The organism is Ruegeria sp. AL7 (assembly GCF_056536105.1).
This window is the reverse complement of sequence record NZ_JBQFJF010000001.1, coordinates 1-55,268: the sequence shown is the minus strand read 5'-3', so window position 1 is coordinate 55,268 and position 55,268 is coordinate 1. Positions and strand designations below refer to the sequence as shown.

The following is a 55,268-nucleotide window of genomic DNA, read 5'->3' as shown; positions in this document are numbered from 1 at the left end:
GCGCGCGGCCTTGATCATGATGTTGAGATTTGCACTGCCAACCATTGTAAAAAGGCTCCTGTCCGGTCAAACCGCGCGTATACTGCCGCAAGGCTTCCTTGCCAAGAGGAATGATGTGCATAACAGACCCGCAGAAAACGCCTCTACCGGGATTGCAGCTTGCGCGCCTCTTCGCGGGCCAGTTTCACCAGTTCCTGCACATAGGGCTTGTCCAGATCTTCTGATCGGACCGCTGCATAAAGGCGACGCGTGATCCCCTCTTTGGTCAGGGGGCGGGTCACATAGTCCGAGTTGTATTTGACCTCGCGCACGACCCAATCCGGCAGAACCGAGATGCCTCGGTTTGAGGCCACCAGAAGCAGGATGACAGCTGTCAGTTCCACCTGCCTGATTGAGGCGGGTTCGACCCGTGCAGGGATCAACAATTGGCTGAACACATCCAGACGTGTGCGTTCCACCGGGTAGGTGATCAGGGTCTGGCCTCGGAAATCCTCAGCCTCGACATAGGCTTTTTCCGCCAGTGGATGGGCTGATGCAGCGACAAAGACGGGGTTGTAGTCAAACAGCTCCACAAACTCGACACCCGGCAGGTCTTCGGGATCGGATGAGACCACCAGATCAACCTCTTCCTTCTGCAAGGCTGGCAGGGCGTCGAAGGCCAGACCGGGTCGGATATCGACATCCACGTCGCCCCAGGATTTCCTGAAGGATTCAAGAACCGGAAACAGCCATTCGAAACACGCGTGGCATTCGATGGCGATATGCATCCGCCCGGTACGCCCGTCCCGCAGCGATGAAAACTCATTCTGTGCCGCCTCGACCTGCGGCAGGATCTGTTCGGCCAACCGCAGCAGGCGCAAACCGGCGGCTGACAGCTTCATCGGCTTTGAACGTCGCAGAAACAGCTCGACCCCGGCCTGATCCTCCAACCCTTTGATCTGATGACTCAATGCGGATTGAGTGATGTTCAACTGGTCGGCAGCACGTGCCAACCCACCGCATTCATGGATCGCCTTGATGGTACGCAGGTGCCGGAATTCAATGTGCATCTCAAGTATCGTTCATGTTGTTGTTGAATAATATGAGTTTGTCTCACAATGCCCGTCATGGCACAAGATAGTCAGTTGATCCAGTGAGGCAGCCATGTCCAAACCCGAAATTTCATTCGAGTTCTTTCCGCCCAAGACTCTGGAGGCTTCTTTCCGCCTTTGGGATACGGTCCAGACATTGGCACCGCTGGAGCCCCGTTTTGTTTCCGTCACCTACGGTGCAGGCGGTACGACCCGGGAACTGACGCGCGACGCGGTCGCAACCCTGCATAAATCCTCTGGCCTGAACGTCGCTGCGCATCTGACCTGTGTTGACGCTTCGCGGCAGGAAACGCTGGAAATCGCCGACACATTCGCACGTGCGGGCGTGCAGGACATCGTGGCCCTGCGGGGCGACCCGCCGAAAGGGCATGATCGGTTCGTACCGCACCCCGAAGGCTTTAACAGTTCGATTGAGTTGATTGAGGCGCTGGCTGAAACCGAAATGTTCAGCATCCGTGTCGGGGCTTATCCTGACAAGCACCCTGAAGCTGCGGACATGTCAGCAGACGTGGATTGGCTGAAGGCCAAACTTGACGCGGGCGCTGACGAAGCGCTGACGCAATTCTTCTTCGAGGCCGAAACCTTCTTCCGTTTCCGTGACGCCTGCGCCAAGGCAGGTATCGACAAACCGATCGTGCCGGGCATTCTGCCTATTGAAAACTGGGCAGGTGCGCGCAAGTTCGCCAAAAGCTGCGGCACGCATATTCCCGATTGGGTCGAACACGCCTTTGAAAAGGCCGTGCGCGACGGGCGTGAGGATCTGCTGGCAACTGCGATCTGCACCGAGTTGTGCTCGGACCTGATCGAAGGTGGCGTGGACAAGCTGCATTTCTATACCCTGAACCGCCCGGAATTGACGCGCGATGTGTGCTTTGCCCTTGGGATCACGCCGCAGGTCGATCTTCAAAACGTCGCCTGACAACTGAAAAATCCAATGATTCGCCCGGGTTACTAACTTGTCCGGGCGTTTTCCTTTTCTTGTGCGTGACCTGTATCACAGTTACATCCGTGAATTCACGCCTTTGCGGAACAATGGATTCTTCGCATCGCGATTGTTGTCAGCTTCCCTCTCAATCAACAGTGAAATTTGACAAAACCATGCCCTCGGCAACACTAGGGGTGTGTAGTTTTTAATGAGTGTTTTGAGTATGGAACCTGTCGATAAGGTCAGGGCACGCACGGATGCCCTGGCAGATCTGGGCCTGAACCCGTCTGCCAATTCCAGTGAAATACGAGAGGCGTGGCGTCACATCGCCTTTCACACGCATCCTGATCACAAGGAAGGCGACAGTTCCGGGTTTTCACGCGCCAAGGCAGCCTATGATTTTCTGCGCAAAGAAGGGCTGGCGACAAAGGGCGGTGCCGCTGCTGGCCCGCCACAACCACGTCGGGCACGGTTGAAGAAACGAATCATCGAGCTTCCGCAGGAGGATATTGCCGCATGCGAGGCGATGCTGAATCCCGGGCAGGCGCTGTCGCATATGAACAGTCAGACTGGTATTCAACCCAAATGCGGCAGTGATGTTGCTGACCATGTTCCCGACGCGGTCGGATGCTATGGGCGGCACCTGACTTACTTTGTCACGACACCGGTCAATCAGGGCGCAAATCGTGTGGCTTTGCCAACGACCGTTCTGACCAGTGCGCGGCACACCACAGCGGAAATCCTGAGCTTTCAATCCAGCGATACGGGCGCCGGGGAAGTTGTCATTCCCGATACTATCCGCGAAAGCAAGTTTCCGGGTGCCAAGAGCGTCAGGATCCGGTTTGACGCGGATCAGGCGATACGGGATCAATTCTGGCTTGCAGGCTGAACGAAAAAGCCCGGCTGGTTAAGCCGGGCTTTGTGCATTTGCGGCCAGGTCAGTTTTTCACCGGACCTTCCGAGGTAAATTTCGGGATCACGCTGGTCGAGGCGTCAGACGGCTCGATACCCGGCCAGTTGCCTTCAGCAAGGTTGATGTTGCCCGGAATGTCTTCTTCGAAGAACCCGACGACCACATCCGTGATGTTGAGATACAGCTTGTCGTCAACGATCCGCCACAAGTTCGGGTTTGCCGGAACCTTGCCACCGCGCGACACGCCATAGGCGCAGTGCCCATCATATTGCGGCGCATAATAGGCCGGGTTTTCCAGAAATTTGTCGCGGTTTTCCTCGGACGAGAATGCCCAGGTTGCACCATTGTATTCGGCAGTAATGCTGGCATTGCCACGCACGCCTTCGTTCTGTGGCTGACCTACCGGTACCTGATCCAGGTTGCGATAGGCGACAACATCATACCCCGAGACGGCAAACCCTGTGCCGTCAATATATTGCGGCCCGGCAAATGCCGGAACGGCCAGGGCCATGGCCGCAGCAAAGGTCAAAGCAAAGCGTTTCATGTAGTTTATCCTTTTCGTTCCAGCGGTATCGGTTACGCCGTGATGGCAGGTCTGGCAAAACAATATGCGATTCCCATTCTGTTCGTAGCCCTCCTCGCGCCGCTGTGACCCCTCTCGAGCAAACGTGAGAGTTTGGTCGCGGATTATTACAAATTATGCCGGAAAAGCTGGGTTGGACTCGGCGGATTGCAACACTACCTGTAAGACTGCATCGAACGCGGCCCGGACAAAGGCATGAAAGGCAAGAAATGAGCGACCAATCTTCGTATACCCCACCAGCAGTCTGGACATGGGACAGTGAAAGTGGCGGACAGTTCGCCAACATTAACCGACCTATTGCCGGAGCAACCCATGACAAGGACTTGCCGGTTGGACGTCACCCTTTGCAGTTGTATTCCCTTGCCACGCCCAACGGTGTCAAAGTCACGGTAATGCTGGAAGAGTTGCTGGCATTGGGTCACGAAGGTGCTGAATACAACGCCTGGCTGATCAACATCGGCGATGGCGACCAGTTCGGTTCAGGGTTTGTCGAGGCCAACCCAAACTCGAAAATTCCGGCCCTTTGGGATCGCTCTGGCGACAAGCCGGTTCGGGTGTTTGAAAGTGCCTCGATCCTGTTTCATCTGGCTGAGAAGTTTGGAGAGTTTCTGCCCGCGTCCGGGCCGGAACGGACCGAAGTCATGAACTGGCTATTCTGGCAAATGGGCAGCGCCCCTTATCTGGGCGGCGGGTTTGGCCATTTCTACGCCTACGCGCCCGAAAAGTGGGAATACCCGATCAACCGCTTTGCGATGGAGGCAAAACGCCAGCTGGACGTTCTGGACAGGGAACTGGCGAACAAGACCTATATCGCGGGCGAGGAATATACGATTGCCGACATGGCGATCTGGCCGTGGTACGGTCAACTGGTTCTGGGCCGTCTGTATAGCGCGGCAGAGTTCCTTGACGCGGAATCCTACAAGAACGTGGTGCGCTGGGCCAAGGCGATTGACGCACGGCCTGCGGTTCAGCGTGGCCGTATGGTCAACCGCGCCTTTGGCGAGCCGCACACGCAGCTTCACGAGCGTCACGACGCCAGTGATTTCGAAACACGTACGCAGGACAAACTGGAAGCTGCTGCGGAATAGCAGCGTCCGATCCTGGTACCACGCGGCGCAATATGCGCCGCGTGTTTGCCTTTTGGTCGTTACTTCAGAATTGGCGGTTTCGCGGGATTGCTGCCCGGAACCTCGCGTACCAGATCTGCAACCTGCGGTTCGGGCAGGTCAAAGCGAAGCCCCGTCTTCGCCAGCAGCGCGGCAGCGGCGTCATCTGTGGCAAAGAACCCGACATCTATCGCCCCCGCTTCGATCCCCGAAAACGTCAACGCCTCTGAAGCTGCCCTGGCCAGCGCTGGCTCGGCCCCTTCGACCGCACCGACAAACCCCAGCAAATGACCCTGAGCGCCCGCTTCGGATTTCGTGGCGACCAGATAGGCCGCACTGGCAAGCCCGCCAGCAGTTGCCAGCTTTGCATCAAGGGCGGTCAACAGGCTGTCCGGCAGACCGGAGGGCGGCATGAACTCGGCAAGCTTTTCCTCGACCTCTTTGGGGCCATGCTGCAACGTTTCGGCCAACCAGCCCAGGGCCTCGGCAGGCACCAGCATGGATGATGGCGCAGTTTCCAGGTTCAGGCCCAGCCCGATACCCTGCCCTGCCAGCATCCCCGACAACACACGCCCCGACAGCGCAACATAAGGCACAGGCCTCCCGGCAAACTGCGCCAATCGTTCCTCGCGGTCGAACGCCAACACAAAGCGCCCGTCGGCCACATCGAACACCTCGGGCGAGATGTTTTCGCCCATCGCTTCCTCGGTCAGCATCAAAAACAGCTCACTATCTGCAAGCCGTTCAAAAAACCGCAGACGGGCAGCATCGTTCTGCGGATCTGCCAGCATCGCGGCATGCGCCGTGTCCAACGCTGTGGTTTCAGTCATTCAGCACCTCTTGGACCCGCGCGCGCAGAACCGGCAGCAGTTCTGCCTCGAACCACGGGTTTTTCTTTACCCATGCCGTATTCCGCCAGGACGGATGAGGCAAGGCAAAGACCCGCGGCGCATGGTCCTGCCAGTTCCGAACGGTATCCGTCACCGACCCTCGCGCGCCCAGATGATATTTATGCGCATGACCACCGACCAACACCGTCAACGGCACCTGCCCCAGTTCCTGCATCACCCTGTCATGCCAGGTTTTGCCGCATATCGCGGGCGGAGGAAGGTCCGCGCCGCGGGCATCATAGCCGGGGAAACAGAATGCCATGGGCACAATCGACACAAGGTCACGATCATAAAAAACAGGTTCATCGACCCCAAGCCAGTGGCGCAGCCTATCGCCTGACGGGTCAGTAAAGGGCTGCCCCGACTCGTGCACGCGCGCACCCGGTGCCTGCCCTGCGATCAGGATGGGTGTCCCGCGCCGAAACCAAACCACCGGGCGGGGTTCATGGGCAGTTTTGGTTTGCGCAAAGGACGCGGCGCACAGGCGGCACGCGCGGATTTCGCCATCTAAATCTTTCATCTTGTTGCAAAACCTCCCAAAGCTGTTTTGCAAGGATCAGGTGTGAAACCACATAATAATGGTGCGGTAGATTTCTAGAAGTGCAGCGGAATTGCCGACAACCGATCAGTTGTTTGAGGGGTCGGCAGCAACGCATTGAACATTTGTTTCATAATTCGACATAATGTAGCCAACATGGAACGGTAAAAACCATCCTTTCTGACCGCCTGAAAGCGCGGCGACACAACGGAAACGAGCAGCAGGCCCCGAATGCTAGAGTTCGACAATGTCAGCAAGTCCTTCTGGACCGGGACGCGCCGCAAGGTGATCCTGGACAGGGTCTCGTTCCGTGTCGAACTGGGCACGTCGCTGGGCGTTCTGGCCCCGAATGGTACTGGCAAAACCACGCTGATCAACATGATGGCCGGTCTGGAAAAACCCGACGAGGGCGTGATCCGCCGCGAATGCCGGGTCTCGTTCCCCATGGGTTTCACCGGGGGTGTAACCGGCAAGTTGTCGGCGCTTGAGAACGCGCGATACATCGCCAAGATTTACGGCATGGATCCGGACTATGTTGAGGCGTATTGCAAATGGCTCTGCGGTTTGGGTGAATATTTCGAACAGCCGCTGTCCACCTATTCTTCGGGGATGCGGTCTCGATTCACGTTTTCTTTGATGCTGGCGCTGGATTTCGACATGTATCTTGTCGATGAAGGGATGCCGGCGTCTACAGATGTTGAATTCAACGAGAAGGCAGGGGCGATCCTGAAGGAAAGGTTGCGCACCACGACATTGGTGATCGTGTCGCACAGCCCGACTGTTTTGGAAAAATTCGCGCAGCAGGCCGCCGTTCTGCTGGACGGGCAATTGTACATGTTTGACTCCTTGGAAGAGGCAAAGCAGCTATATGACTACGAAACCCAAGGTTAGAAAGTACAACTGGCGCAGCAATCGACAGGTGGACGATTCGGCCGAGGCGCGAGCGGATGCAATCTCGCGCATACGGGGCGCGACGCAAGGTCAGGCACCGGCGGCCGAGGCCCAGCCAGGCACGCAAATTGACGACATCAAGCGCGAAGGCCTGACAGGCCGCCAGTTGCGTATTGCGCGTAAACTCGCGCAGAAACACGGACTGGCGGCAACATCGGACTATGATGCGGTGCGCTTGCTGCGCAAGAAAGGCATTGATCCGTTTCAGCGCACGAACCTTCTTGATCTTGCCGCGGCAAAGCCCTCGGGACAGGGCGACAGTTCGAAGGTCAAAGACAAGATCAGCATTCAGTTGCCGCAATCCATAGGCGCAAGCACGCCAAACCTTCCGGGACCCGAGCTCAGCCCGGCTGAGCGGCGGAACCTTGAAATCGGTCAGATTCAGAAGGACATCGCGCGCCGACGCAGGCGTAAACTGTTTGGCCTGTTCGCGCGTCTGGCCGCCTTTGTGTTCCTTCCGACCTTTGTTGTGGGGTTTTATTTCTATCGCATCGCCACCCCGATGTATGCCAGCGATTCCGAGTTTCTGATCCTGCAAGCCGATGGCGGGCCGGGTTCCATCGGCGGGCTGCTCGCTGGAACGCAATTCGCCACCACGCAAGATTCAATCTCGGTTCAATCTTTCCTGGAATCGAAAGAGGCTTTGTTACTGCTGGATCGGGACGCCGGTTTTTCTGATGTCTTCAAGCAGGAAGTGATTGATCCGATTCAAAGGCTATCACCCGACGCCACGCTGGAAGACGCATACAAGCTGTTCAAACGCATGATCACAATCGGGTATGATCCAACCGAAGGGGTCATCCGGATGGAGGTTGTTGCACCAGACGCACAGACCTCGACCGAGTTCTCGGAGCGTTTGATTTCTTACGCCGAAGCCCGGGTGAATGCCCTGTCCGGCAAGAAGCGCGAAGACCAGATGCGCGACGCATTGGAAAGCTTTGAAGCGGCGCAGGAGGCGCGGCGGCAGGCGCAGGAGGAATTGATCGAACTTCAGCTTCAAGGGGCGGTACTGGACCCCGAGAATGTCATTGCCAGCCTCCGCGCCCGCATCAACGAGATCGAGATATTGGTGCAGGACAAAGAGCTTGAACTTGCCGCCCTGCAAGACAACCTGCGTCCGAACAAAGCCAAGGTCGACGGCGTCAAGGCTGACATTGCCCGGCTTGAAAAGGTGCTGGAACAACTAAATGCCGAGATGCAGGATGCTTCCGATGGCGAAAATTCGCTGGCGCGGTTGAGCGTGCGCATCCAGATCGCTCAGGCGGATCTGGCGGCACGGGACATGATGCTGCAAACGGCAATGCAGCAAATGGAATCGACCCGATCCGAAGCTAACCGGCAGGTGCGTTACCTGACCGTCTCGGTGAACCCGATCCCAAGTCAGGAACCCAGCTATCCGCGCAAGTTCGAAAATACGATTTTGGCATTCCTGTTGTTTGCTGGTATCTACCTCATGATCTCGCTTACCGCGTCGGTCCTTCGTGAACAGGTATCCTCATAAGACTCATGAAACATGTAAAAATCTCCGACCTGACAGTCGGCAACGACCTTCCGCTGACCATCATTGCAGGCCCTTGCCAGCTTGAAACGGCAGACCACGCACAGATGATTGCTGGCAAGATGAAAGAGGCCTGCGATGCAGCCGGTGCGCAATATGTCTTCAAGGCATCTTATGACAAGGCGAACCGGACCTCGCTGTCCGGCAAGCGCGGCATGGGCATTGATGCGGGGTTGCAGGTTCTGGACGGTATCCGCAAGACAATGGGCATACCGGTCCTGACCGATGTTCATACCGAAGCGCAGTGCGCCATCGCTGCCAAGGCGGTAGATGTCCTGCAAATCCCGGCGTTCTTGTGCCGCCAGACGGATATGCTGCTGGCTGCGGGCAATACGGGAGCAGTGGTCAATGTGAAAAAGGGTCAGTTTCTTGCGCCGTGGGAGATGCCCAATATCGTGTCCAAGATCGAAAGCACAGGCAACACGAATATCCTGCTGACCGAACGTGGCACTTCGTTCGGCTATAACACGCTGGTGGCTGATATGCGGTCCCTGCCGCAAATGGCCCAAACCGGATACCCGGTGGTGATGGATGCGACCCATTCCGTGCAGCAACCGGGAGGAAAAGGTGGCTCCTCGGGCGGGCAACGCGAATTTGCACCGGTCATGGCGCGCGCCGCCGTGTCGCTGGGTATTGGCGCGGTGTTCATTGAAACACACCAGGATCCGGACAATGCCCCTTCGGATGGGCCCAACATGATTCCGTTGGATCAGATGCCCCAACTCATTGACACTTTGATGCGCTTCGATGCGCTGTCCAAAGCTGATCCTATTCAGATTTAACTACTGAGACTTGTTATGACCAAACCAATTCCCGAGGTAACACCGAACACCTGGAGTTTTCTGCGCGACGCGATGATCAAACCCACCGGGTTTCGCGAATATGACGCCCGCTGGAAATATCCGGAAGAGATCAACCTTCCAGGCATGACAGCGCTGGGCCTTGGGCTGGGTACCCAAATGCGCAGGCGCGGGATCGAACCCGTGATCGCCGTAGGAAACGATTATCGTGACTATTCACTGGCGATCAAAAACGCCCTGATCCTGGGATTGATGCAGGCCGGTATCCGCGTGAAAGACATTGGCCCTGCGCTTAGCCCAATGGCCTATTTCGCGCAGTTTCATCTGGATGTACCGGCCGTGGCGATGGTTACGGCCAGCCACAATCCAAACGGCTGGACTGGGGTCAAAATGGGCTTTGACCGCCCTTTGACACACGGCCCCGACGAGATGTCTGAATTGCGCGACATCGTTCTAAACGGCGAAGGTCAGACGCATGAGGGTGGATCTTGGGAATTCGTCGAGGGCGTGAAGGAAGCGTATATCGACGACCTCGTCGGTGATTTCAAAGTGTCCCGCCCGCTAAAGATTGTCTGCGCAACCGGAAACGGCACCGCTTCGGCCTTTGCGCCCGAAATCTTCGAACGGATGGGGGTTGAGGTCGTCCCCAGCCATAACCGGTTGGATTACACTTTCCCGAATTACAACCCGAACCCCGAAGCGATGGAAATGCTGCATGACATGGCGGCAACGGTAAAATCCAGCGGTGCCGATCTGGCACTTGGGTTTGACGGTGACGGTGATCGTTGTGGCGTCGTAGATGATGAAGGCGAAGAAATCTTTGCCGACAAGGTGGGTGTGATCATGGCCCGCGATCTTGCCAAGCTGCACCCCGGATCGACCTTTGTCGCAGATGTGAAATCTACCGGCCTGTTTGCCAGCGATCCCGAGTTGCAGGCCCTTGGCGTCAAGGCAGATTACTGGAAAACCGGCCACAGCCACATGAAACGGCGCGTCAAGGAAATCGGCGCGCTGGCTGGGTTCGAAAAGTCGGGCCATTACTTTCTGGCCGAGCCGGTCGGGCGCGGTTATGACTGCGGAATGCGCGTAGCGGTCGAGATCTGCAAGCTGATGAACCGCAACCCGGATCAAAGCATGTCCGACCTGCGCAAGGCGCTGCCCAAAACATGGTCAACGCCCACCATGTCACCTTATGCAGCAGATACCGAAAAATACGATATCCTGCAGCGTCTGGTCGACAAGCTCGTTGCCAAGGGAGATGCGGGCGAAACACTCGCAGGCCGTGCGATCAAAGAGGTCGTTACGGTGAACGGCGCACGTGTCATTCTGGACAATGGCAGCTGGGGGCTGGTGCGGGCTTCATCCAACACACCCAATCTGGTGGTCGTCTGTGAAAGCAGCGAAAGCGAGGCTGAGATGCGGGCGATCTTTGTCGATATCGATGCGGTGATCAGAACCGAACCCGGTGTTGGAGATTACGACCAGACCATCTGAAGAAAACTGCTTGGGGCATATCTGATTGCCCCAAGCGCAACACTTGCTCAGTTGCCGCCAAACAGTTTGAGCAGCCCTTTCTTCGCCTCTTCTTCAAGCTTGTTCTTAAGCGCATCTTCGATCTGATCGCTGTCCGTGATGGTGGTATCCAGCTCGTTTCCAACCTTCTCGAAAACTTTCTGTTTCGCGTCGTTTTCCAGCTCTTTGACCTTCACATCTGCCGCTGCTTCGATGACCTTGGTCAGATCCGGCTTGATTGACGGGTTGCTCCACGGGCCAACGATACGCACAGGCACCGATATGCCCTGCCCCGAATTGGCCCGCAAAGCTACGGGCGTGAACAGATAATCGATATTGCGCGCACCCAGCCCCACGACCCCCTGACCATCGGCGCGGAAATTCTTAAGCGACATAAGCAGATCGTTATTCGTCAACACACCCTGATCGATGGTGAAGCTGGCCGACAGGCTGTTGAACACCGTTGTTCCGCCCGATCCGGTCCCCTGCCCCATAAGTCGATCCAGATCGAAACCGGATATTACCCCCGTCCCGACATCCAGATTTCCCTTACCGCTGAGAGACCGCATGATCTGATCCTCAGACTGACCGACACCCAGAAACTCAATGGTTCCTGCCGCGCTTCCCGACAGGCGTTCGACACCGGCCAACGTTGACAATGCCTGATTCAGATCAATCTCACTTGCCGTCACCTTGCCGCCCACGGACAGGCCATTGCGATTGTTGGCAACCACCTGCCCGTTCAACTGACCCGAAAACAACGTCGCCGGATGCATCGCAAGAACCGCCCGCGCGTGATCCAGTGTCAGCGTCAGGTCACTTTTCCCAAACGTCATGCCGGGAACTGCGATTGAGTTGGCCGTCAGGCGAATATTGCCATTCGCCAAAGCCAACGCGGATGCGTCGATTGGGTCTTTTGACCAACCTTCCTGAGCTGGTGAGGCAGGTTGAGACGCGCCACCCGACCCGGTGCCGGTTTCGGATATCTTCGACAGGTCCAGATCGCCCGCATCCAGGCGTGCGACGATCTGAGGGGGATCGGAAATGGTGATATCCGCCTCTCCGACAAACCGGTTGCCATCCAACTGCGCTGTCATATTTCGCAGGGAAATCCGACCGTCCCGCGTATAGGTCATTTGCGCAGAGATATCGGCAACGTTACCCAATCCAGACGGCACAGTCACGCCCGCCTGACCGAAGGCCGCCAGCATCTTTTCTGTATCTTGGGTGATGATCTTTGTGGTTCCGTCCATCTCTCCGGCCAGATTGACGTGGCCGTCAAAGCCGATCTTGCCGCCCGGTGCAGTCAGGGCCAATTCAAGCGCGGTTACGGACCCTGCGGCAAAAGCTGGCAAGTCCGGAATCTTCAGATCGACCTGAACAGCACCTCCGGGTACAGGCATTGATGCCTCCATTACCATCGGTGCAGTGACCTGAGGCCAACTGGCCGACAAGGTTACATCAGGAAAGTCCATCTGCGTGGCACCGTCTTCCACATAGATCAGTCGCGCATTATTAAGCTGCAACTCTTCCAAAGTTACGGCCGACGATGCGCTGGCCGGAACCGTCCCTGCAGACGGTGTGGCCGTCGCGGTGGTCACAGGCGCGCTCAGCTCCCAGTTTCCGCGCCCTTGCGAACGCTCCAGCCGCAGCACCGGGTTTTCCGCGAAAACGCGTTTGATCCGCAGATCCCCATTCAAAAGCGCAGCAGCATCCACGCCCACGGCAAGGCTATCAGCGCTCAGCATCGGCTCTGGCCCGGCCCAGCTGGCGTTCCCAAAACGCACGGGCCCGGTTTCCATCCCCAGCACCGGCCAGAACGACAGGCGCACGTCGCCGCTCAATCTCAGTTCGCGCCCGGTCTGGGCTTTGACCTGCTCAGCCAGAATCGCGCCAAGCTTGTCTCCGGGCATCAGCAAAAGCGCGCCAATTACCAGCGCAATCACTGCCACAACAATAAACAGGATGCGTATCAGCCATTTCATGATCTGCTCTCCGCCTTTTGGCTTGTCTTTGCCGCGATCATTCAAATCGCACGTCACATTTGCAAGAGGAAGCTTTCCCCACTATATGCCGCGCCATGACGACGAACCCGCCAAACCTCCGCCCCGACCTGGCTCCGGCCGCCCGGATCACCGAGACACCCCGTTCAAACCAGCCGACGATCGGCATGGTGTCGCTGGGCTGTCCAAAAGCTTTGGTCGACAGCGAACGCATTCTGACCCGGCTTCGTGCTGAAGGATACGGCATTTCGCCCGATTATGCCGGGGCCGATGCCGTCATTGTGAACACCTGCGGGTTCCTCGACAGCGCCAAGGCGGAATCGCTGGACGCAATCGGAGAGGCGCTGGTTGAAAACGGCAAGGTCATCGTCACCGGCTGTCTGGGGGCCGAACCGGATTACATCCGCGAGCACCACCCCCGCATCATGGCGGTCACCGGACCGCATCAGTACGAGCAGGTTCTGGATGCGGTTCACGCCGCCGTTCCCCCTGACCCTGACCCGTTCGTTGATCTGCTGCCCGCCAGCAGCGTTCGATTGACCCCCCGCCACTACAGTTATCTGAAGATCTCAGAGGGCTGTAACCACAAATGCAAGTTCTGCATCATCCCCGATATGCGAGGAAAACTGGCCAGCCGTCCGGCCCATGCGGTTCTGCGCGAGGCGGAAAAGCTGGTCGAAAACGGCGTGCGCGAACTGTTGGTGATCTCGCAGGATACTTCGGCCTATGGGCTGGACCGGAAATACGATGTGAACCCGTGGAAAGACCGCGAGGTGCGCAGCCACATCACCGATCTGGCCCGTGAACTAGGTCAGATGGATGCCTGGGTGCGGCTGCACTATGTCTATCCCTATCCACATGTGCGTGAGTTGATCCCCTGATGGCGGATGCCGGGTCCAACATATTGCCGTATCTGGATATCCCGTTCCAGCACGCTCACCCGAATGTTCTGAAACGGATGGCCCGCCCCGCCGCAGCGGCCAAAACTCTGGACGAAATCCAAGCCTGGCGCGCAATCTGCCCCGATATCACCCTGCGTTCGACCTTTATCGTTGGCTATCCGGGTGAGACCGAGGCCGAATTCCAAACCCTGCTGGACTGGATGGACGAGGCGCAACTGGATCGTGTCGGCTGTTTTCAATATGAAAACGTGGATGGTGCGCGCTCAAACGACCTGCCTGATCATGTCCCGGCCGAAATCAAGCAAGAGCGGTGGGATCGCTTCATGGAAAAGGCTCAGGCCATTTCAGAAGCCAAGTTGCAAGCTAAAGTCGGACAAACGCTTCAAGTAATCGTCGACGAAGTGGATGACGAAGCCGCCACCTGCCGCACCAAATCGGACGCGCCTGAGATCGACGGCAACCTGTTCATTGACGAGGGCTTCGAAGGCTTCAAACCCGGCGATATCGTCACCGTCGAAGTGGACGAGGCGGGGGAATACGATCTGTGGGGGAAACCCGTTTAACGCCAGTAGCCTGCCCCATAGTGTTTTCGGGTCAATAGTTACGAAGTACAGCTCAGGTAGAAAAAACCGCCATGAATGGCGGCGAAAATTCCTGAAAATGGTGCAGGCGGTCCGTAGTCAAACCGCCTGCGAAAAGCTTACTGAGAAACCGGGTTGCAGACGGTTTGACCTGCTTCGGTTGTTGCCAGTTCATAGCCTGCCGAGCAGCTGGCCGAGCCATACTTGTCATAGTCGGGTTGTACGTAAACAGGGGTCGGTTCTTCCTGCTGCGCACAAGCGGTCAGGACCAGGGCAAATGCGCCAACGGCTGCAAGTTTCAGTTTCATGTCCGTCAATCCTCTATTACTTTTCTGATATTGCCCAGCTTTTCGGGCCGCTTCCAGAGTACGGGCTGAACGGCAATCTGGCAACTAAAACGGTCACTTCCTTGTGAGGAAGAGCGATTCCATGCCAGTTCGAAGCCCAAACGATGATCCTTGCGGCATTACAGCTACCTTTTTGTCTGCATCGTCCTAAACTGTGTGACGTTTCAGCCAAATACGGAGAAGCCAGATGTCAGACACACCCGTTATTGCCCAGAAAACCCCTTTTCCAGTCGAAGTTGCCGAAGGAAAAACCTATTTCTGGTGCGCGTGTGGAAAGTCGAACCGGCAACCCTTTTGCGATGGCTCACATAAAGACAGCGGGTTCGAACCGGTGAAATATACGGCCGAGGCCAGCAAAAAGGTCTTTTTTTGCGGGTGCAAACACAGTGCAAACGCGCCGTTGTGCGATGGAACGCATAAAGACCTTTGATCAGCCCTTCAATCTGTTCAGCGTCTCTGAATTTGCACAGAAATCCGGGGCCGTTTCCGCTGGATTCTGCCGCTGAGCCAGCCAGTTGGCGCATTGCGCATCACAGCCCGAGGCGCGACAGCGCGTGACCAGCTCAGCGTATCCTTCGGGCGACAACCGCCCTTCGGCCATGGCTTCGCTCAGTGAAATTCCCATGCTGCGGGAAACAGAGCGCGTCAACCAAAGTGCTTTTCGACCTCACCCAGAATATCCCGAGGCATCACGCGTCCTCCGCTTGCAAGCTTTGATGGCCTTGAATCGACCGCGGTTCGGGCATGTGCACGGGGCATGATCAATCTGTTCGCGCCGTTCCAGCCACTCCGGACAGGTTCTGGCCCAGGTACAGCCGCGACACTGTTGCACGATCTCGGCCCAATCCTCATGTTTCAGGTGACCATCCCGATAGGCTGCGGCCAGGTCGGTTCCTGTGACCTCGCCCATCCGCAACACCAAACGAAGATGGGCCATGATTTCACCGAGACGTGGCATGGCGAACCTGACAGTTAAGGCATCAATTTGTGCAGTAACTCCTGGTTACGACAATACTCCGGTGTCCGCCCAGCCGTCGCCATTTTTTTAAGCAGATCCTGACAATGATCCGGGTTCGGGCAATCGGTACATCGCAGAACTGCGTCAGAAATCTGGTCGACAGATAGCTTGCCGCCAATGGCTGCTTCCTCAAGATCGATGTCCAGCATTCTGGCCATATCGTCCACCAATCCGGCATGAAGCCGCAAGGACTCTCGGGTGGGCATGCTGTGTCCTTTCCCTTTCGCGCTTTACGAAATCCTAGCGCATCCGGAAGGTCGGACTTTGATACAGGTCAAGATTGGGCGCCGATGTGGTCCAGATAGGCCCGGGTTGCATCCTGAACGCGGCGAAAACGGTCCCCACCCAGCTTTTTTGCCTCCGTACCAGCGGGTGACGATGATCACGTGATTGTCCAGCCCTGCACGCTCGATCATCCGCAGGATTACCATACCGGCGCCACTTTCCCCATCATCGGCCTTCAGCGCACCGGTCGGCAAGGAGGCGGCCCAGGTGTTATGTGTGGCCTTGGCATAAGATTTATCGGACTTCAGTTGGTCCAAAACCGCGTCAACTTCCGCGCGTGATACCACGCGCGCCCCGGAAACCGCATATTTCGACCCGCGATCCGTCAAAATCACGCCAAGGCGCACAAGATCAGTCATTGTGCCAGTCCCAGTTGTGTCGCGGTTTCAAGCACGATGTGAACGCGCTGCGCGTTTGGCGGGTGGGTGCCCAGAAACCTGTCGCCGGGATCCGGAATCCGGTCAAAGAACTTCGCCCCAACCAGCGGGTTGTAGCCCGCATTATGTGTAATGATCGTGCCCATCTGGTCAGCCTCAAGCTCAAAATCCTTCACATAAGCCTGAACACCAACCTGCGCCCCAACTTTCTGGGCCTCTTCTATGTCGGCGGCGTCGCCCCCGCGCAGCTTTTCCGCCTTTCCGAACTCAGTTGCGCTTGCGCTGGCATTTTCGCTTTGCCGTGCGATGTGGCCCAAAACGTGATGGGCCGCCTCGTGCCCCATGACAAAAGCCAGTTCATCTGCATTTGTGTGGAACGGATCATCGCAAGTGTAAAGATTATGGTGGGTTGCTTCTGGTCGTCCAATGTCTGAAACGCATTGGCCGGCGCACGTGGGTTCAGATCAACGAGAATCCGGAAATCGCATTTCTGAAGCCTTGATTGTTTCAAACACTGGCTGCGAGCCTCGGCCCCAATGTTCTGGCTGACTTCGCGAAAGGTCTGGGCCATGGTTTCGGACTCCGGCCCTTCACCCAGCCAATCCGCGGCGGGTTGCACGCGCAGTGCACCTTCCGCACAGGCCGCAAGCAGCAGGGGAAGCACCAAAACAAAGCGTCTGCGCATGTTACATCCTTCGGCTCGGTCTGACCGTGATTTCAACATAGTACGTGCTGTTCAGAGTGACCACACAATGCTTTGAAACGAACGTCTTGCATTGCGCGTCGACGGCTTGCACTCTGTCCTTATGTTTTCGATTGAGCATGAATTCGACTCGACGGTCATAACGCTTGTGGACGAAGGTGAAAAACCTTTGCAGGAGGATGTTGTGATCAACAATTTCGCCGAATGCGTCACGCTGGAACAGTTTGATCCGCGAACCGACCAGGTGCAAAAGATCACCTTGTCGCCCGAACAGGTCCGCGATCTGGCCGCAGCGCTGGACCTGCCCGAGGGAGTTTACCAGATCCGTGAATCGGGATCTTAGGGCGCATAGACAAAAACCTTGCTGCGCGAAGTTTGCCCCTGCTTGAGTGACAGTGTCGAAGGCGCGACGCCAAGACATTTCGCAAGAATTACCTGAACCGCATGGTTGGCTTTACCACTGTCAGGCGGTGCCGTGACAAATACCCTGATCTGCCCGTCTTCCACGACCACCCGGTCGCGCGCAGCCTTGGGTGTTACTTTCAGATGAAACGTTGTCCCGGCGTGCGCCTGCGCGCTGAGATCCGGCAGATCTCGTAGTTTGATTTCGCCATTGTCGCCCCTTCCCTCAATAGTCTTGCATGATGGGCGGTGGAATGAAATTGATCCACGCGATCCGTCGCCGCGCCCTTGAAACCCTCGGCATGCCGACCAAGATACAGAGACGTGATGTAAAGGAAGTTAACATATGTCCAAGAAAAACCCCGCTGCTCTGGAGTTTTTGCAGTCGCGCCGGTCCCGACCCGCCAAGACACTGGTGGCCCCGGCCCCGACACGGGATGAGTTGCGCCCCTTGCTGATCGCAGCTGCACGCAGCCCCGATCACGGAAAACTGGAACCCTGGCGATTTATCGTTCTGGAACAGGGGGCCATGGCAAGACTGGCAACCCTGACCGAAGCCTGCGGGCAAAGACTTAAGAAAAGTCCGGAAGATATTACAAAAGCACGCAGCCAATTTGACATGGGACAACTGGCCGTAGCCGTAATCGAAGTACAAAAACCGTCCGAGAAAATACCCGCGATCGAACAAACCTATTCTGCGGGCGCGGTCTGTCTGGCCCTGCTGAATGCCGCGCTGGCCGCGGGCTGGGGTGCAAACTGGCTGACAGGTTGGCAAACCCACGACCACGACTTCTGTGTCGACGCCTTTGGCCTTGCCAAGAACGAGCGTGTCGCCGGGCTGATACATATCGCCACCGAAGGAACTGCCCCACCCGAACGCCCGCGGCCCGATGTGGCAGCCATAACGGAATGGATCACAGAATGATCATCCTGAACGCCTTTTTCAGCGCGCTAAGCCAGATCGGAGATCCTAAGTTCCGCGCCGTTCTGCTGCGCGGTGTAGGTTTGACCATCCTGTTGCTGGGTCTTGCCTGTGCGGGTGCGATCAGTTTGATCAACTGGTTGTCGGGCAGTGAAATCTCTCTGCCGTTCGTCGGCGCAGTGCCATGGCTGAACGACGTTCTGAACTATTCAGGTATCGTTCTCGTCCTGATCCTGCCTGTTTTCCTGATGGTGCCGGTGGCGTCAGCCATCACATCGATCTTTCTGGACGAAGTGGCACAAGCGGTCGAGGACAAGCATTTTCCAGCCTTGCCACCTGCACGACGCATCCCGGTGTCGGAGGCCCTGTTTGACGGCCTCAGCTTTCTTGGCGTGCTGATTGTCGCAAACCTGCTGGCGCTGATCCTCTATGCGGTCTTCACCCCGTTTGCGCCCTTCATCTTCTGGGCCATGAACGGGTTCCTGTTGGGGCGGGAATACTTCACGCTGGCTGCAATGCGCCGGATCGGGCGGGATGGCGCGCGCCAATTGCGGGCCAGGCATTCGACCACGATCTGGGTCGCTGGAACGCTGATGGCCATTCCGCTGTCGATACCGCTGTTGAATCTGGTGATCCCGATCCTTGGCGCAGCGACATTCACCCATATTTTTCATGCTGTGTCAGGCCAAAAGGTCTGACACAGATTAGCGCGGCTCCAGTTGGTTCAGCCAGTCGAAGTCCCGCACCGAAATCACACCGGAAATGATGATGCCGCCAATGATAGCCCACAAAACCACAGCAATGGCGGTGGTGATCCACATCTTGGCTTTCAGGTGATGGACTTCCGGCGCACCCGCATGGGTGCCCGGAACGATATCGTTCAGGTCACCCTGAGTTTTGATGCGAATGGGCAAAACCACTAGCAACGTCATGAACCAGATGACGGCGAACAGCACCAATGCAGCAGTAATGGTCACTTCAGCCCCTCCGGGTTTTGCGGATCATACCTGTTCCAGCTCGACAAGGCAGCCGTTGAAGTCCTTGGGATGCAGGAACAGCACCGGCTTGCCATGCGCGCCGATCTTGGGCTCCCCCGACCCCAGAACACGGGCGCCGGTCGCTTTCAAATGATCACGGGCGGCGATGATGTCTTCGACCTCATAGCATACGTGGTGAATGCCGCCTGCCGGATTCTTTTCCAGAAACCCGTTGATCGGGCTGTCGTCGCCCAGCGGGTACAAAAGTTCGATCTTGGTGTTGGGCAGTTCGATGAACACAACCGTGACGCCATGATCCGGCTCGTCCTGCGGCGCACCGACCTTGGCGCCCAGCGCTTTGCGGTACTGCTCGGATGCCGCCTCAAGGTCGGGTACGGCGATGGCAACGTGGTTCAGACGTCCAATCATGTCTCACTCCTGATGTCCTGCGTTGCGTGGGTTATGGGGGCTGCTCTGCGAAAGAACAAGTGCGCCAAATCGCGCGTTAACGTCGTGTTAGCCAGAAGTTCCTAGCGTGAAGCATCTGCTGGATAGGAGAGCTGCCATGGACGATTCGGGCCTCATTGCCACCACCGCCGCCACGCCCACCGCAACGCGGCCCTTGCTGGGACAGACAATTCTGGTTGTTGAAGACAGCCGATATGCCTGCGATGCGATCCGCCTGATGTGCCTGCATAGCGGTGCACGTATCCGACGCGCTGACTGCCTGAAATCGGCACGGCGACACCTGCAGATCTATCGCCCCTCGGTCATTCTGGTCGATATGGGCCTGCCCGACGGGTCCGGAGCTGACCTGATCGCCGAACTGGCCGAAGCTTCACCACGGATCAGCGTGATCATGGGCCTGTCGGGCGATGACACTACCGAAGGTCTGGCGTACGCAGCCGGAGCGGATGGATTTCTGTCCAAGCCGATAAAATCATTGTCGTATTTTCAGAAGTCCATTCTGGAGCGCCTGCCCGAGGATCGACGCCCAAGCGGGCTCCACTCGGTTCGCGACGAAGTCATCCGACCCGACCCGATGGCTTATCAGGACGACATGGCGCATATCGCCGATGTCCTTACCGGGCCCAACGATCATCGCGCATGGGATTACGCTGCCCAGTTCCTGCAAGGGGTCGCACGGGAAGCCGATGACAGACCGTTGGCAGAAGCCGCCCGAAAGCTGGCGCTGTCACGGGCGAACGGCGCACCGATCACAGCGCAGGCAGCGCAGGTCGCCGGCATGGTGCAGAACCGTCTGGAACAGAAAGGCGATTTGACGTGATTGCAGCTTATTTCATCACTGCAACGCTTCTGTGCATCTGGGCCTATCGCCAAACACGGCAGACTGCACGCTCAATTCGTGTCAACCGTGGGGATTTGAACAACCCGCTGGACTGACCCGCGAATGCTAATCGGCTTCAAAATGAAACCGCCCGCTTGATGCGGGCGGCTCTCGTTCAGTCCTGCGGGATGAGGCGCAAGCCCAGTTCCATCAGCTGATCCGAGGTCGGGTCTGAAGGTGCGTCCATCATCAGATCTTCGGCCCGCTGGTTCATCGGGAACATCATGACCTCGCGGATATTGGCCTCATCCGCCAACAGCATCACGATCCGGTCGATCCCAGCAGCGCAGCCACCGTGCGGCGGCGCACCGTAGTGGAAGGCGTTGAACAGAGCGCCAAAGCGGGATTTCACTTCATCCTCGCCATAGCCTGCCAGTTCAAAGGCCTTCAGCATGATCTCCGGCTTGTGGTTCCGGATCGCACCCGACACCAGCTCATATCCATTGCACGCCAGGTCATACTGATACCCGCGCACATCCAGTGGGTTGCCCTGTAGCGCTTCCATGCCGCCCTGCGGCATCGAGAACGGGTTGTGCTCAAAGTCGATCGCGCCGGTTTCTTCGTCTTGCTCGTAGATCGGGAAATCAACAATCCAGGCAAAGGCAAAGCGGTCTTTCTCGGTCAGCCCAAGCTCGTCGCCGATCACATCGCGCGCCTTGCCTGCAACCTTTTCAAAGGCTTTCGGCTTGCCGCCCAGGAAAAACGCCGCATCGCCGACACCCAGACCCAATTGCTGACGGATAGCCTCGGTCCGCTCGGGGCCGATGTTCTTGGCCAGCGGGCCTGCGGCTTCCATCCCTTCGCCCTGATCGCGCCAGAAGATGTAGCCCATACCGGGCAGACCCTCTTTCTGGGCAAAGGCGTTCATGCGGTCACAGAACTTGCGGCTGCCACCGGTTGGCGCGGGGATAGCGCGAATTTCGGTGCCTTCCTGTTCGAGCAGCTTTGCAAAAATCGCAAAACCAGACCCGCGGAAGTGGTCGGAAACCACCTGCATCTTAATTGGGTTCCGCAGGTCGGGCTTGTCCGTGCCGTACCACAGAGCCGAATCCTTGTAGGAAATCTGCGGCCAGTCCTGATCGACCTTGCGACCGCCACCGAACTCTTCGAACACACCGGTCAGAACGGGCTGGATCGTGTCGAACACGTCCTGCTGCTCGACAAAGGACATCTCGAGGTCAAGCTGGTAGAAATCGGTGGGTGAGCGGTCGGCGCGCGGGTCTTCGTCGCGGAAGCAGGGCGCAATCTGGAAATACTTGTCGAAACCCGACACCATAATCAGCTGCTTGAACTGCTGCGGGGCTTGCGGCAACGCGTAGAACTTACCCGGATGCAGGCGCGACGGCACAAGGAAGTCACGCGCGCCTTCGGGTGAGGACGCGGTGATGATCGGCGTCTGGTACTCGCGGAACCCCTGATCCCACATACGCTTGCGCATGGAGGCCACCACGTCCGAGCGCAAGGTCATGTTGCGCTGCATCGCCTCGCGTCGCAGGTCGAGGTAACGATAGCGCAGGCGGGTTTCCTCGGGGTATTCCTGATCGCCGAACACCATTAGCGGCAGTTCCTCGGCGGCCCCCAGAACTTCCAGTTCGCGCACGTAAACCTCGATCTCACCGGTGGGCAGTTTCGGGTTCACCAGTTCGGCGGCACGCGCCTTGACGGTTCCGTCGATGCGGATGCACCATTCGGAACGCACCTTTTCAAGCGCAGCAAAAGCGGCGCTGTCGCCGTCACACAGGATCTGGGTTACGCCGAAATGGTCGCGCAGGTCGATGAACAGGACGCCCCCATGATCTCGGACCCGATGCACCCAACCGGACAGGCGAACGGTTTCACCGACATTAGCGGCGGTCAGTGCGGCGCAGGTGTGGCTGCGATAGGCGTGCATGGATCATATCCCTTCGGGCGCAGAATTCGTCGCGCCGATACACCCTGTCAGGCCCGGAAAGTCAAGGCGGGTCGCCCTGTCAAAACGGCCTTTGCACGTTGCCTGAGTAGAAATAGACACCCAGCCCGACCGCAAAGATGATATTGCCCGCAATCGCGTGCAGCAGCACCGCGTAGAAGAACGAACCGCGCTGCCTGTAGGCCCATGTAAACAGCAGCCCGCCCGCAAATGTCATGAGGGCGACAGTCCAGCTCCAATACATCAGATGCGCGAACGAGAAGATGGCAGCATTCAGCACATAAGCCGCACGCCCCTCTGGCAGGATCGAGTGATAACGCCGGAAGAACAGTGGGCGGAACAACAGTTCCTGAGGCAGTGCAGACAAAACAGGATAACCGATCCAGATAAGCGCCAGCATCTCAGGGCGGTGTACTAGCAGAAAAAACGCGGCGTCGGGGCGTGTCACCTGAATCAGCCCAACGCAAAACACGGACATGAAAGCGGTAAACAGCACAACTTCGCGAAGCGACCAGTTGGCCCAATCATAGCGCAACTCGGCCCATTGAAAGCCCGGTGTCCAATGCAGCAGCGTGATCCCCAGCCCGGTCAGGGCAAACAGAGCCGGAAACATCCAGTTCGGTGGAAACAAAACCGCGATGATCAGCGGCAGGACAACATAGAACAAGCCGAACTCAACCCTTAACCGCGGCAATGCATCTGGCGGTCCGACCATCGTGCTGTCTTTGGTCACGTGTCTATCAGCTCCACCCGGATCAGCCCGCGCAATGAATTGCCCATGTAGGCAGTTTGTGCGTTTTTTAGATCGCTCAAGGTCAGCACGGCCTCAGACACCGTTCCTTTATCCAGTAATTCTTCGCGCAATATGCCAGGCAACAGACCGCTGGACAGCGCAGGTGTCAGAATACGACCGTCCTGTTTTTCGACGAAAGGTTGCTGATGGTGCCCTCACACAGCTCATCAAGCTCATTCAGGAATAACACCTCGTCTATGCCATCCGTCAGCGCGGCGCGAGTATTGTCATAAAGGGCGCGGCGGCTTGTCTTGTGACGCAGCCAAAGATCATTGGAAGCCAGTCGCTGATCAGACAGGGCGATGCGCCAGACCGGAGGGTTGCTGGCCAGAACCCCGGTGGTCAATTCGAATGCACCCGATGCGTCCAGTGTAAGGCGGCACCGCAAGGTGTCGCCCAACGCGCCATCCAGCGCGGCGGTCGCTAAATCCGGGTTGAAGGGAAGGCCAAAGGCCGCAGCGGTTCGGGCCATGCGCGCAAGGTGACGGTCTTTTCGGACAAAGCCCTGACCTGGCCGAAACGCCAGTGTTTCGATCAGGCGGAAATCAGGCTCAGCTGGCGGGCGAAGCGGGCTTTCCATAGCGCCTCCTCATATTCTGCCGGGGCGGTGCTGTCCCAGACAAGGCCCCCGCCCACGTTCAGGGTGGCCTGATCGTCTTCCAGCATCAGCGTACGGATGGCCACGTTGAACTCGGACCGCCCATCAGGCGCGGCCCAGCCGATGGTGCCACAATAGATGTCGCGCGGCCAGGGTTCCAGCCCGGCCAGAATTTCCATGGCGCGAATTTTGGGGCGCCCGTGATCGAGCCGCAGGAAACAACGCCGTCAGTATATCGCTGAGCCCTGCGCATTTGAGCAACTGGGCACGGACAAGTGAAACCATCTGATGCACTGTCGCATAGGTTTCCACCTTGAACAGTTCAGGGACATGAACGGAACCGGGCAATGCGACACGGCTGATATCGTTGCGCAGAAGATCGACGATCATCAGGTTTTCCGCCCGGTTCTTTTCGTCCGTGGTCAGAAACGCCCGGCGCCGCATATCCTCGTCCGGGTCTTCGCTGCGCGGCTGGGTACCCTTCATCGGTCGTGTCTCGATCTTTCCATCCGCGTCTGTGCGGAAGAACAACTCTGGCGAGCGGCTGAGCAAATCCGGTAACCCGACCTGCTGCACCAGCGCGCCATGCCCAACGGGCTGCCCCGCTGCCAGTGCCGCATAAAGGGTTTCACTGCTGCCCGAGACGGTCAGGTCAATCGGAAAGGTCAGGTTCGCCTGATAGATATCACCGGCACCGATAGCACCATGCACCACCTGAAAGGCTTCGCCATAGCGCGCCTCGTCCCAGCGCGGCTGAAACGCGCGCACCACGCCTGCGGGCGTCGGTAAAGAAACCCGATCCGGCGCGCCGTAGACCCCAAAGCACAGCAAGGGCAGCCGACGCGATTCCGGCAAAAGTTTGATCAGCCGGGGTTCAAGCACATATCCCAGTTCATAACTGGCATAGCCAGCCAGCCAGGCCCCGCCCGCGCGCGCCTCATCCAGCGCCGCCAGAGCCTGGGGCACGTCCTCCGCCGTATCCGCGCGGATAATCCGAGTCGGGCGCTGAAACCGGGTTCCGCGACCGGCTGGTCCCTGATCAAAACGAATACGCAACTGCATCCTCTTTTGCCGTGAAGGGCGATATAGAGAATACTCTGGCAGGGGAAAGGGGGGAAAGCGGCAATTTCGCTTCTGTTTCCGATACCCCTTGAACCTTTCTGCGTGGTCCCTATAACGCACGACAATTTGGGCGCTTGGGCGGCGCCCGCGACTCGTACAAAATCGAAGGGGCCAGGCCATGCCGAAGAGAACCGACATCAAGTCGATCATGATCATCGGGGCGGGTCCCATTGTTATCGGTCAGGCCTGCGAGTTCGACTATTCCGGCGCTCAGGCCTGCAAGGCCCTGCGCGAAGAAGGTTACCGGGTTATTCTGGTCAACTCGAACCCGGCGACAATCATGACTGACCCCGGACTTGCCGATGCCACCTATATCGAGCCGATCACGCCCGAGGTCGTCGCCAAGATCATCGAAAAGGAACGCCCTGACGCCCTGCTGCCCACAATGGGCGGGCAAACCGGTCTGAACACCTCGCTCGCGCTGGAAGAGATGGGGGTGTTGGACAAGTTCGGTGTCGAGATGATCGGTGCCAAACGCGACGCCATCGAGATGGCCGAGGACCGAAAATTGTTCCGCGAGGCGATGGATCGGCTGGGGCTGGAAAACCCCAAAGCCACCATCGTGACCGCCCCCAAGAAGGCCGACGGCTCTGCCGATCTGGACGCAGGTGTTCAGATCGCTCTGGACGAGCTGGAGGAAATCGGCCTGCCTGCCATCATCCGCCCGGCCTTTACCTTGGGCGGCACAGGCGGCGGCGTGGCCTATAACCGCGAGGATTATATCCATTTCTGCCGCTCGGGCATGGATGCCTCGCCTGTCAACCAGATCCTGGTCGATGAAAGCCTGCTGGGCTGGAAAGAATACGAGATGGAAGTGGTGCGCGACACCGCCGACAACGCCATTATCGTCTGCTCCATCGAAAACGTCGACCCAATGGGCGTGCACACGGGTGACTCGATTACCGTGGCCCCTGCCCTGACGCTGACCGACAAGGAATACCAGATCATGCGCAACGGCTCGATTGCCGTCCTGCGCGAGATCGGGGTGGAAACCGGTGGCTCGAACGTGCAATGGGCAATCAACCCCGATGATGGCCGCATGGTTGTGATCGAAATGAACCCGCGCGTGTCGCGTTCATCGGCGCTGGCCTCCAAGGCGACGGGTTTCCCTATTGCCAAGATCGCCGCGAAACTGGCCGTCGGCTACACGCTGGACGAGCTGGACAATGACATCACCAAGGTCACGCCTGCGTCGTTCGAACCTACCATCGACTATGTCGTCACCAAGATCCCGAAATTCGCGTTTGAAAAATTCCCCGGCTCTGAACCCTACCTGACCACTGCAATGAAGTCAGTGGGTGAGGCGATGTCCATCGGGCGCACCATCCACGAATCCATGCAGAAGGCGCTGGCATCGATGGAATCCGGCCTGACCGGGTTTGATGAGATCGAAATTCCGGGGTTGAGCATCGGCCTGTGGGATGAGGTCGAAAGCAGCGATGACAAGGCGCATGTCATCAAGGCGATCAGCAAGCAGACCCCCGACCGTCTGCGCACTATCGCACAAGCCATGCGTCATGGCCTGGCCGACGATGAAATCTTTGGCGTCACCAAGTTTGACCCCTGGTTCCTGGCCCGCATTCGCGAGATCATCGAAGCAGAACGCACCGTGCGCAAGGACGGTCTGCCAGTGACCGAAGAAGGCATCCGCAAGCTCAAGATGCTGGGCTTTACCGATGCGCGTCTGGGCAATCTGTCAGGCCGCAGCGAAGATAACGTGCGCCGCGCCCGCCACAATCTGGGCGTTACCGCGGTCTTCAAACGCATCGATACCTGCGCTGCTGAGTTCGAAGCGCAAACCCCCTATATGTACTCGACCTACGAAGCCCCTATGATGGGCGATGTCGAATGCGAGGCACGCCCAAGCGACCGCAAGAAGGTCGTTATTCTTGGTGGTGGTCCGAACCGGATCGGTCAGGGGATCGAGTTCGATTATTGCTGCTGCCACGCCTGTTATGCGCTGACCGAGGCCGGGTACGAGACCATCATGGTCAATTGCAACCCCGAGACGGTTTCGACCGACTACGACACCTCGGACCGTCTGTATTTTGAGCCGCTGACCTTTGAACACGTCATGGAAATCCTGACGAAGGAACAGGAAAACGGCACGCTGCACGGTGTGATCGTTCAGTTCGGTGGTCAAACACCGTTGAAGCTGGCCAACGCGCTTGAGGCCGAGGGTATTCCGATTCTGGGTACCACACCGGACGCAATTGACCTGGCCGAAGACCGTGAACGGTTCCAGGCGCTGGTCAATGAACTGGGCCTGAAACAGCCCAGAAACGGTATTGCCTCGACCGATGAAAAGGCGCTGGAGATTGCCGAAGAGATCGGTTTCCCGCTGGTCATTCGCCCCTCTTACGTTCTGGGCGGTCGTGCGATGGAAATCGTGCGCGATATGGATCAGCTGCGACGCTATATCAACGAGGCCGTTGTGGTCTCGGGCGACAGCCCCGTACTGCTGGACAGCTATCTGGCGGGCGCGGTCGAGCTGGACGTAGATGCGCTGTGTGACGGCACCGACGTTCACGTGGCGGGCATCATGCAGCACATCGAAGAAGCGGGCGTTCACTCGGGCGATTCCGCCTGTTCGCTGCCGCCCTATTCGCTGTCGAAAGAGATCATCGGGCAGATCAAGGAACAGGCATTCAAACTGGCCAAGGCGCTGAATGTCGTTGGCCTGATGAATGTGCAATTCGCGATCAAGGATGATGAGATCTATCTGATCGAAGTGAACCCGCGCGCCTCGCGCACCGTGCCGTTTGTTGCCAAGGCCACCGACAGTGCAATTGCGTCGATTGCGGCGCGCGTCATGGCGGGCGAGAAGTTGGCCGATTTCCCGATGCGCCCGCCCTATCAGGAAGGCAAGGACACCAAGATCGCGGACCAGATGACGCTGGCCGATCCGGACATGCCGTGGTTCTCGGTGAAAGAAGCTGTCATGCCATTCGCCCGTTTCCCCGGCGTCGACACCATCCTTGGCCCGGAAATGCGCTCGACCGGCGAGGTGATGGGCTGGGACCGTGACTTCCCACGCGCGTTCCTCAAGGCGCAGATGGGCGCGGGCATGGTGCTGCCGTCCTCTGGCCGTGCGTTCATTTCGATCAAGGATGCCGACAAGGGCAAAGCCATGCTGGAAGCGGCGCAGGTTCTGGTTGATCAGGGTTTCACGCTTGTGGCCACGCGCGGCACGCAAAGCTGGCTGGACGAACAGGGTGTTGCCTGTGACGTGGTGAACAAGGTGTACGAAGGTCGCCCGGATGTTGTGGACATGCTGAAAGACGGTCAGGTGCAGCTGGTGATGAACACCACCGAAGGTGCGCAGGCGGTTGAGGACAGCAAGGCCATCCGCTCGATCGCGCTGTATGACAAGATCCCGTATTTCACCACCGCAGCAGGGCCAACGCCGCAGCACTGGCGATTAAGGCACAAGCTGAGGGCGACGTCGAGGTGAAATCGCTACAGGGGTAAAGACCCTGACCCAATGAAAAAGCCCCAGAGGAAACTCTGGGGCTTTTATTTATTTTCAATGCCTTACGCAGGCGCCTCCGTCGTTTTCTTTCGTTCGTCACGGGCGAAGAACAGCAGGTAAAACACCGGTGCCGCAACCATTGTCAGCACGGTGGCAAATGCCAGACCGCCCATGATCGTCACTGCCATCGAGACGAAGAACGCATCCGTCAGCAGTGGCGCCATGCCCAGAATGGTCGTGACAGCCGCCAGCATGACGGGCCGCAAACGCGACACGGATGCTTCGATGATTGCCTCGCGCAGGGGCTTGCCGGTGGCGCGGACCAGATCGATTTCCTCGACCAGAACAATGCCGTTCTTGATCAGCATACCCGACAGGCTGAGCAGGCCCAGAAGTGCCGTAAAGGTGAAGGGCAGTCCTGTTCCCAGCAGGCCGATCACCACGCCGTTCACGGACATCGGCACCAGCAGCCAGATGATGATCGGCTGGCGGATTGCGTTGAACAACAGGACCGAAATCAACACCATGATCAGCAGGCTCAGCGGCAATTGTCTGCCCAGGCTTGCCTGCGCGTCGCGCGAATTTTCGAACTCACCGCCCCACTCCATCTTGTACCCGGGCGGCAATTCGATGGCCTCGATGGCGTCTCGCACTTCGGCGTGAACCTGTGCCGCAGTCAGGTCGGGCGGGATGTCCGCGCCGACGGTGATAGTCAGAACCCGATCACGACGGTGAACCAGCGTATTGAGCGTTTTGTACTCGAATCCATCCACCATTTGTTCAATTGGTACAAATTTTTCCGACTGGTCCGAGTACACGACCTGATCGACGATCGAGTAATCTCCGTCCGCAGGTCGGCGCAGGATGATCGGGATCAGGCGGTCGCGCTCGCGGAACACACCACCCGTAATGCCGTCGGTCGAGAATTGCAGGGTGGCGGCGATGTCTTCGCGTGTGACACCGGCTGTCTGCGCCCGTTCGGTGGCATAGATCGGTTGCAGAGCCAGTTCCTGTTCGCGCCAGTCGTGATGAACCAACAGCGCGTTCGGGGATGCGGCTGCCATGCGCTGTACCGCCTCGTCCGCAAGCTGGCGCAGCACGACCGGATCGCTGCCCGAGAAGCGGGCCTGAATCGGATCACCACCGCCGGGGCCAAAGACCAGACGCTTGGTGCCGAACTCACCTTCGGGGAACTGGACGGACCCAAACGCCTCAAGGTCCGCTTGCAACGCCGGGATGTCGTCCAGGCTTGCTGTGCGGATGACCATGTGCCCATAGCTGGGATTCGGCTTTTCGGCTGAATAGGTCAGCATAAAACGGGTAGCCCCGGCCGACAAAGGTCGTGACCGAGACGACGTCGTCGCGTGCTGCCAACCACTCTTCGAACACCGCCATGTCTTCGGCGGTTCGTGCAATCGGTGTGCCCTGCGGCAGTTTGTAGTGCACGAAGAACAAAGGCGTGTTGGAGTTGGGGAAGAACTGCTGTTTCATCAGCCCAAACCCGGCATAGCACACCACGGTTACGCCGACGAGACCAGCAACAACCAGCCATCGGAAGCGCAGCGCAAAGCGCAGGATCGCACCATAGGTGCGGAACAGGAGGCCGCCGTAAGCGTCGATCTCGCCTGCTTTGCCCTGTTTGAAGAAGTAATGCCCCAACAGCGGCGTGACGGTGATCGCCAAAACCCAGCTGAGCAACAGTGAAATGCCAATCACGGCGAACAGAGAGAACAGGAATTCTCCGGTTGCGTCAGGGCTGAGGCCAATGCCCGCAAAGGCCATGATGCCAATCACGGTCGCACCCAGCAACGGGATTTGGGTTTTCGATGCCACATCCTCGGCCGCATCGCGCGAGGACTGGCCGCGCAGCATGGAAATCTGCATCCCTTCGGCCACGACGATGGCGTTGTCCACCAGCATCCCCATGGCGATGATCAGGGCACCCAATGAGATTCGTTCCATCTCGATTGAGAAGAGCGACATGAACAGAAGCGTGCCGACCACGGTCAGCAGCAGGGTCGAGCCGACGACAATGGCCGCGCGCCAGCCCATGAAGATGCCCAGCACGGCGACCACGATGGCCACCGACATGGCAAGGTTCACGAGAAAGTCGTTCGAGGCCTGCTCGACCACCACATGTTGCTGATAGATCGGCAGGATTTCGACACCGAAGGGAATGCTTGTGTTCAACTCCGCGAATTTGGCGTCAGCGCGTTTGCCGACTTCGACAATGTTTTCGGTGGCCAGACCCGCGATGCCCAAGGTGAAGGCCTCGGTCCCGTTGTAGCGGATAATGATGTCGGGGTCGTTCTGACGGGCACGATAGACATCGGACATGTCAAAGAGGTTGATCACCTGCCCTTGCGAACCGACAGACAGGCCCGCAATGGCCGACACACTGTCCGACCCTTCGGCCGTCAGAATGGTGGTGCGCTCGTTATCAGAGCGCAAGGACCCTGAGGAATTGACCGAATCCGCATTGGCGATGGCCTGGTTGATTGCTTGCAGCGGGACATTCTGGTTCACGGAAATCGCCAGATCGGGTTCGACAAAGATCGCCTCGTCCGGCAGGCCCTGAACCTCGACATCCGCAACGCCGTCAACAGTCAGCAGTTCCCGCCGCAAGAAGGTTGCCAGTTCGTGCTTTTCGGCGTCCGAGAACCCTTGGGCGGTCACCGCATAGAACAGGCCGAACACGTCGCCGAACCCGTCATTCACAAACGGCTGGCCGACGCCCGATGGCAGGCCGCGCGCGGCGTCGCGCACCTTGGCCCTGAGCCGGGTCCAGATGGCAGGCAGTTCGGTGCCGTCATATGTCGACTTGATCTCAACCTCGATCAGGGACCGTCCGGGTTGATTGACCGAGGTGATGACATCCACCTCGCCCATCTGCTGTATGGCGGATTCCAGCGGTTCCGATACTTCCAGCGCCACCTGTTCGGCGGTGGCACCGGGGTATTGCGTGGCGATGACCGCGTTTTTGATTGTAAAGGCCGGGTCTTCCAGACGGCCAAGCGATGTGAACCCCCAGATGCCCCCAATGAGGGCAATGAGGATGACCAGCCATGTGTAAAGCGGCCGGTCGATTGAGGCGCGGGCGATGTTCATCTGTCAGCCCCTCAGTTCGCGAAACCGGCAAACCGGCGCACCGTCTGACCATCCGTCAGCACAGCGCCCCCGGCCACGACGACCTCATCCCCGTCAGACAGGCCCGTCAGCACCCGGACATCGCCGGTTTGCGTGGGCTCGATGGTCACCGGGACGCGGCGCACGGTGCCCTCATCCGCCCCGACCGGGGAAAACACCATGACGTTCAGCGCGCCGTTTGCGTCGGCGACAACAGCGGTCGCCGGGACGACGATGCCTGTGCGGTTGTCCTGCACCTGAACGTTGACGGTAACGGAAGAACCGGGAAAGATTTGCAGCCCCTTTGGCGGGGTCAGGCCAAACTGGATGCGGAAAGTTTGACCGACGCTGGAGGTTTCCGCGTCGAATTCACGGATTTCCAGCGGGAAGACTTCGTCACTGACCGGGAATTTCGCAGTGATGAAGAAGTCGTCATTCTGGCCGGAGCGTTGAAACAGGATCTCGGGCACGTCGACCACGATGCGCAATTCGGACATGTCGTGAATGCGGACGATGGGCGTGCCTGCCGAGACGGTCGTAAACGCCTCGACCGAGCGGCTTGAGACCAGCGCGTCAAAGGGCGCGGTCAGCGTGGCGTGTTCCAGTTCATATTCCGCGTCGCGCAGGGCGATTGCGGCCAGCTGCGCCTCGGTCTCGGCATCGTCTACGGCCACCTGGCTGGCGGTTGTACCGCGCAGGCGCGACAGGCGGGCAACAGTGCGGTCGGCCTGTTCCTTTTGCAGCCGCGCCCGATCAAGGCGCAGCTCGAACGGTTCCTGATCCAGACGGGCAATCAGGCCATCCTTGGGAATCACGAAGCCTTCGTTGATGGGCATTTCGACAATCTGCCCCGCAACCTGAAAGGCCAGATCAACGGTCTGGCGCGCGGCGACGCGGCCAAAGAACTGCCGCGTGAAACCGGGCGCGGTTTCGCGCACCTGCATGAGTTTCACCGGTTTCGGGGTCTCTTGAGCGGCAATCGGGGTTGCCAGAATGGCCAGTGCAAGGCCCAGAGAGGTCAGGAGTTTCATTTCTTCAATCCCTCGGGAATTCCCGTTTTCAATACGTTGTCGCGGATTTTGCGCGCCAGTCGCGCGAATTCGGCAGTTTCTTGTTCGTTGAGGCCCGAGGCCCGGTGAAACAGGTCCCCGGCGGCGGCGACCAGCATGTTGCGGGCCTCTTCGCCCTGCTTTGTCAGCACCAGCAACCAGGCGCGGCGGTCTTCGGGGTCACGCCGACGCGTCAGATAGCCCGCTTTTTCAAGGGCGTCAGCTGTGGCGGTGATCGTTGATGGGACGCTTAACATATCAGCGGCCAGAACGCCCATGCGCTTGGGCTGATCCAGCTTGATCAGCATGTGGCATTCCGGGTGGCTCAGGTCTGTTTCGATACAGTCGAAGGTCTCTTCCAGTTTCCAGTACAGGGCATAGACGCCCATGATCGCCTGAATCTCGGGGCTGAGGCGGCCAAGTCTGGCACTGATATCGTCGGGCATTGGGGGGTCTCCGCGCGGGTTACGGGGCGATATACTTCAATTTCTGAACTATTCAAGATATGAAACTGCGCCCAGGAACGAATTCCCTTAGGTCAACATATCTTGATCAAATCACGCCATGACTGCATTTTGGGCGAATCCGAAACATTCAGGACCCGCCATGTATACCCCCGCCATCACCGGTACCGGTGTCTTCACCCCGGAAAACGTCATCACCAACGCCGAGCTTGTTGAAGCGTTCAACGCCTATGCCGACAAGCAGAACGCGAAGAATGCCGAGGCCATCGCAGCCGGGCAGATGGAGGCGATGCAGCATTCCTCGGAAGAGTTCATCGTCAAGGCGTCGGGCATTCAGAACCGCTACGTGATGGACAAGTCCGGGGTGCTGAACCCCGACGTGATGCACCCGACGCTGCGCCAGCGCAACGATGACGAGCCCGGGATCATGACCGAGATGGCAGTGGATGCCTGCAAGAAGGCGCTGGCGCAGGCGGGGCGCACGGCGGCGGATGTCGATCTGGTGATCTGTGCGGCCTCGAACCACGAGCGCGCCTATCCGGCGATTGCAATCGAGATTCAGCAGGAACTGGGTATCGACGGGTTCGGCTTTGACATGAATGTCGCCTGTTCTTCGGCCACGTTCGGCATTCAGGCGGCGGCGGATATGGTGCGGTCCGGTTCGGTGCGCGCGGCGTTGGTGGTGAACCCTGAAATCTGCTCGGGCCATCTGGAATGGCGCGACCGGGATTGTCACTTTATCTTTGGCGATGTGGCAACGGCAACGTTGATCGAGCGGATCGAAGACGCCAAAGGCCCGCATTTCGAAATCCTGTCGACCCGCTGTGCCACCGCCTTTTCCAACAATATCCGCAACAATAACGGGTTCCTGCGCCGGTCGCGCCCCGATGGTGTGATTGACCGCCGCGACATGCAGTTCATGCAGAATGGCCGGAAGGTGTTCAAGGAAGTGTTGCCGATGGTCAGCAAGCATATCAGCGACCATATGGAGGCCGAAGGGGTCAGCAATACCGACCTCAAACGCCTGTGGCTGCATCAGGCCAACAAGACGATGAACGACTTCATCGGCAAGAAGGTTCTGGGCCGCGAACCCGAGGCGGGCGAGCAACCCAATATCCTTCAGGATTATGCGAACACCTCATCCGCAGGGTCGATCATTGCGTTTTCGAAATACTCTGACGATCTGCAAGAGGGTGATCTGGGGCTGATCTGTTCTTTTGGGGCCGGGTATTCGGTTGGATCGGTGATCGTGAAGCGTCACGCCTGATCAGCATTCCGCAAAGCGCGGACGGCCTAGAAATCGGCCGCCAACTGAAAAACCTGAAACGCGGCCCATTCCCCACCATCAATCCGTTTGAGATAGGCGGGGGTTTCACCTTTGCCAATTGGGATTGCAGCCCGCGCCCTGAGACGCCCAGTCCCAGAATTCAGTACGGGGCGCAGCGGTGCAAAGCAGCACATAGCTTACACCCAGCGCAGCAAGACGCGGACCGGCCTGGGACGCATCCATACGCAAAACCGCAATCTGCGCCTGAATTCCGGCCCGGTTGCGGTGATAATTCCCCGCCAGAACCGAATGATCGGTATAGCGCAGCACCTCTGCCGCATAATCAAAATCGACCAGAACCATGCCGGTTGGCAGGTTTTTCAGGGCCGCGTAAGCCTCTGGCGCCTTACAGGCGGCGCCGTCGTTTTGCGAATCCTGCGCGACCTCGGCGGCGGGTGCCGCAAGGGAGGGGCGCGCAAAGCGTCCCATCTGTTTTTCCACGCTGATGCCGATCTTTGGCGAGACGCAGACAACAAAGCCTACCATAGCCAAGCCGGAAAGCGTGCGACCATGGGTTCTGTAACTGATGTAAAGGGCGCGCAGCATCTGAGCCTGAACAGCCACAAGGGACACGCCCAGAAACGTCATCATCCGGGACTGGTACAGAAACATGGAAAACCCGGTCACAATCAGCGCCAGAAACAGAAGATAGTCCATTTTGTCTTGTGACTGTCGGACAAAGAACAACGCTGCAACCGCTGTGATGACGGACATGGCGATCAGGGCCGCAGCCTCGCCCAAATGCAGTTCCAGCACAACGGTGATATTCTGCGCTTCGGCGACCTGGCTGAGCCAGAAGTCACGCATGTCCTGAGGCAGGTCCGCAATCGGGTTTTCAAGGCAGTAGGGCGCAAATGCGTAAGCGCAGCCAAGTGTTACAGCGCCTGTCGCAAGACACGCGCCGAAGCGCCCCAATAGGACCAGCCCGACCCAGGCTGCTGCACAGGCACAGCGCTGCGATCCCCGCCGGCAGGGCCACACTGATCGTCAGGGCATCGCAGCTTGGGAACAGAAAGCCCTGACGCCCTGTTGTTGCAACGCTGGCCAACAACAGGGTCAGCGCCAGCCCGGTTCCAAACACTATGGTGCGGCGGCGGGCGGCTGTGCCGGTCACGATCCAGTCAATCGTGAAGAACACCGCGATAATCGCGACCTGCACGATCGATTCGGTTCCGATGGACACCGAAAGGGCCAGACAGACACCCAGCCATCCCGCAGCAGAGGGTTTGGCCTTGCGCAGGACAAAGAACATGAGGGCCGCTGCAAACAGCAGAATCTGAACATTGTGGTGGTCAAACGAGAAATAGTCGAACTTCCGATAATGTTCGAGCGTCAGCGCACCGACCACCAGTGCCGAAATCGCGCCATTTCGCCCGCCCAACGCTGCGCCGGTGACAGCAAAGGCCCACAGGGTCAGCCCCGCCAGAAGCACCGGCCACACAAACGCGGTCACTTGCAAGGCGGTGTCGGGCGGCACGACCATCGCGGACAGCGCGTAGATCCCGGCAATCGGTGCATCGACAAGCCGGGACCAGTGCATCAGCGTGCCGTCACCGGGGCCCAGCCGATGCTGATAGGCGTCAAACCAGCCCTGTCCCGCCAGCAGGTCCTGTACCATGACCCAGCGCATCGCGTCATCAGGGCCTTCCTGATAAGCGCCAAACAGCACCGTGGCCAGAAAGAGCGCATAGACAAACAGGAACGACCGCCAAACCATACGGTCTGCGAGAATGCTGTAATTTCCCTGCATTTTCTGCATGGTTTACTGCCCTTGACGATCTTGCCTGCGCCACAGCTTATCTGAAAGACGTGACTGAATTGAGGCGCAGAGTCCGGTTGATGATCATGCCACAAAGCGCACGACATCTGCGGCGATCCGGGCAGGCGGTTTTTGGCCGATAGCTGGCCGCCACCAAGCCTAGCTGACGCTTTCTTCTTCCAGGTGCAGTTTCATTTCTATCAGGACCTGCTGAAGCAAACTGGTTTCTTTCAGCAGCCTTTTGGCTTCGTTCACCGTGATGATGCCATCTTCGATAGCGGACTGATATTCAGTCATCAACATTGCAAACCGCTGGCTGAGCGCGATGACATCCGAATTCACCCCGCCTGTGCGAGGATCCTCGGTGTTGCGTTCGCTGTAGGACAAGGTGATGTTTTTCAGATCCGCCAGCGCGGATGTCACATGCGGATAAGTTGCTGCGTTTTCAAGCCGAGCCACCGCATCCACGGGCATGAACCTGTCCGCGTGTTCGGCATTGTCCGAATAATACCGGCCTGGGTCGCCTTGGATTTTCCGGTGATTTCACAAGCAGCTTCTATTCCGACATCTTTGACCAGCGCTTCTGTGTGTTTCTTCAGATAGGCCCCGATATCTGCCATTGATTTACCTTTATTACCTGCAAACGCCCGCCCGGTGTCCAAACCGGGGAAAGCGTCGGGAAATTTCCCATACCTGAGTCATAATTGAAATGTCATACATTGACTATCCCTCAGATAAGCGGGGGATTTTGTGAGTGAGTGGCGGCAGTTCAAGCCGGTAAAGAGTGATTGCGGGGCGGTATTGTTGGGCCTTGCTTTGTTTTGGCCACATGTTGGCCGACGGCGTCGCTGTTGCAGACGCGGGGGTTCCATCCCCTACGAGCCCAGCTCGGCCTCTGCACACGCAATGGCGACGTCGCTTCTTACATCCCTTTGCTCTCTTGTTCCTTTTGGCCGGGCGTTTTAGACCCACGCCATGGCAAAGCTGTATTTCAACTATTCCACCATGAACGCGGGCAAGTCGACCGTGTTGCTACAGGCGTCGCACAACTATCGCGAGCGCGGGATGCAGACCTATCTGATGACCGCCGCCCTTGACGGGCGGGCGGGTGCGGGGCGGATTGCATCGCGCATCGGCATATCGGAGCAGGCTGACACTTTCACACCCGAAGATGATGTCTTCGCCATGATCCGGTCCCGGCTGGACAAGGGTATGGTAGCCTGCGTTTTCATTGATGAGGCGCAATTCCTGTCCGAGGCCCAGGTCTGGCAACTGGCCCGTGCGGTGGACGATCTGGATGTGCCGGTGCTGGCCTATGGGCTGCGCGTGGATTTTCAGGGCAAGCTGTTCCCCGGCTCTGCCGCCCTGCTGGCCCTTGCCGACGAAATGCGCGAAGTGCGCACGATCTGTGAATGCGGCCGCAAAGCCACGATGGTGATTCGTCGCGACGAGACCGGCAAGGCCATCACCGAAGGGGCGCAGGTGCAGATCGGCGGGAACGAGACCTATGTCTCGCTCTGCCGCAAACACTGGCGCGAGGCGGTGGGCGACTAGACCAGGTTGGGCAGCGCCCTGCCCGCGACAAAGGCCGCCACGTTATCCAGCGCCATGTGCCCCATGCTGCTGCGCACCTCATCGGTGGCGGTGCCCAGATGGGGCAGCAGGGTGACGTTTTCCATATCGCACAGGGCTTGCGGCACTTTGGGTTCGAATTCGTAGACGTCCAGCCCCGCCCCCGCGATCTGACCGGTTTGCAGCGCCGTGATCAGCGCGGCCTCGTCCACCACCTCGCCACGGGCGATGTTGATAAGAATAGCCGAGGGTTCATCGCCTCAAGAACCTGCGCATTGATCAGGTGGCGGGTTTCCGCACCACCGGGAACCGCAAGCACAAGGAAATCGACCGAGGCGGCGAGTGTTTCAATGTCAGGTGTGAATTCTGCCGGGAAATCCAGATCTTTTGCATTGCGGGACTGATAGGCTACCTGCATGGCAAACCCGAAATGACAGCGGCGCGCGATGGCCTGCCCGATGCGGCCCATACCGACGATGCCCACGCGCTTGCCGGTCACGTGATGGCCCAGCATCTGCGTCGGGTGCCAGCCCTGCCACTGCCCCGACCGCACCAGCCGTTCACCCTCACCGGCGCGCCGGGCTGTGGTCAGCAGCAGGGTCATGGCGATATCGGCCGTGGCATCGGTGACCGCGCCGGGCGTGTTGGTTACGTCAATCCCGGCCGCGCGTGCGGCATCCACGTCGATATGGTTGAAGCCAACACCGAAATTGGCCAGCAGCTTGCAGCGCGGCCGACCGGCTTCTGCAAAGATCTGCGCCGAAAACTGATCACCCAGCGCCGGGACGACCACGTCGTAATCGGCCAGAGCGGCCAGCATCTCCTGCCGTGACATGGGCAGGGTGTTTTCCCGGATGGTCACATCGAAATCGGCGCGGGCGCGCGATTCGACTGCCGGTGTCATCGGACGCGTGATCAGCAGTTTCATCAGTGCATCCGCCCGCCTGTAGGAACCTTGCCGTCGGGGCCGATCAGAACGATCTCGCCGCTGTCATCGGGAAGACCCAGCACCAGAACCTCGGACATGAACTTGCCGATCTGGCGCGGAGGGAAGTTGACGACAGCCATGACCTGTTTGCCGACCAGAGTGGCCGGATCGTAATGCGCGGTGATCTGGGCCGAGGTCTTGCGCTCGCCAATCTCGTCCCCAAAGTCGATCCACATCTTGATCGCGGGTTTGCGGGCCTCGGGATAGGGTTCGGCGCGGATCACCTCGCCCACGCGAATATCGACCTTGAGAAAGTCGTCGAACGAAATTTCACTCACGCGAGAGCTCCTTGGATCGGTTGGTTGCGGCCTTGACGGCACGGTGCAGCAGGTCGGGAAAGCCGGTTTCCTGATGCATCAGCACCTCAAGCGCGGCCTGTGTGGTACCGTTCGGAGAGGTCACGTTGATACGCAGCTGCGCCGGGTCTTCGTCGGACGCCATGGCCAGCGCCCCGGCACCGGCCACTGTGGACTTGGCCAGTTTCATCGCAAGCTCGGCAGGCAGGCCATGCGCCGCGCCCGCAGCAGCCAGGGTTTCGATCAGATGGAACACATAGGCCGGGCCGGACCCGCTGAGACCGGTGACGGCGTCCATCTGTGCCTCATCCTCAAGACGAACGGTCTGACCCACTGCCGCCAGCAGGTTTTCGGCCTGTTCCATATCGGTCTCGGAGGCGTGTGCGTTGCCGATCAGTGCCGTGATGCCCTGACGGATAGCGGCGGGTGTGTTGGGCATTGCGCGAATGATCGGGGTGTCTTGGCCCAGAACGGATTCGAAGGTGGCAATCGAGGTACCAGCCGCAACGGAAATGAACAGGCTGGACCCACCGCCCAGCGCCTGAAGGGCAGGCAGGGCTTCGCCCATCATCTGCGGTTTGACCGCAACCAGCACCACGGCGGGGGATTCGGGCAACGGTGCGTTGATATTGACGCCCTGCGCCTTCAGCCAATCTGACGGGTAGGGATCGATGACCCAAACGGAAGCTGGCGGAAGACCGTGTTCCAGCCATCCCGCCAGCATTGCGGACCCCATCTTTCCGCACCCCAGAAGCACAAGCCCCTGTTCGGCCACTCGCGTCATGTCCATTTGCCCCTCCCGCTTTACATATCGGTTCGGGGCAAAGGTTTACGCGCGGCCGTAGGCCTCTGCAATGGCCACTTGCATGGCTTCTTCTGGCCCTCTGTTGCCCCAGGTCACCAATTGGATCGCGGGGTAGTACCGCTCGGCGCTCATGACGGCGGCATTGATCATCGTGTCGATCTGGTCAGCGCTGGCCGTTTGCCCGCCTGCAAGGACCAGACCATAGCGATAGACCATCAACTTCTGGTTTGCCCAATAGGTAAACGCGCCTGCCCAGCACTGGTCGTTCATCTTGTTGAGCAGCTCATAGAGCTGCATTTCACGCTCGGCCGGTGGTTCCATTTCGAAGCTGCACACCATGCGCAGCGTTTCGTCATAGTTGGACCAGGCCAGCGTGATCGAGTAAGTGCGCCACTGCCCTTCAACGGCCATGGCAATCTGATCGTCCCCAATGCGATCAAAATCCCAGTCGTGATGTTCGGCCAGATGCTCAACAATGTCGATCGGATGAATGTCTTCTTCGAGATACTGCTCGGAAAGGGCCATAATGCCACCTCACTAATCTCTAGCATTTCGGGGCTGGCGCCCAGCGCTAGTTGCCTGCTCTACAAACCGGGCTTCCCCATAGGCCTGTACTAAATATGGTGCGATGTGGCGTAAGTTCTGGCAACCCTAATTATTGGGGATAACAGCAATAAGTTGTGGACAGAAGGCAACGGCGATCAAAATATTGGCGCCAGAGTCAGCTTTGTCTTGAATAAATTCTGCGACGCGTCAGAATACACAGCACCGCACAATCCGGGCTGGATTGCGCGGCGGAATGCTTTGTCCGAAAATTGTGGAAACAGGGAGCGCCTGGGCGTTATTTGTCCAGTTTCGCCTCGAGCGCGGCGATGCGGGCTTCGAGTGCCGCGTTTTCTTCGCGCGCCTTCTGGGCCATGGCGCGCACGGCGTCAAATTCTTCACGGGTAACGAAATCGCGGTCGGCCAGCCAGCGGTCGATCATCGACTTCATCGCGTTTTCAGCCTCTTCCCGCGCGCCCTGCGCCACGCCCATGGCGTTGGTCATCAGTTGGGACACGTCATCCAGGATCTTGTTGCGGGTCTGCATATCTGTTCTCCGATCTCGCGGTTTACATGTATATGGGCAAAGAATGGCGCGGGCTCAAGGTTGACTTGACCTGCAAACCCCGGGCAATGAGACGCACATGCAGGCTGTTCTGAATTTTCCCGATCTGTCGCCCGAACTGTTCTCGATCCCGCTGTTCGGGATGGAGTTCGCGTTAAGGTGGTATGCGCTGGCCTATATCGCGGGCATCCTGATCGCGTGGCGGCTGGCTGTTGTGGCGTTGCGCCGCCCAGCGCTCTGGCCTGCGGATGGCCCGCCGATGAAGCCCGAGCAGCTGGAGGATCTGGTCACCTGGATCATTCTGGGTGTCATTCTGGGTGGGCGGCTGGGCTTTGTGCTGTTCTATCAACCGGCTTATTACCTGTCGCACCCGCTGGAGATCGTGAAGGTCTGGCAAGGCGGCATGGCCTTTCATGGCGGATTGCTGGGCGTGATCCTTGCGTCGTACCTGTTTGCACGACGGCACCGTATCCCCGCCCTGTCGCTGGGGGATCTGGTCGCCTACACCGTTCCGCCCGGATTGCTGCTGGGGCGGCTGGCCAATTTCGTCAATGCCGAGCTGTGGGGCCGCCCGAGCGAGCTGCCCAGGCTGTCATCTTTCCGGATATGCTGCGCAGGATTGCCCCGGCGTGGTCGCAGGCATGTGCGCCCGGCACCCGTCGCAGCTGTATGAGGCCGCGCTGGAGGGTGTGTTGCTGGGGGCGGTACTGCTGTGGCTGGTCTATCGGCGCGGCGGTTTTCGCACACCGGGCCTAGTCATGGGGACGTTCCTTGCGGGCTACGGCGCGTCGCGCTTTATCGTCGAGTTCTTTCGCCAGCCGGATGCGCAGTTCGTATCGCCCGGCAATCCACTGGGGCTGGCCTGGCATGTGGGCGGGTACGGGCTGACCATGGGGCAGTTCCTGTCGCTGCCGATGATCGCGCTTGGTCTGTGGTTTGCCCTGCGGGCGCGGCGGCGGGCGGCATGAGCCTGACCGATCACCTGATCGCCCGCATCCGGCAGGATGGACCGCTGAGCGTGGCGGATTTTATGGGCGAATGCCTGCTGCATCCGACGCTGGGCTATTACACGACCCGTGATCCGCTGGGGGTTGCAGGGGATTTCACCACAGCGCCGGAAATCAGTCAGATGTTCGGAGAGCTGGTCGGGCTGTCTCTGGCGCAGAGCTGGATGGATCAGGGACGGCCCGCACCGTTTACCCTGTGTGAGCTGGGGCCGGGGCGCGGTACCCTGATGGCCGATATTCTGCGCGCTACACGAACGATTCCCGGATTTCACAAGGCGGCGCAGGTAGTTCTGGTCGAAGCATCGCCTATATTGAAACAGGTGCAGGCTGAAACCCTGAACGAATACGAGGCGGCCTGGATCGACATGATCGCCGACCTGCCCGACCAGCCGCTGTTGCTGGTTGCCAACGAGTTCTTTGATGCCCTGCCCATCCGCCAGTTTCAGCGTGACGGTACGGGCTGGCGCGAGCGTCTGGTGGGTGAGCGTGACGGCGGGTTGACTTTCGGACTGGGCGCAATCGGGCCGCAGGTGGCGCTGAATGACAGGCTGTTGGATACCAAGGACGGTGATCTGGTCGAACTGTGTGCTGCTGCAATTCCCATTCTGACCGTAATCGCGGGGCGGGTCGCCAGCCATGGCGGCGCGGCATTGATTGTGGATTATGGCGACTGGCATTCGCTGGGCGATACCTTGCAGGCTCTGCAAAACCACGAACATTCCGATCCTCTGGTATCGCCCGGTCAGGCCGATTTGACCGCGCATGTGGATTTTGAGCCTTTGGCCGTTGCGACCCGCGCCTGTGGGTGCAGGCATACACGCTTGACACCGCAGGGCGTCTTCCTTGAGCGGCTGGGGATCACCGCCCGCGCGCAAGCCCTGTCCAAGGCGCTGAGCGGTTCCGAGCTGGATGCGCTGATTGCCGCGCATCGGCGGTTGACGCATCCTGATGAAATGGGAAATCTGTTCAAGGTGATGGGCCTTTCCCGGCCTATGCAGCCCCACCACCAGGATTGGAACCATGACGCTGGAAATTCTGACCTCGGATCTGCTGTCGCCATTTCGCCATGGGTTCTTTACCCGTCGCGGCGGCGCGTCTTCAGGAATTTTCAGCGGGTTGAACTGCGGTCAGGGGTCCTCGGATCAAACCGAGATTGTCGCGCTGAACCGGCGGCGGGTGGCCGACGCGATGGAGGTGGACCCCGAGGCAATGGTCGCGGTGCATCAGGTTCATTCCCCAACGGTTCTGACAGTCCAAGCCCCGGTTGACGGTGAAAAACCCAAAGCGGATGCCATTGTCACAGCAACACCCGGTCTGGCCCTGACGATCCTGACGGCCGATTGCCAGCCGGTTCTGTTCGCCGATCCCGACGCGCATGTGATCGGTGCGGCCCATGCCGGGTGGCGCGGCGCGCTGGACGGTGTTCTGGAAGCGACGCTGGACGCGATGGAGGCGCTGGGAGCCGACCGCAGCAATATCTGCGCCGTGATCGGACCCAGTATTTCCCAGCGCGCTTACGAGGTGGGGCCAGAGTTTCTGGACGCGTTCCTGGCGGATTCGCCGGACAACAGCCGCTTTTTTGCCAATGGTGAAAGTGACCGCCTGCAATTTGATCTGCCCGCCTTCGGGCTGCACCGGCTGCGGCAGGCGGGAATCGGACAGGCCGAGTGGACCCGGCACTGCACATATTCCGACCCTGACAGGTTCTATTCCTATCGCCGATCAACGCACGCGAACGAGGTCGATTACGGGCGGTTGATTTCCGTCATAAGATTGTGATCTTCGTCCAGATTTAGGTGCCCTGCCACTTTTCCGCCACATTTGTTGTGTTGATTGGGCATCAGAATCGTAACGAGTTTTTGCCAGTAATCAGATCGGTATCTGACGTTCGAAAATCGGGCGCTGGCGTGTTGAGTGGGAGGTCCGTCTGACTTCATTTTTCTGTCCGCAAATCATCCCGGATAAGCCTTATCCCTGCCGCAAACCCGCGTCACAAAAGGTTCACAGAGGATGTGGGGAAATACACCCCGTTCAGAGCAGGACCAAAAAATGAAGACCAAATCACGCTTTCTGAAAGCCATGGTCGAGGCCACTCGGGACCAGAACACGGAAATGCCGTGGAAGCGGGTAACAAGCAATTCTGTCAGGGTCGCCAGTCGCATCGCGGCACGACGCTGAGACAGAAAACCCAGAGACCAAGCTGCCGGTCTTATTTGGGTCAACGCGTATCAGGTTCGCTCCGGCCTGATGTATCGCGCGTCACGAGCGAGGGGTTCGTGACTTTTTAGGAGTTGTGTGTGTGCGGGCAATTTCGCCCGTGAAGTACGAGTTTGTCTGGGGGGTCAATGTGTTGACCATTGGAAAGCGAGATTTAGTCGCGTTGCGGGACCGTACCGGTTGCCGCCCGAGGGTCACCCATTTGTTTCAAGGCAAAGAACCAGTTCGCCGGGCGCGTCTGTACGGGGTACGCCGCGCCTGACCGAACATTTTGAGGGGACGGAATATAATGACTATTCTAATTCACTGGCCCGCGCGGCCAGAAATGCTATCGAAACGTCTGTTATGCTGCGGGACGCGCCGCGGCCGGTTTCCAAGCCAAAAGCCCAGCTGCGCCGCTATGAGGTCAGCAGCCTGTTGAAGAACGGAGATGTGGTTCAGACCCGCCACATCGCACCTGCCCTGCCGATGTTTGAAGACGCGTTTTGCGCCTTCACACGTGGATCTTTGGTAGAAACGGAACATGGACCGATGGCAATCGAGGATCTGATGCCGGGGGATACGGTCCTGACGCAGGATGGCGCATCGGAAACCGTGTTGTGGAAGGGATCTGTCACGTTGATCCCCGGACGCGCGGATTCACGTGGCCGGACGCGACCGCTGACGCGGATCATGGCGGATACGTTCGGGATGCAAAAGCCAATGTCGGGTGTCATTGCTGGCCCGGCGGCGCGAATCGTGGGAACACCTGCGCATTTGCGGCACCTGCATGGGGGGCAGCCGATTCTTACACCCGTGTCCGAATTTCAGGACGGGATGGGTGTCATTGAAACAATGCCGCCCACCCCCGTTGAACTGTTTCACATTTGTTTAAAACGCCATTCCGTTATTCGCGTAGATGGATTACAGTTCGAAACATATCATCCAGGTGTGAATGCGGTTCGCATGATCAGCCACTCGCTTCGGTCGATCTATCTGAACCTGTTCGCGCATATCGAGTCGCTGAACGATTTTGGCCCGCTGCTGATGCCGCGCGCCGGAGATGGTGAGATCGACGCGATGACGGCCTGAGCATGATTGTGATTACTGCATTATGGGGGGCATCATGCAGCTGGTAATAAGTTGGGTTCTATCCCTTGCGGTGGCAGCACTGTTGCCACCAATCACCGCGCAACCAAAACGTGTTGGGGTCACGCCATCCGGTTCATACGTTCTTCCAGAACGTCGAACGGTACGCCTGGCTCGTCTTTTGCGCCGCGAATAACGAGCGATGTCTTGACGCTGGCCACGTTTGGCGTGGTCAGCAACTCGCCCGTCAGAAACTGCTGAAAGCTGCTCAGGTCAGGTGCGACGCATTTCAGAATGAAATCCACTTCGCCGTTCAGCATGTGGCATTCGCGGACCAATGGCCAATCGCGGCAGCGGCCTTCGAACGCGCGCAGTTCGACTTCGGCCTGGCTGTCCAGACCTACCATGGCAAATACCTGAACCTCGAACCCCAACTCGCGCGAGTTGACCTCGGCGTGGTAGCCGGTGATGAAGCCGGATTCTTCGAGTGTGCGCACCCGGCGCAGACAGGGCGGGGCCGAGATTCCAACCCGTTTTGCCAGCTCGACATTGGTCATGCGACCGTCCGCCTGCAGTTCCGCCAGAATCTTGCGATCAATATCATCCAGCCGGGTCGTGACCATAAAACGCTCCTGATTTTTCGGTTCTTATATCAGCACCCCACACGCGCAATAATGTTTCGCAGATGCGCAATTTTCTTTGTTTCCTTTTCGCCTTCTTCCCGAAACCCAAGGCACCCCGGCCCGAAGGGGGCTGAACAGTAAGGGGCTTTAAGCCGGGCCAGTCGGTCGCTATATCGGGGCGACGGGCCGCGGGCCCAAATCAGGCAATTCGAGCGGGGGCACCATGGCCGACACAAGACACACCAAGGTTCTGATCATCGGGTCAGGGCCCGCAGGATACACTGCAGGCGTATATGCAAGCCGCGCCATGCTGGAACCCATTCTGGTACAGGGCATCGAACCCGGTGGTCAGCTGACAACGACGACCGAGGTCGAAAACTGGCCCGGCGACACCGAGGTGCAGGGCCCGGACCTGATGGTGCGGATGCAGGACCATGCGAAGGCCATGGGATGTGAGGTGATTGGCGATATCATTAGCGATCTGGACCTCAGCAAGCGCCCCTTCACCGCCAAGGGCGACAGCGGCACCACCTATACCGCTGATGCGGTCATTCTGGCCACAGGCGCGCGTGCAAAATGGCTGGGTCTGCCGTCGGAAGAGAAGTTCAAGGGCTTTGGCGTCTCGGCCTGCGCCACCTGTGACGGGTTCTTCTATCGCGGGCAGGAAATCGTGGTGATCGGTGGCGGTAACACAGCCGTGGAAGAAGCCCTGTTCCTGACCAATTTCGCCAGCAAGGTGACCCTGATCCACCGCCGTGATGAGTTGCGGGCGGAAAAGATCCTTCAGGATCGCCTGTTGAAGAATGAAAAGATCGAACCGCTGTGGTTCCACCAGCTGGAAGAAGTGATCGGCACCGATGCGCCTTTGGGCGTCGAAGGTGTTCGGGTCAAACATGTTAAAACCGGCGAGATCACCGAGATCCCGTGCAAGGTGTCTTTGTCGCCATCGGCCACGCCCCTGCGAACGAGTTGGTCAAGGACACGCTGGAAACCCATATGGGTGGTTATGTCGTCACCAAACCGGGCAGCACCGAAACCTCGATCCCCGGCGTGTTCGCGGCAGGCGATCTGACCGACCATGTCTATCGTCAGGCGGTAACAAGCGCCGGGATGGGCTGTATGGCGGCACTGGATGCCGAACGGTTCCTGGCCGAACAGGACTGATGCATGCTTGAATTCTCTGGCCCAGTCTGGAGAATTCTGTTTGCGTCGCAGGCAGCGACCCCATTGCTGCCTGCCCGCGCGCCTGAGGGCGCTTTCATCATTCCGGACAGTTCGCGCTTTATGCCTCGCTCAGCGCCGAGGGCGCTTCGGTCGCCATCCGGCGCTACGTCTCGGGCGACGATCCCGACCGCGTGATACAAAGGTTTCTGGTGGAAAACGCGCGGTTGGTGGACTACCGCGGGCAGACGGCTGTGTCGGTGATCTGGCAGGATAATCGTGCTATGGGGGTCCCTTCGCCGACATGGGCTTTTTCGGATAAAGCGCGGGCACTGGGGGCGGACGGCTTGATCTACAGCTCGCGCTCGCGCCCCGACCTCAGCCATCTGGTGCTGTTTTGTGCGGACAAGATATCAATTCACTCCCAACACCCCGCGACCCACTGGCGGGCTTAGATTTGCACCCGAAGCCTTGACCTGACCGCGAACGTCCTCGCAAAGTCCAACCAAGGCGAACAGCGATACAGGTGGTATTCTTGAAGAGCGCTTTGTGGCGTGGCGGTTGGGCAACCCGGCTTCGGATCGGCAGCGGGTTGGTTCTGTTTGCTTTCGCTTTCTTCCATTTCATCAACATCGGACTGGGCCTGTTTCACCGATTATCTGCACGGGATGCAGGACGGTCGAACAGCGGTGACGCGGCACAGTTTTATGAGCCTGCTGCTTTATGCGGCGTTGTTCACACATGCCGGTCTGGCCCTGGCTTCGATCGCACAACGCCGGACCCTGCGCATGCCGTTCAGCACGGCGTTGCAGATTGTTCTGGGTCTGCTGATACCTTTGCAGCTGATCTCGCATGTCATTCAGACCCGGGTCGCGCACGAGATTTACGACGTCAATGACGAGATGGGGTACATCATCATCCTGATGTGGCCTAACATCGTAATTTGGATGCAAAGCGCGTTGTTGCTGATCGTCTGGGTGCATGGCTGTATCGGGCTGCATATGTGGTTACGGCTGACGAAATGGTGGTCCAGCGCCGTACCCTATCTGATCGGTGTTGCCGTCTTCATCCCCATGTTCGCCTTGGCCGGTCTGCTGACCGAGGGCCGCCGCATTTGGTTGGAATTCGCGGATGAGTTTCTGCGGGAACAATATATCGAGCATTACAACTGGCCCTCGCCCGAGGCGTTCCAGACCATGTTCACCGTCAAGGATAATGCCCTTTTGGCGTTCTGGCTCGCCTTGGCGGCCACGGGTCTTGTGTATATCGGGCGCAAGCTGTGGCGGCGCAGGCATTCGGTGCGGTGTTACAGCAACGGGCCCGAGGTGGATGCCGAAAAGGGCATGACCTTGCTTGAGATTTCGCAGGCACATAGTGTGCCCCATACGGCCTTGTGCGGCGGGAAGGGACGCTGCACCACATGCCGCGTCATCATCGAGGAAGGCGCTAACGCCCTACCCCCGCCCGGCGATGTCGAGGCCCGCAGCCTCGCCGCTGTCGGCGCCTCACCGCAGACACGGCTGGCCTGCCAGATCCGCCCGACGGAACCGACCACTGTTTTCCGCGTTTTTCAACCGGATGGCGGGCGCGTTCGCGGGCATGCCAGTCAGGGGCAGGAACGGAAACTGGCCGTGCTGTTTCTGGACATGCGCGGATTTACCGCCCGCACGACGGGTCAGCTGCCCTATGATATCGTGTTCCTGCTGAACCGGTTCTTCGACGCCGTCGTACCTGCCATCACCAAGGACGGCGGTGTCGTGGACAAGTATATGGGCGACGGGTTGCTGGCGGTTTTCGAGAAACCCGATGCGGCCGCATCCGCCAGCGCGGGGTTGAAGGCTGCGATAGATATCAGCCATGCCCTTGACCGGTTCAACGAGCAGCTTGAGGCCGAAGGCAGCCCCGGCATTCGCATCGGAATGGGCTTACACCTTGGTGATCTGGTGCTGGGTGAGATTGGCGCGCAGGGACATGCCGCGAGAACGATCATCGGCGACGCCGTCAATGTGGCCAGCCGACTGGAAAGCGAAACCAAGGCCTTGGGGGTCGAGTTGCTGGTCTCGCAAGAGGTGTTGAAGGCTGCGGGTATGAACCTGCCGCCGGAGGGTATCCGGATGTTCCAGCTGCGCGGCGTTGCCGATCCGATTCCCGCCCTGCCAGTCACCCGCGCGTCCGGGCTTGCGCCGCACACGCGAAAACAGGAACAGTCATACCTTGCATGATCGGAATATATACGCCCCAAGGAACGAGATCATCATTTTGATTTCATAGTTGGAAATTCCTTCCAATCCGCGAGAAATCAGCGCATATCGTCCTTTGTTTCATTGACGCCAGTGGACTTCGCCCAACAGTCGGTGCAAATGCCCCGAAAACGCCCTTGAATCACTGGCAACACAACACTGCGATAAGAGTATTCAGATGACGATGTTAAGCAATCTGGCCCCCATTCCCGAACTTTATGTGTCGTATGACTCGGCCCAGAAACTGAAGGTCGAAGCCGCCGACCTGACCAGCTGGGATCTGAGCCCGCGCCAGATCTGTGATCTGGAACTGCTGATGAATGGCGGTTTCAACCCGCTCAAAGGTTTCCTGAGCGAAGCCGATTACGACAATGTCGTCGAAAACATGCGTCTGGCTGATGGCACGCTTTGGCCGATGCCCATCACGCTGGACGTCAGCGAAGATTTTGCGGACAAGATCGAACTGGGTCAGGATATCGCGCTGCGCGATCAGGAAGGCGTGATTCTGGGCACCATGACGGTCACTGACCGCTGGACCCCGAACAAGGCCCGCGAGGCCGAGAAGGTTTTTGGTGCCGATGACGATGCCCACCCGGCTGTGAATTATCTGCACAATGTGGCGGGCAAGGTCTATCTGGGTGGCCCTGTCGTGGGCATCCAGCAGCCTGTTCACTATGACTTCCGCGGTCGCCGCGACACGCCGAACGAGCTGCGCGCCTATTTCCGCAAGCTGGGCTGGCGCCGGATCGTGGCCTTCCAGACCCGCAACCCCCTGCACCGTGCGCATCAGGAACTGACTTTCCGCGCCGCCAAGGAAGCGCAGGCCAACCTGCTGATCCACCCGGTCGTGGGCATGACCAAGCCGGGCGACGTAGACCACTTTACCCGCGTGCGCTGCTATGAGGCGGTGCTGGACAAGTATCCCGCGTCCACCACCTCGATGAGCCTGCTGAATCTGGCGATGCGCATGGCTGGCCCGCGCGAGGCGGTCTGGCACGGGCTAATCCGCGCCAACCATGGCTGCACCCATTTCATCGTGGGTCGCGATCACGCGGGTCCGGGCAAGAACTCGGCCGGGGAAGATTTCTATGGCCCCTATGACGCGCAGGATCTGTTCCGCCAGTTCCAGGACGAGATCGGCGTCGAGATGGTCGATTTCAAGCACATGGTCTATGTGCAGGAGCGCGCGCAATACGAGCCGAATGACGAGATTCTGGACAAGGACAATGTCACGATCCTGAACATCTCGGGCACCGAGCTGCGCCGCCGTCTGGCCGAGGGTCTGGAAATCCCCGAATGGTTCAGCTTTCCCGAAGTGGTGGCCGAGCTGCGCAAGACCAAGCCGCCACGCAGCCAGCAGGGCTTTACCGTGTTCTTCACCGGCTTCTCGGGCTCGGGCAAGTCCACCATCGCCAACGCGCTTATGGTCAAGCTGATGGAGATGGGGGGCCGTCCGGTCACGTTGCTGGATGGCGATATCGTGCGGAAGAACCTGTCATCCGAACTGGGTTTCTCGAAAGAGCATCGCGACCTGAACATCCGACGGATCGGCTATGTGGCATCCGAGATCACCAAGAACGGTGGCATCGCCATCTGCGCCCCGATCGCACCTTATGCCACCACGCGCCGCGCGGTGCGCGAAGAGATCGAGCAGTTTGGTGCCTTCTGCGAAGTGCATGTCGCGACCACCATCGAAGAGTGTGAGCGGCGCGACCGCAAGGGTCTGTACAAGCTGGCCCGCGAAGGCAAGATCAAGGAATTCACCGGTATCTCGGACCCGTATGACGTGCCTCAGAACCCTGAATTGCGTGTCGAGACCGAAAATGTCGAGGTCGACAACTGCGCTCATCAGGTGCTGCTGAAGCTGGAAAGCATGGGCCTGATCGCAGCAGGCTGAACCAGATGAATGAAACACAGCGGCCTCCGGTTTTCGGGGGCCGTTTTTGTTTTGATAGTCTGAGGTGTTCCGGGCAGTCCCTGGGGACGGGAACGGTTCGGCTACTGGGTGGCTTCTGGCAGATCAACCTGCCCGCGCATCAGGATATGCCCCTGACCGGCTACCTTGATTCCCGTCATCGCATCGGTGGGGCCAACGCGTGACAACGGCCTGGCCGGGCGACCCATATCGTGCCCCTGTTCAGCAACGAAACTGTCTTTGGTCATCAGCCCGTATTTCCACAGATAAGCCGCCATGGCCCCGGTGGCAGACCCGGTAAACGGATCCTCGGGCGGGCTGGGCGGGGCCATGAGCAGGCGCGAGAACGTATCGCCCGCGTCGGTGGCCCCTTGGAGCGTCACGAGGAAAGGCTCGGCCATGTCCGAGCCGGAATACCCTGCCGTCGCAGCCACTTTGCGCAGCGCGTCCTCGGACAGGCGGGCCGCGCGCAAAGCGTCATGATCGCGCAGAACGGTAATACAGAAGGGCAAGCCGGTTGAAACCATCCGGGGTGGCGAGATGATGGCTTCTTGCGGCAGGCTGATCGCCTTTGCCACCAGATCGGCTGGCACATGCGCACCAAATTGCGGTGCGACCTGCGTCATCTCAATCTGTTCGCCCTGCAAACCGATCGAAACGATACCAGCGCCGGTTTCCAGCGTCAGGTTATCACCGGAGATCATGCCGCGCGACCGCATCGCCGCTACGGTGGCAATCGTCGGATGACCGGCAAAGGGAATTTCACGGCTGGCCAGAAAATAACGGACGCGGATGTCGGCCACGTCGGACGGGCCGGTGAATGTGCATTCGACCAGAGAGGTTTCGCGCACATAGGCCATGCAGACCTCGGCCGAGACCCGCGCCGCCGTGGACCACGGCACAACCGTTGCCGCCGAATGCACGATTGGTGAAGGCGTCTACCCAGTCGAATTCAAACCAGCTCATGCAGTCGGCTCCGTTACAGGTTAAAAGCGGCAGTTTCGCCGATGCGCGTGTGTTGCGGGCAACGTTTCAGCCCCACCGGACAAGGGGCCGTTCAGTGAACGGCCACAGGTGACAGGTCGTGCTGACGGGCCAGAACGAAGGCCAGCTTGCGGTCGGCCACAAGTGCCAGTTGCTGCCCATCGGAATCGTGCACGGCATAAAGGTGATCCAGATCACCTGCCTGATCGCGCAGATCACGCGGCAGATCGGCAACGTCGACTGTTTTCACATAGACGATACGATCGCCTTCGGTGTTGATTTCAATCGGTGTATTCATTGCTCTTACCCCTTCCGTATGTTGATTGTCTGAACCACGGTTTCCGGCACGGCGCGGGTCAGATCCACATGCAGCAGACCGTTTTCCATGATCGCCTCTCCCACCTCGACCCCGTCAGCCAGCACGAACATGCGCTGAAACTGACGCGCCGCGATACCACGGTGCAGGAAGATGCGCCCCTCGCTGTCGTCGCGCTGACGGCCCCGGATCACCAGTTGGCGATCCTCGATGGTGATCGACAGATCCTCTTCGGCGAACCCGGCCACCGCAAGGGTGATGCGGTAGGAAAAGTCCGAGGTCTGTTCGATGTTATAGGGCGGGTATCCTTCATTACCGGCCTTTGCAGACCGTTCCAGAAGGCGTTCCAGCTGCTCGAACCCCAAAAGATGCGGGTATGAGCCAAGAGTAAGTTTCGACACGTATTTTCGTCCTTTATTGTCAAAGCGACGTGGTGCGCGGTCCCGTTCCGGCAACCGCTTGTTATAGAATATGGGAAGAAAACAGGATGTCCACAAGGTCTGGCGCGATAACGTCTGACACACTATCTTGTTGGGCAAGCACCACAACAAGCCCGAGTCGCCAATGAACGCGCCCACCGACCTTTCGATGAAAACCGAAGAAGTTCTGCGGGTTGAGTTGGATTTTCGCCGCCAGCACCGCGACCTTGATGAGGCGATCGAGGCGCTGCACGAAAAAGGAACGGCTGATCAGTTGACCCTTCGGCGTCTGAAAAAGGAAAAACTGCGCCTGAAAGACTTCATCCGCCTGATCGAAGACCGCCTGACCCCCGATATCATTGCCTGAACGCCCTGTACCGCATTGCCACAAAAGCGGATTTGGCTATAGTGCGCGCTCTTTCTGAGCGCGGGGACGTAAGCGGATGAGCGATGTGACAGTGGGGATCATCATGGGCAGCCAGTCGGACTGGCCCACGATGAAGGAAGCCGCGGATATTCTGGATGAACTGGGCATCGCTTATGAGGCGCGTATCGTTTCGGCCCATCGCACCCCGGACCGGTTGTGGGACTATGGCAAGACCGCCGTGTCGCGCGGGTTGCAGGTGATCATCGCGGGCGCTGGCGGAGCGGCACATCTGCCGGGCATGATGGCCTCGAAAACACGCGTACCGGTGATTGGCGTGCCTGTGCAGACGCGGGCCTTGTCGGGGGTGGATTCACTGTATTCCATTGTGCAGATGCCCAAAGGCTTTCCGGTGGCGACCATGGCAATCGGGTCGGCTGGCGGGGCCAATGCGGGCCTGATGGCCGCGGGCATTCTGGCCTTGCAGGATGAAGCCCTGGCCGCGCGGCTGGATGCCTGGCGTGACGCGTTGTCCGCCTCGATCCCCGAGGAACCGCAGGGATGAGCCGGATCGGGTTTATCGGCACCGGGCATATCGCCGCGCCGATTGCGCGGCTGATGGCCGCCAAAGGGCATGAGGTCAGCGTGACAGAACGCAACGCCGAGGTCTCGACCGCCCTGAAGGCCGAACTGGGCGTGACTATCGCGCCGCCGCAAGCGGTGATTGACGCCTCGGACATCGTGTTCCTGTGCCTGCGCCCGCATATGCGGCCGAGGTTCTGGCCCCCTGACCTTTCGTGCCGATCAGCAGGTCGTGTCAGTTATGGCGGCCGTTTCCGCCGAGGATTTGGCCAAGCTTTGCGCCCCTGCGTCGGATTTCGTCCAAACCATCCCACTGGGGTTCTTGCAGTCCGGTGGCTGTCCGATGGCGGCGTTCGGCAATGACCGCTTGCTGGCCGAGCTGTTTGAGCCGGAAAACCCCGTGGTCAAGGTTGCGGATGAGGTGGCGCTGAACGCGCATTTTGCCATTTGTGCCATGGTTCCCGGCATTCTGGATCTGATGGCCACCGGGGCCGAATGGCTGGGTGACGTAACCGGCGATGCGGACGGGGCCGAGTTCTATACCACGCAGTTGATGGCGGGTTTTCTCGCCGCGATGGAAAAAAACACAGCCGGGCGGTTGGCACAGGAGCGCGACGCTTTGGCGACCGAAGGTACTTTGAGCCTGCAAATGACGGGCACCCTGATCGAACAGGGCGCGCATGAGGCGCTGAGAGCGGCGCTTGGCGCAATTGGAAAACGTTTGGAGAATTGACGATGGCGGAGATGCTCGCCCAAGGTGCAGTGATCGGGATTCTGGGTGGCGGCCAGCTGGGCCGGATGCTGTCGGTGGCGGCCTCTCGACTGGGGTTTGTCAGCCACATCTACGAGCCGGGCGCAAACCCGCCTGCCGGGCAGGTTGCGGATCGGGTTACGACAGCGGCCTACGACGATATCGACGCCTTGACGGCCTTCGCCGATGCGGTGGACGTCATCACCTATGAGTTCGAGAACATCCCGACCGAGGCATTGGATATTCTGGAAGCCCATCGCCCCATTCGTCCCGGGCGTGAGGCATTGAGGGTCAGTCAGGACCGCCTGACCGAGAAGACGTTCCTGCAGGGGCTTGGCCTGAAAACGGCTCCGTTTGCGGATATCACCGATCTGGACAGCCTGAATGCGGCCATCGAAGAAATCGGCGCCCCCGCCATCCTGAAGACCCGCCGCTTTGGCTATGACGGCAAAGGACAAGCCAGATTGCGCACCCCCGGGATGCCGAGGCCGCGCTGGCCGA

53 protein-coding genes and 12 pseudogenes (1 of these 65 running past the window's edge) are annotated in these 55,268 nt (G+C 58.9%); 30 read left to right on the top strand and 35 right to left on the bottom strand.

Annotated elements, in window-relative coordinates; translation table 11 throughout:
* Both ACR3E2_RS00325 and ACR3E2_RS00320 read right to left on the bottom strand, forming a co-directional pair.
* Nucleotides 1–45, bottom strand: the 5' end (the start) of a protein-coding gene (locus ACR3E2_RS00325) for an inositol monophosphatase family protein (RefSeq protein ID WP_480482172.1). The gene continues 741 nt to the left of window position 1, outside the view; 45 of the gene's 786 nt are visible here — the first part of the coding sequence; it begins with the start codon at nt 43–45; the stop codon falls past the left edge of the window.
* Nucleotides 46–143: 98 nt separating this feature from the next.
* Nucleotides 144–1,049 (bottom strand): LysR family transcriptional regulator, encoded by a 906-nt coding sequence (locus ACR3E2_RS00320; RefSeq protein WP_480482174.1) that lies wholly within the window; start codon nt 1,047–1,049, stop codon nt 144–146.
* A gap of 94 nt (nt 1,050–1,143) precedes the next feature.
* Here ACR3E2_RS00320 and metF point away from each other — a divergent pair, with 94 nt between their 5' ends.
* Both metF and ACR3E2_RS00310 read left to right on the top strand, forming a co-directional pair.
* Nucleotides 1,144–2,010, top strand: coding sequence for a methylenetetrahydrofolate reductase [NAD(P)H] (metF, locus tag ACR3E2_RS00315; RefSeq protein ID WP_480482176.1), 867 nt, complete (start codon nt 1,144–1,146; stop codon nt 2,008–2,010).
* A 229-nt stretch (nt 2,011–2,239) separates the two neighbouring features.
* Entirely contained in the window at nt 2,240–2,905 is a 666-nt protein-coding gene (locus tag ACR3E2_RS00310; protein WP_480482178.1) for a DnaJ domain-containing protein, read from the top strand.
* Between the two features lie 49 nt (nt 2,906–2,954).
* Here the strand turns inward: ACR3E2_RS00310 and ACR3E2_RS00305 are convergent, their stop codons facing one another.
* Entirely contained in the window at nt 2,955–3,473 is a 519-nt protein-coding gene (locus ACR3E2_RS00305) for a YHS domain-containing (seleno)protein (protein WP_480482180.1), read from the bottom strand.
* A 248-nt stretch (nt 3,474–3,721) separates the two neighbouring features.
* Here ACR3E2_RS00305 and yghU point away from each other — a divergent pair, with 248 nt between their 5' ends.
* Nucleotides 3,722–4,600 carry a glutathione-dependent disulfide-bond oxidoreductase gene (gene yghU / locus ACR3E2_RS00300; protein ID WP_480482182.1) on the top strand — a complete coding sequence of 293 codons (879 nt, stop codon included), beginning with the start codon at nt 3,722–3,724 and terminating at the stop codon, nt 4,598–4,600.
* A 59-nt stretch (nt 4,601–4,659) separates the two neighbouring features.
* Here yghU and ACR3E2_RS00295 read toward each other — a convergent pair whose 3' ends face one another.
* Both ACR3E2_RS00295 and ACR3E2_RS00290 read right to left on the bottom strand, forming a co-directional pair.
* Nucleotides 4,660–5,448, bottom strand: coding sequence for an SseB family protein (locus ACR3E2_RS00295; RefSeq protein WP_480482184.1), 789 nt, complete (start codon nt 5,446–5,448; stop codon nt 4,660–4,662).
* Nucleotides 5,441–6,028, bottom strand: coding sequence for a uracil-DNA glycosylase family protein (locus tag ACR3E2_RS00290; RefSeq protein ID WP_267364354.1), 588 nt, complete (start codon nt 6,026–6,028; stop codon nt 5,441–5,443). Before ACR3E2_RS00290 ends, ACR3E2_RS00295 begins: the two co-directional genes overlap by 8 nt.
* 249 nt (nt 6,029–6,277) lie before the next feature.
* On the opposite strand from ACR3E2_RS00290, the gene ACR3E2_RS00285 reads away from it, so the two are divergent.
* The 4 genes from ACR3E2_RS00285 to ACR3E2_RS00270 are packed head-to-tail and all read left to right on the top strand — an operon-like array spanning nt 6,278 to nt 10,849.
* Entirely contained in the window at nt 6,278–6,937 is a 660-nt protein-coding gene (locus ACR3E2_RS00285; RefSeq protein ID WP_209504732.1) for an ABC transporter ATP-binding protein, read from the top strand.
* A complete protein-coding gene (locus tag ACR3E2_RS00280; RefSeq protein WP_480482186.1) occupies nt 6,915–8,498 on the top strand; it encodes a KpsE/RkpR family capsule polysaccharide export protein in 1,584 nt (527 codons plus the stop codon). The genes ACR3E2_RS00285 and ACR3E2_RS00280 overlap by 23 nt, the downstream gene beginning before the upstream one ends.
* A gap of 5 nt (nt 8,499–8,503) precedes the next feature.
* Nucleotides 8,504–9,337: a 3-deoxy-8-phosphooctulonate synthase gene (gene kdsA, locus ACR3E2_RS00275; protein WP_480482188.1), complete on the top strand. Its 834-nt coding sequence runs from the start codon at nt 8,504–8,506 to the stop codon at nt 9,335–9,337.
* A 15-nt stretch (nt 9,338–9,352) separates the two neighbouring features.
* Entirely contained in the window at nt 9,353–10,849 is a 1,497-nt protein-coding gene (locus tag ACR3E2_RS00270; RefSeq protein ID WP_480482190.1) for a phosphomannomutase/phosphoglucomutase, read from the top strand.
* A gap of 47 nt (nt 10,850–10,896) precedes the next feature.
* On the opposite strand, the gene ACR3E2_RS00265 is transcribed toward ACR3E2_RS00270, so the two are convergent.
* Complete coding sequence (locus ACR3E2_RS00265) at nt 10,897–12,852, bottom strand: AsmA family protein (protein ID WP_480482192.1); 1,956 nt, start codon at nt 12,850–12,852, stop codon at nt 10,897–10,899.
* Nucleotides 12,853–12,947: 95 nt separating this feature from the next.
* Between ACR3E2_RS00265 and rimO the strand changes: the two are divergent.
* Nucleotides 12,948–14,335, top strand: a pseudogene (gene rimO / locus ACR3E2_RS00260) (30S ribosomal protein S12 methylthiotransferase RimO).
* Nucleotides 14,336–14,472: 137 nt separating this feature from the next.
* Here the strand turns inward: rimO and ACR3E2_RS00255 are convergent.
* Entirely contained in the window at nt 14,473–14,661 is a 189-nt protein-coding gene (locus tag ACR3E2_RS00255) for a hypothetical protein (RefSeq protein ID WP_209504738.1), read from the bottom strand.
* 226 nt (nt 14,662–14,887) lie between these two features.
* Between ACR3E2_RS00255 and ACR3E2_RS00250 the strand changes: the two genes are divergently transcribed.
* Entirely contained in the window at nt 14,888–15,130 is a 243-nt protein-coding gene (locus tag ACR3E2_RS00250) for a CDGSH iron-sulfur domain-containing protein (RefSeq protein WP_480475549.1), read from the top strand.
* Here the strand turns inward: ACR3E2_RS00250 and ACR3E2_RS00245 are convergent, their stop codons facing one another.
* From ACR3E2_RS00245 to ACR3E2_RS00225, 5 genes and pseudogenes are all read right to left on the bottom strand, one after another.
* Nucleotides 15,131–15,325, bottom strand: a complete 195-nt coding sequence (locus ACR3E2_RS00245; RefSeq protein ID WP_480492610.1) for a DUF6455 family protein — start codon at nt 15,323–15,325, stop codon at nt 15,131–15,133. It lies immediately after the preceding gene.
* Between the two features lie 42 nt (nt 15,326–15,367).
* Entirely contained in the window at nt 15,368–15,658 is a 291-nt protein-coding gene (locus tag ACR3E2_RS00240; RefSeq protein ID WP_480482196.1) for a DUF6455 family protein, read from the bottom strand.
* A gap of 14 nt (nt 15,659–15,672) precedes the next feature.
* On the bottom strand, nt 15,673–15,924 hold the full coding sequence (locus tag ACR3E2_RS00235) for a DUF6455 family protein (protein ID WP_267366457.1): 252 nt from the start codon (nt 15,922–15,924) through the stop codon (nt 15,673–15,675).
* Nucleotides 15,925–15,992: 68 nt separating this feature from the next.
* Nucleotides 15,993–16,362: pseudogene (locus ACR3E2_RS00230) on the bottom strand (YigZ family protein).
* Complete coding sequence (locus ACR3E2_RS00225) at nt 16,359–16,724, bottom strand: M48 family metalloprotease (protein WP_480492608.1); 366 nt, start codon at nt 16,722–16,724, stop codon at nt 16,359–16,361. Before ACR3E2_RS00225 ends, ACR3E2_RS00230 begins: the two are co-directional and overlap by 4 nt.
* 462 nt (nt 16,725–17,186) lie before the next feature.
* Between ACR3E2_RS00225 and ACR3E2_RS00220 the strand changes: the two genes are divergently transcribed.
* Nucleotides 17,187–17,426 (top strand): hypothetical protein, encoded by a 240-nt coding sequence (locus tag ACR3E2_RS00220; RefSeq protein WP_480482202.1) that lies wholly within the window; start codon nt 17,187–17,189, stop codon nt 17,424–17,426.
* Here ACR3E2_RS00220 and ACR3E2_RS00215 read toward each other — a convergent pair.
* On the bottom strand, nt 17,423–17,629 hold the full coding sequence (locus ACR3E2_RS00215) for a DUF167 domain-containing protein (protein ID WP_480492809.1): 207 nt from the start codon (nt 17,627–17,629) through the stop codon (nt 17,423–17,425). The two genes, ACR3E2_RS00220 and ACR3E2_RS00215, sit on opposite strands and share 4 nt — an antisense overlap.
* A gap of 202 nt (nt 17,630–17,831) precedes the next feature.
* Here ACR3E2_RS00215 and ACR3E2_RS00210 point away from each other — a divergent pair, with 202 nt between their 5' ends.
* Complete coding sequence (locus tag ACR3E2_RS00210) at nt 17,832–18,410, top strand: nitroreductase family protein (protein ID WP_480482206.1); 579 nt, start codon at nt 17,832–17,834, stop codon at nt 18,408–18,410.
* The gene (locus tag ACR3E2_RS00205; protein WP_480482208.1) at nt 18,407–19,105 is read left to right on the top strand and encodes an EI24 domain-containing protein; all 699 of its coding nucleotides are present in this window, start codon (nt 18,407–18,409) and stop codon (nt 19,103–19,105) included. Before ACR3E2_RS00210 ends, ACR3E2_RS00205 begins: the two co-directional genes overlap by 4 nt.
* 6 nt (nt 19,106–19,111) lie before the next feature.
* On the opposite strand, the gene ACR3E2_RS00200 is transcribed toward ACR3E2_RS00205, so the two are convergent.
* Nucleotides 19,112–19,384 carry a DUF1467 family protein gene (locus ACR3E2_RS00200; RefSeq protein ID WP_480482210.1) on the bottom strand — a complete coding sequence of 91 codons (273 nt, stop codon included), beginning with the start codon at nt 19,382–19,384 and terminating at the stop codon, nt 19,112–19,114.
* 24 nt (nt 19,385–19,408) lie between these two features.
* Nucleotides 19,409–19,813, bottom strand: a complete 405-nt coding sequence (gene mce, locus ACR3E2_RS00195; protein ID WP_480482212.1) for a methylmalonyl-CoA epimerase — start codon at nt 19,811–19,813, stop codon at nt 19,409–19,411.
* Between the two features lie 136 nt (nt 19,814–19,949).
* On the opposite strand from mce, the gene ACR3E2_RS00190 reads away from it, so the two are divergent.
* Nucleotides 19,950–20,672 (top strand): response regulator, encoded by a 723-nt coding sequence (locus ACR3E2_RS00190; protein ID WP_480492607.1) that lies wholly within the window; start codon nt 19,950–19,952, stop codon nt 20,670–20,672.
* 175 nt (nt 20,673–20,847) lie between these two features.
* Here ACR3E2_RS00190 and aspS read toward each other — a convergent pair whose 3' ends face one another.
* The 5 genes and pseudogenes from aspS to ACR3E2_RS00165 all read right to left on the bottom strand — a co-directional run bounded on the left by aspS (nt 20,848) and on the right by ACR3E2_RS00165 (nt 25,094).
* Nucleotides 20,848–22,623, bottom strand: coding sequence for an aspartate--tRNA ligase (gene aspS / locus ACR3E2_RS00185; RefSeq protein WP_267364254.1), 1,776 nt, complete (start codon nt 22,621–22,623; stop codon nt 20,848–20,850).
* Between the two features lie 79 nt (nt 22,624–22,702).
* Nucleotides 22,703–23,374: a CPBP family intramembrane glutamic endopeptidase gene (locus ACR3E2_RS00180; protein ID WP_480482216.1), complete on the bottom strand. Its 672-nt coding sequence runs from the start codon at nt 23,372–23,374 to the stop codon at nt 22,703–22,705.
* Nucleotides 23,371–23,505, bottom strand: coding sequence for a hypothetical protein (locus ACR3E2_RS00175; RefSeq protein WP_480492606.1), 135 nt, complete (start codon nt 23,503–23,505; stop codon nt 23,371–23,373). Before ACR3E2_RS00175 ends, ACR3E2_RS00180 begins: the two co-directional genes overlap by 4 nt.
* 35 nt (nt 23,506–23,540) lie before the next feature.
* Nucleotides 23,541–24,014 carry an aminotransferase class IV gene (locus tag ACR3E2_RS00170; RefSeq protein ID WP_480492604.1) on the bottom strand — a complete coding sequence of 158 codons (474 nt, stop codon included), beginning with the start codon at nt 24,012–24,014 and terminating at the stop codon, nt 23,541–23,543.
* Nucleotides 23,969–25,094 (bottom strand): annotated as a pseudogene (locus ACR3E2_RS00165) (aminodeoxychorismate synthase component I). The gene ACR3E2_RS00170 and the pseudogene ACR3E2_RS00165 overlap by 46 nt, the downstream one beginning before the upstream one ends.
* Nucleotides 25,095–25,272: 178 nt before the next feature.
* Between ACR3E2_RS00165 and carB the strand changes: the two are divergent.
* Nucleotides 25,273–28,625, top strand: a pseudogene (gene carB, locus ACR3E2_RS00160) (carbamoyl-phosphate synthase large subunit).
* Between the two features lie 63 nt (nt 28,626–28,688).
* Here the strand turns inward: carB and ACR3E2_RS00155 are convergent.
* The 3 genes and pseudogenes from ACR3E2_RS00155 to ACR3E2_RS00145 form a co-directional block, all read right to left on the bottom strand.
* A pseudogene (locus ACR3E2_RS00155) lies at nt 28,689–31,734 on the bottom strand (efflux RND transporter permease subunit).
* A gap of 11 nt (nt 31,735–31,745) precedes the next feature.
* Nucleotides 31,746–32,783: an efflux RND transporter periplasmic adaptor subunit gene (locus ACR3E2_RS00150; protein ID WP_480482226.1), complete on the bottom strand. Its 1,038-nt coding sequence runs from the start codon at nt 32,781–32,783 to the stop codon at nt 31,746–31,748.
* Nucleotides 32,780–33,247 carry a MarR family winged helix-turn-helix transcriptional regulator gene (locus tag ACR3E2_RS00145; RefSeq protein ID WP_480482228.1) on the bottom strand — a complete coding sequence of 156 codons (468 nt, stop codon included), beginning with the start codon at nt 33,245–33,247 and terminating at the stop codon, nt 32,780–32,782. The genes ACR3E2_RS00150 and ACR3E2_RS00145 overlap by 4 nt, the downstream gene beginning before the upstream one ends.
* 160 nt (nt 33,248–33,407) lie before the next feature.
* Between ACR3E2_RS00145 and ACR3E2_RS00140 the strand changes: the two genes are divergently transcribed.
* A complete protein-coding gene (locus ACR3E2_RS00140) occupies nt 33,408–34,532 on the top strand; it encodes a beta-ketoacyl-ACP synthase III (RefSeq protein ID WP_480482230.1) in 1,125 nt (374 codons plus the stop codon).
* A 105-nt stretch (nt 34,533–34,637) separates the two neighbouring features.
* Here the strand turns inward: ACR3E2_RS00140 and ACR3E2_RS00135 are convergent, their stop codons facing one another.
* The 3 genes and pseudogenes from ACR3E2_RS00135 to ACR3E2_RS00125 form a co-directional block, all read right to left on the bottom strand.
* Complete coding sequence (locus tag ACR3E2_RS00135; RefSeq protein ID WP_480492601.1) at nt 34,638–35,399, bottom strand: hypothetical protein; 762 nt, start codon at nt 35,397–35,399, stop codon at nt 34,638–34,640.
* Between the two features lie 28 nt (nt 35,400–35,427).
* Nucleotides 35,428–36,351, bottom strand: coding sequence for a hypothetical protein (locus ACR3E2_RS00130; RefSeq protein ID WP_480492600.1), 924 nt, complete (start codon nt 36,349–36,351; stop codon nt 35,428–35,430).
* Nucleotides 36,352–36,510: 159 nt separating this feature from the next.
* Nucleotides 36,511–36,971, bottom strand: a pseudogene (locus tag ACR3E2_RS00125) (hypothetical protein).
* Between the two features lie 355 nt (nt 36,972–37,326).
* On the opposite strand from ACR3E2_RS00125, the gene ACR3E2_RS00120 reads away from it, so the two are divergent.
* Entirely contained in the window at nt 37,327–37,905 is a 579-nt protein-coding gene (locus ACR3E2_RS00120) for a thymidine kinase (protein WP_480482234.1), read from the top strand.
* Here the strand turns inward: ACR3E2_RS00120 and ACR3E2_RS00115 are convergent.
* From ACR3E2_RS00115 to ACR3E2_RS00095, 5 genes and pseudogenes are all read right to left on the bottom strand, one after another.
* Nucleotides 37,902–38,851: pseudogene (locus ACR3E2_RS00115) on the bottom strand (2-hydroxyacid dehydrogenase). The gene ACR3E2_RS00120 and the pseudogene ACR3E2_RS00115 overlap by 4 nt on opposite strands.
* Complete coding sequence (locus ACR3E2_RS00110; protein ID WP_267362951.1) at nt 38,851–39,189, bottom strand: tRNA-binding protein; 339 nt, start codon at nt 39,187–39,189, stop codon at nt 38,851–38,853. The pseudogene ACR3E2_RS00115 and the gene ACR3E2_RS00110 overlap by 1 nt, the downstream one beginning before the upstream one ends.
* Nucleotides 39,182–39,997: a pyrroline-5-carboxylate reductase gene (gene proC / locus ACR3E2_RS00105; protein WP_480482238.1), complete on the bottom strand. Its 816-nt coding sequence runs from the start codon at nt 39,995–39,997 to the stop codon at nt 39,182–39,184. The genes ACR3E2_RS00110 and proC overlap by 8 nt, the downstream gene beginning before the upstream one ends.
* 39 nt (nt 39,998–40,036) lie before the next feature.
* Nucleotides 40,037–40,537 carry a type III secretion system chaperone family protein gene (locus ACR3E2_RS00100; RefSeq protein WP_209598027.1) on the bottom strand — a complete coding sequence of 167 codons (501 nt, stop codon included), beginning with the start codon at nt 40,535–40,537 and terminating at the stop codon, nt 40,037–40,039.
* A gap of 316 nt (nt 40,538–40,853) precedes the next feature.
* Entirely contained in the window at nt 40,854–41,102 is a 249-nt protein-coding gene (locus tag ACR3E2_RS00095) for an accessory factor UbiK family protein (protein WP_050604795.1), read from the bottom strand.
* A 97-nt stretch (nt 41,103–41,199) separates the two neighbouring features.
* On the opposite strand from ACR3E2_RS00095, the pseudogene lgt reads away from it, so the two are divergent.
* From lgt to ACR3E2_RS00070, 5 genes and pseudogenes are all read left to right on the top strand, one after another.
* Nucleotides 41,200–42,088 (top strand): annotated as a pseudogene (gene lgt, locus ACR3E2_RS00090) (prolipoprotein diacylglyceryl transferase).
* Nucleotides 42,085–43,151, top strand: a pseudogene (locus tag ACR3E2_RS00085) (class I SAM-dependent methyltransferase). Before lgt ends, ACR3E2_RS00085 begins: the two co-directional pseudogenes overlap by 4 nt.
* Nucleotides 43,148–43,906, top strand: a complete 759-nt coding sequence (pgeF, locus tag ACR3E2_RS00080) for a peptidoglycan editing factor PgeF (RefSeq protein WP_267362960.1) — start codon at nt 43,148–43,150, stop codon at nt 43,904–43,906. Before ACR3E2_RS00085 ends, pgeF begins: the two are co-directional and overlap by 4 nt.
* Nucleotides 43,907–44,176: 270 nt before the next feature.
* On the top strand, nt 44,177–44,305 hold the full coding sequence (locus tag ACR3E2_RS00075; protein WP_480492596.1) for a hypothetical protein: 129 nt from the start codon (nt 44,177–44,179) through the stop codon (nt 44,303–44,305).
* 384 nt (nt 44,306–44,689) lie between these two features.
* Nucleotides 44,690–45,415 (top strand): Hint domain-containing protein, encoded by a 726-nt coding sequence (locus ACR3E2_RS00070; RefSeq protein ID WP_480492594.1) that lies wholly within the window; start codon nt 44,690–44,692, stop codon nt 45,413–45,415.
* A 119-nt stretch (nt 45,416–45,534) separates the two neighbouring features.
* On the opposite strand, the gene ACR3E2_RS00065 is transcribed toward ACR3E2_RS00070, so the two are convergent.
* Nucleotides 45,535–46,035, bottom strand: a complete 501-nt coding sequence (locus tag ACR3E2_RS00065) for an Lrp/AsnC family transcriptional regulator (protein WP_480475487.1) — start codon at nt 46,033–46,035, stop codon at nt 45,535–45,537.
* 223 nt (nt 46,036–46,258) lie between these two features.
* Between ACR3E2_RS00065 and trxB the strand changes: the two are divergent.
* The 4 genes and pseudogenes from trxB to ACR3E2_RS00045 all read left to right on the top strand — a co-directional run bounded on the left by trxB (nt 46,259) and on the right by ACR3E2_RS00045 (nt 51,333).
* Nucleotides 46,259–47,199: pseudogene (gene trxB / locus ACR3E2_RS00060) on the top strand (thioredoxin-disulfide reductase).
* 146 nt (nt 47,200–47,345) lie between these two features.
* A pseudogene (locus tag ACR3E2_RS00055) lies at nt 47,346–47,651 on the top strand (RES family NAD+ phosphorylase); the annotation flags it as partial.
* 213 nt (nt 47,652–47,864) lie between these two features.
* Complete coding sequence (locus ACR3E2_RS00050; RefSeq protein WP_480492593.1) at nt 47,865–49,418, top strand: adenylate/guanylate cyclase domain-containing protein; 1,554 nt, start codon at nt 47,865–47,867, stop codon at nt 49,416–49,418.
* Nucleotides 49,419–49,614: 196 nt separating this feature from the next.
* Nucleotides 49,615–51,333 (top strand): bifunctional sulfate adenylyltransferase/adenylylsulfate kinase, encoded by a 1,719-nt coding sequence (locus ACR3E2_RS00045; RefSeq protein WP_267362968.1) that lies wholly within the window; start codon nt 49,615–49,617, stop codon nt 51,331–51,333.
* Between the two features lie 101 nt (nt 51,334–51,434).
* Here ACR3E2_RS00045 and ACR3E2_RS00040 read toward each other — a convergent pair.
* From ACR3E2_RS00040 to ACR3E2_RS00030, 3 genes and pseudogenes are all read right to left on the bottom strand, one after another.
* A pseudogene (locus tag ACR3E2_RS00040) lies at nt 51,435–52,317 on the bottom strand (PhzF family phenazine biosynthesis protein).
* A gap of 91 nt (nt 52,318–52,408) precedes the next feature.
* A complete protein-coding gene (locus ACR3E2_RS00035; protein WP_209504776.1) occupies nt 52,409–52,633 on the bottom strand; it encodes a DUF1150 family protein in 225 nt (74 codons plus the stop codon).
* Nucleotides 52,634–52,638: 5 nt separating this feature from the next.
* Nucleotides 52,639–53,052, bottom strand: coding sequence for an Hsp20 family protein (locus ACR3E2_RS00030; RefSeq protein ID WP_058275530.1), 414 nt, complete (start codon nt 53,050–53,052; stop codon nt 52,639–52,641).
* A 163-nt stretch (nt 53,053–53,215) separates the two neighbouring features.
* Here ACR3E2_RS00030 and ACR3E2_RS00025 point away from each other — a divergent pair, with 163 nt between their 5' ends.
* From ACR3E2_RS00025 to ACR3E2_RS00005, 5 genes are all read left to right on the top strand, one after another.
* Complete coding sequence (locus tag ACR3E2_RS00025) at nt 53,216–53,437, top strand: YdcH family protein (protein WP_480492591.1); 222 nt, start codon at nt 53,216–53,218, stop codon at nt 53,435–53,437.
* Between the two features lie 76 nt (nt 53,438–53,513).
* On the top strand, nt 53,514–53,999 hold the full coding sequence (gene purE, locus ACR3E2_RS00020) for a 5-(carboxyamino)imidazole ribonucleotide mutase (protein WP_267362974.1): 486 nt from the start codon (nt 53,514–53,516) through the stop codon (nt 53,997–53,999).
* A complete protein-coding gene (locus ACR3E2_RS00015; protein WP_480492589.1) occupies nt 53,996–54,379 on the top strand; it encodes an NAD(P)-binding domain-containing protein in 384 nt (127 codons plus the stop codon). Before purE ends, ACR3E2_RS00015 begins: the two co-directional genes overlap by 4 nt.
* A complete protein-coding gene (locus tag ACR3E2_RS00010) occupies nt 54,360–54,749 on the top strand; it encodes a hypothetical protein (RefSeq protein WP_480492587.1) in 390 nt (129 codons plus the stop codon). Before ACR3E2_RS00015 ends, ACR3E2_RS00010 begins: the two co-directional genes overlap by 20 nt.
* Before the next feature lie 2 nt (nt 54,750–54,751).
* The coding region (locus ACR3E2_RS00005) for an ATP-grasp domain-containing protein (RefSeq protein ID WP_480492585.1) at nt 54,752–55,268 on the top strand (517 nt) is incomplete at its 3' end.

Coding starts and splice junctions, on each gene's coding strand:
- ACR3E2_RS00320 (WP_480482174.1), bottom strand. CDS start 1,049: ATGCACATTGAATTCCGGCACCTGCGTACCATCAAGGCGATCCATGAA.
- metF (WP_480482176.1), top strand. CDS start 1,144: ATGTCCAAACCCGAAATTTCATTCGAGTTCTTTCCGCCCAAGACTCTG.
- ACR3E2_RS00310 (WP_480482178.1), top strand. CDS start 2,240: ATGGAACCTGTCGATAAGGTCAGGGCACGCACGGATGCCCTGGCAGAT.
- ACR3E2_RS00305 (WP_480482180.1), bottom strand. CDS start 3,473: ATGAAACGCTTTGCTTTGACCTTTGCTGCGGCCATGGCCCTGGCCGTT.
- yghU (WP_480482182.1), top strand. CDS start 3,722: ATGAGCGACCAATCTTCGTATACCCCACCAGCAGTCTGGACATGGGAC.
- ACR3E2_RS00295 (WP_480482184.1), bottom strand. CDS start 5,448: ATGACTGAAACCACAGCGTTGGACACGGCGCATGCCGCGATGCTGGCA.
- ACR3E2_RS00290 (WP_267364354.1), bottom strand. CDS start 6,028: ATGAAAGATTTAGATGGCGAAATCCGCGCGTGCCGCCTGTGCGCCGCG.
- ACR3E2_RS00285 (WP_209504732.1), top strand. CDS start 6,278: ATGCTAGAGTTCGACAATGTCAGCAAGTCCTTCTGGACCGGGACGCGC.
- ACR3E2_RS00280 (WP_480482186.1), top strand. CDS start 6,915: ATGACTACGAAACCCAAGGTTAGAAAGTACAACTGGCGCAGCAATCGA.
- kdsA (WP_480482188.1), top strand. CDS start 8,504: ATGAAACATGTAAAAATCTCCGACCTGACAGTCGGCAACGACCTTCCG.
- ACR3E2_RS00270 (WP_480482190.1), top strand. CDS start 9,353: ATGACCAAACCAATTCCCGAGGTAACACCGAACACCTGGAGTTTTCTG.
- ACR3E2_RS00265 (WP_480482192.1), bottom strand. CDS start 12,852: ATGAAATGGCTGATACGCATCCTGTTTATTGTTGTGGCAGTGATTGCG.
- ACR3E2_RS00255 (WP_209504738.1), bottom strand. CDS start 14,661: ATGAAACTGAAACTTGCAGCCGTTGGCGCATTTGCCCTGGTCCTGACC.
- ACR3E2_RS00250 (WP_480475549.1), top strand. CDS start 14,888: ATGTCAGACACACCCGTTATTGCCCAGAAAACCCCTTTTCCAGTCGAA.
- ACR3E2_RS00245 (WP_480492610.1), bottom strand. CDS start 15,325: ATGGGAATTTCACTGAGCGAAGCCATGGCCGAAGGGCGGTTGTCGCCC.
- ACR3E2_RS00240 (WP_480482196.1), bottom strand. CDS start 15,658: ATGCCACGTCTCGGTGAAATCATGGCCCATCTTCGTTTGGTGTTGCGG.
- ACR3E2_RS00235 (WP_267366457.1), bottom strand. CDS start 15,924: ATGCCCACCCGAGAGTCCTTGCGGCTTCATGCCGGATTGGTGGACGAT.
- ACR3E2_RS00225 (WP_480492608.1), bottom strand. CDS start 16,724: ATGGGGCACGAGGCGGCCCATCACGTTTTGGGCCACATCGCACGGCAA.
- ACR3E2_RS00220 (WP_480482202.1), top strand. CDS start 17,187: ATGTTTTCGATTGAGCATGAATTCGACTCGACGGTCATAACGCTTGTG.
- ACR3E2_RS00210 (WP_480482206.1), top strand. CDS start 17,832: ATGTCCAAGAAAAACCCCGCTGCTCTGGAGTTTTTGCAGTCGCGCCGG.
- ACR3E2_RS00205 (WP_480482208.1), top strand. CDS start 18,407: ATGATCATCCTGAACGCCTTTTTCAGCGCGCTAAGCCAGATCGGAGAT.
- mce (WP_480482212.1), bottom strand. CDS start 19,813: ATGATTGGACGTCTGAACCACGTTGCCATCGCCGTACCCGACCTTGAG.
- ACR3E2_RS00190 (WP_480492607.1), top strand. CDS start 19,950: ATGGACGATTCGGGCCTCATTGCCACCACCGCCGCCACGCCCACCGCA.
- aspS (WP_267364254.1), bottom strand. CDS start 22,623: ATGCACGCCTATCGCAGCCACACCTGCGCCGCACTGACCGCCGCTAAT.
- ACR3E2_RS00170 (WP_480492604.1), bottom strand. CDS start 24,014: ATGGAAAGCCCGCTTCGCCCGCCAGCTGAGCCTGATTTCCGCCTGATC.
- ACR3E2_RS00150 (WP_480482226.1), bottom strand. CDS start 32,783: ATGAAACTCCTGACCTCTCTGGGCCTTGCACTGGCCATTCTGGCAACC.
- ACR3E2_RS00145 (WP_480482228.1), bottom strand. CDS start 33,247: ATGCCCGACGATATCAGTGCCAGACTTGGCCGCCTCAGCCCCGAGATT.
- ACR3E2_RS00140 (WP_480482230.1), top strand. CDS start 33,408: ATGTATACCCCCGCCATCACCGGTACCGGTGTCTTCACCCCGGAAAAC.
- ACR3E2_RS00135 (WP_480492601.1), bottom strand. CDS start 35,399: ATGCGTGACTTCTGGCTCAGCCAGGTCGCCGAAGCGCAGAATATCACC.
- ACR3E2_RS00130 (WP_480492600.1), bottom strand. CDS start 36,351: ATGCAGAAAATGCAGGGAAATTACAGCATTCTCGCAGACCGTATGGTT.
- ACR3E2_RS00120 (WP_480482234.1), top strand. CDS start 37,327: ATGGCAAAGCTGTATTTCAACTATTCCACCATGAACGCGGGCAAGTCG.
- proC (WP_480482238.1), bottom strand. CDS start 39,997: ATGGACATGACGCGAGTGGCCGAACAGGGGCTTGTGCTTCTGGGGTGC.
- ACR3E2_RS00100 (WP_209598027.1), bottom strand. CDS start 40,537: ATGGCCCTTTCCGAGCAGTATCTCGAAGAAGACATTCATCCGATCGAC.
- ACR3E2_RS00095 (WP_050604795.1), bottom strand. CDS start 41,102: ATGCAGACCCGCAACAAGATCCTGGATGACGTGTCCCAACTGATGACC.
- pgeF (WP_267362960.1), top strand. CDS start 43,148: ATGACGCTGGAAATTCTGACCTCGGATCTGCTGTCGCCATTTCGCCAT.
- ACR3E2_RS00075 (WP_480492596.1), top strand. CDS start 44,177: ATGAAGACCAAATCACGCTTTCTGAAAGCCATGGTCGAGGCCACTCGG.
- ACR3E2_RS00070 (WP_480492594.1), top strand. CDS start 44,690: ATGCTGCGGGACGCGCCGCGGCCGGTTTCCAAGCCAAAAGCCCAGCTG.
- ACR3E2_RS00065 (WP_480475487.1), bottom strand. CDS start 46,035: ATGGTCACGACCCGGCTGGATGATATTGATCGCAAGATTCTGGCGGAA.
- ACR3E2_RS00050 (WP_480492593.1), top strand. CDS start 47,865: ATGCAGGACGGTCGAACAGCGGTGACGCGGCACAGTTTTATGAGCCTG.
- ACR3E2_RS00045 (WP_267362968.1), top strand. CDS start 49,615: ATGACGATGTTAAGCAATCTGGCCCCCATTCCCGAACTTTATGTGTCG.
- ACR3E2_RS00035 (WP_209504776.1), bottom strand. CDS start 52,633: ATGAATACACCGATTGAAATCAACACCGAAGGCGATCGTATCGTCTAT.
- ACR3E2_RS00025 (WP_480492591.1), top strand. CDS start 53,216: ATGAACGCGCCCACCGACCTTTCGATGAAAACCGAAGAAGTTCTGCGG.
- purE (WP_267362974.1), top strand. CDS start 53,514: ATGAGCGATGTGACAGTGGGGATCATCATGGGCAGCCAGTCGGACTGG.
- ACR3E2_RS00015 (WP_480492589.1), top strand. CDS start 53,996: ATGAGCCGGATCGGGTTTATCGGCACCGGGCATATCGCCGCGCCGATT.
- ACR3E2_RS00010 (WP_480492587.1), top strand. CDS start 54,360: ATGGCGGCGTTCGGCAATGACCGCTTGCTGGCCGAGCTGTTTGAGCCG.